The 57,671-nt window shown below is 39.6% G+C and carries 45 protein-coding genes, 3 tRNA genes, 1 pseudogene and 1 riboswitch (1 of these 50 running past the window's edge); of the genes and pseudogenes, 43 read left to right on the forward strand and 6 right to left on the reverse strand.

Features of this window, described 5'->3' with window-relative positions; all coding sequences use genetic code 11:
- Positions 1-812: 812 nt before the first annotated feature.
- Positions 813-888: transfer RNA gene (locus tag ACLRYO_RS00005), tRNA-Trp, on the forward strand.
- A 112-nt stretch (positions 889-1,000) separates the two neighbouring features.
- Positions 1,001-1,077: transfer RNA gene (locus ACLRYO_RS00010), tRNA-Arg, on the forward strand.
- A gap of 125 nt (positions 1,078-1,202) precedes the next feature.
- Here ACLRYO_RS00010 and ACLRYO_RS00015 read toward each other — a convergent pair.
- The gene (locus tag ACLRYO_RS00015; protein ID WP_156697033.1) at positions 1,203-1,481 is read right to left on the reverse strand and encodes a helix-turn-helix domain-containing protein; all 279 of its coding nucleotides are present in this window, start codon (positions 1,479-1,481) and stop codon (positions 1,203-1,205) included.
- A 168-nt stretch (positions 1,482-1,649) separates the two neighbouring features.
- Here ACLRYO_RS00015 and ACLRYO_RS00020 point away from each other — a divergent pair, with 168 nt between their 5' ends.
- The 12 genes and pseudogenes from ACLRYO_RS00020 (at position 1,650) to ACLRYO_RS00075 (ending at position 16,844) form a co-directional block, all read left to right on the forward strand.
- A complete protein-coding gene (locus tag ACLRYO_RS00020; RefSeq protein ID WP_156697031.1) occupies positions 1,650-3,350 on the forward strand; it encodes an efflux transporter outer membrane subunit in 1,701 nt (566 codons plus the stop codon).
- A gap of 21 nt (positions 3,351-3,371) precedes the next feature.
- A complete protein-coding gene (locus ACLRYO_RS00025; RefSeq protein WP_156697030.1) occupies positions 3,372-4,412 on the forward strand; it encodes an efflux RND transporter periplasmic adaptor subunit in 1,041 nt (346 codons plus the stop codon).
- Positions 4,413-4,421: 9 nt separating this feature from the next.
- Positions 4,422-4,919 (forward strand): annotated as a pseudogene (locus tag ACLRYO_RS00030) (ABC transporter ATP-binding protein); the annotation flags it as partial.
- A gap of 540 nt (positions 4,920-5,459) precedes the next feature.
- On the forward strand, positions 5,460-6,221 hold the full coding sequence (locus tag ACLRYO_RS00035; protein ID WP_413084674.1) for an ABC transporter ATP-binding protein: 762 nt from the start codon (positions 5,460-5,462) through the stop codon (positions 6,219-6,221).
- Complete coding sequence (locus ACLRYO_RS00040; protein WP_278468334.1) at positions 6,218-7,330, forward strand: ABC transporter permease; 1,113 nt, start codon at positions 6,218-6,220, stop codon at positions 7,328-7,330. The genes ACLRYO_RS00035 and ACLRYO_RS00040 overlap by 4 nt, the downstream gene beginning before the upstream one ends.
- Entirely contained in the window at positions 7,330-8,445 is a 1,116-nt protein-coding gene (locus ACLRYO_RS00045) for an ABC transporter permease (RefSeq protein WP_156697027.1), read from the forward strand. The genes ACLRYO_RS00040 and ACLRYO_RS00045 overlap by 1 nt, the downstream gene beginning before the upstream one ends.
- 137 nt (positions 8,446-8,582) lie before the next feature.
- A riboswitch (cobalamin riboswitch) is annotated at positions 8,583-8,755 on the forward strand.
- A gap of 565 nt (positions 8,756-9,320) precedes the next feature.
- A tRNA-Leu gene (locus ACLRYO_RS00050) sits at positions 9,321-9,405 on the forward strand.
- A gap of 196 nt (positions 9,406-9,601) precedes the next feature.
- Positions 9,602-12,898: a transcription-repair coupling factor gene (gene mfd / locus ACLRYO_RS00055; RefSeq protein WP_278468331.1), complete on the forward strand. Its 3,297-nt coding sequence runs from the start codon at positions 9,602-9,604 to the stop codon at positions 12,896-12,898.
- Positions 12,895-14,502 carry a polysaccharide biosynthesis protein gene (locus ACLRYO_RS00060; RefSeq protein WP_101928794.1) on the forward strand — a complete coding sequence of 536 codons (1,608 nt, stop codon included), beginning with the start codon at positions 12,895-12,897 and terminating at the stop codon, positions 14,500-14,502. The genes mfd and ACLRYO_RS00060 overlap by 4 nt, the downstream gene beginning before the upstream one ends.
- Positions 14,486-15,256 carry a nucleoside triphosphate pyrophosphohydrolase gene (mazG, locus tag ACLRYO_RS00065; protein WP_101928795.1) on the forward strand — a complete coding sequence of 257 codons (771 nt, stop codon included), beginning with the start codon at positions 14,486-14,488 and terminating at the stop codon, positions 15,254-15,256. The genes ACLRYO_RS00060 and mazG overlap by 17 nt, the downstream gene beginning before the upstream one ends.
- Positions 15,257-15,307: 51 nt before the next feature.
- Positions 15,308-15,607 carry an HU family DNA-binding protein gene (locus tag ACLRYO_RS00070; protein WP_004696710.1) on the forward strand — a complete coding sequence of 100 codons (300 nt, stop codon included), beginning with the start codon at positions 15,308-15,310 and terminating at the stop codon, positions 15,605-15,607.
- A gap of 82 nt (positions 15,608-15,689) precedes the next feature.
- On the forward strand, positions 15,690-16,844 hold the full coding sequence (locus ACLRYO_RS00075) for an MGDG synthase family glycosyltransferase (protein ID WP_278468328.1): 1,155 nt from the start codon (positions 15,690-15,692) through the stop codon (positions 16,842-16,844).
- Positions 16,845-16,887: 43 nt separating this feature from the next.
- Here the strand turns inward: ACLRYO_RS00075 and ACLRYO_RS00080 are convergent, their stop codons facing one another.
- Complete coding sequence (locus tag ACLRYO_RS00080; protein WP_278468326.1) at positions 16,888-17,208, reverse strand: hypothetical protein; 321 nt, start codon at positions 17,206-17,208, stop codon at positions 16,888-16,890.
- A 112-nt stretch (positions 17,209-17,320) separates the two neighbouring features.
- Between ACLRYO_RS00080 and ACLRYO_RS00085 the strand changes: the two genes are divergently transcribed.
- The 5 genes from ACLRYO_RS00085 to ACLRYO_RS00105 all read left to right on the forward strand — a co-directional run bounded on the left by ACLRYO_RS00085 (position 17,321) and on the right by ACLRYO_RS00105 (position 23,435).
- Positions 17,321-19,336 carry an ABC-F family ATP-binding cassette domain-containing protein gene (locus ACLRYO_RS00085; protein WP_278468324.1) on the forward strand — a complete coding sequence of 672 codons (2,016 nt, stop codon included), beginning with the start codon at positions 17,321-17,323 and terminating at the stop codon, positions 19,334-19,336.
- Positions 19,337-19,468: 132 nt separating this feature from the next.
- Positions 19,469-20,938, forward strand: a complete 1,470-nt coding sequence (locus ACLRYO_RS00090; protein WP_278468322.1) for a [FeFe] hydrogenase, group A — start codon at positions 19,469-19,471, stop codon at positions 20,936-20,938.
- A gap of 273 nt (positions 20,939-21,211) precedes the next feature.
- Positions 21,212-21,841, forward strand: coding sequence for a DUF47 domain-containing protein (locus tag ACLRYO_RS00095; protein WP_004697557.1), 630 nt, complete (start codon positions 21,212-21,214; stop codon positions 21,839-21,841).
- A complete protein-coding gene (locus ACLRYO_RS00100; RefSeq protein WP_008601598.1) occupies positions 21,834-22,832 on the forward strand; it encodes an inorganic phosphate transporter in 999 nt (332 codons plus the stop codon). Before ACLRYO_RS00095 ends, ACLRYO_RS00100 begins: the two co-directional genes overlap by 8 nt.
- Before the next feature lie 429 nt (positions 22,833-23,261).
- Entirely contained in the window at positions 23,262-23,435 is a 174-nt protein-coding gene (locus tag ACLRYO_RS00105) for a hypothetical protein (RefSeq protein WP_004697552.1), read from the forward strand.
- Positions 23,436-23,665: 230 nt separating this feature from the next.
- Here ACLRYO_RS00105 and ACLRYO_RS00110 read toward each other — a convergent pair whose 3' ends face one another.
- The 3 genes from ACLRYO_RS00110 to ACLRYO_RS00120 are packed head-to-tail and all read right to left on the reverse strand — an operon-like array spanning position 23,666 to position 26,472.
- Positions 23,666-24,670 carry an ABC transporter substrate-binding protein gene (locus ACLRYO_RS00110; protein WP_101928799.1) on the reverse strand — a complete coding sequence of 335 codons (1,005 nt, stop codon included), beginning with the start codon at positions 24,668-24,670 and terminating at the stop codon, positions 23,666-23,668.
- 21 nt (positions 24,671-24,691) lie between these two features.
- Positions 24,692-25,438: an ABC transporter ATP-binding protein gene (locus ACLRYO_RS00115; protein ID WP_021148436.1), complete on the reverse strand. Its 747-nt coding sequence runs from the start codon at positions 25,436-25,438 to the stop codon at positions 24,692-24,694.
- Between the two features lie 26 nt (positions 25,439-25,464).
- Entirely contained in the window at positions 25,465-26,472 is a 1,008-nt protein-coding gene (locus tag ACLRYO_RS00120; protein WP_278468318.1) for a FecCD family ABC transporter permease, read from the reverse strand.
- A gap of 252 nt (positions 26,473-26,724) precedes the next feature.
- Here ACLRYO_RS00120 and ACLRYO_RS00125 point away from each other — a divergent pair, with 252 nt between their 5' ends.
- The 18 genes from ACLRYO_RS00125 to ACLRYO_RS00210 all read left to right on the forward strand — a co-directional run bounded on the left by ACLRYO_RS00125 (position 26,725) and on the right by ACLRYO_RS00210 (position 52,226).
- Complete coding sequence (locus ACLRYO_RS00125) at positions 26,725-27,180, forward strand: PTS sugar transporter subunit IIA (RefSeq protein WP_004696688.1); 456 nt, start codon at positions 26,725-26,727, stop codon at positions 27,178-27,180.
- Between the two features lie 21 nt (positions 27,181-27,201).
- On the forward strand, positions 27,202-27,477 hold the full coding sequence (locus ACLRYO_RS00130) for a PTS sugar transporter subunit IIB (RefSeq protein ID WP_004696686.1): 276 nt from the start codon (positions 27,202-27,204) through the stop codon (positions 27,475-27,477).
- A gap of 29 nt (positions 27,478-27,506) precedes the next feature.
- Positions 27,507-28,874, forward strand: a complete 1,368-nt coding sequence (locus tag ACLRYO_RS00135; RefSeq protein ID WP_105086714.1) for a PTS ascorbate transporter subunit IIC — start codon at positions 27,507-27,509, stop codon at positions 28,872-28,874.
- The gene (locus tag ACLRYO_RS00140) at positions 28,874-29,269 is read left to right on the forward strand and encodes a YbaN family protein (protein ID WP_278468314.1); all 396 of its coding nucleotides are present in this window, start codon (positions 28,874-28,876) and stop codon (positions 29,267-29,269) included. Before ACLRYO_RS00135 ends, ACLRYO_RS00140 begins: the two co-directional genes overlap by 1 nt.
- A 260-nt stretch (positions 29,270-29,529) precedes the next feature.
- Complete coding sequence (locus ACLRYO_RS00145) at positions 29,530-30,420, forward strand: helix-turn-helix transcriptional regulator (RefSeq protein ID WP_278468312.1); 891 nt, start codon at positions 29,530-29,532, stop codon at positions 30,418-30,420.
- Positions 30,421-30,652: 232 nt separating this feature from the next.
- A complete protein-coding gene (locus tag ACLRYO_RS00150; protein WP_413084605.1) occupies positions 30,653-35,674 on the forward strand; it encodes a TonB-dependent receptor domain-containing protein in 5,022 nt (1,673 codons plus the stop codon).
- 186 nt (positions 35,675-35,860) lie between these two features.
- Entirely contained in the window at positions 35,861-40,939 is a 5,079-nt protein-coding gene (locus tag ACLRYO_RS00155; RefSeq protein WP_101928802.1) for a TonB-dependent receptor plug domain-containing protein, read from the forward strand.
- A gap of 35 nt (positions 40,940-40,974) precedes the next feature.
- Positions 40,975-41,592: a MotA/TolQ/ExbB proton channel family protein gene (locus tag ACLRYO_RS00160; RefSeq protein WP_004696674.1), complete on the forward strand. Its 618-nt coding sequence runs from the start codon at positions 40,975-40,977 to the stop codon at positions 41,590-41,592.
- 2 nt (positions 41,593-41,594) lie between these two features.
- Complete coding sequence (locus tag ACLRYO_RS00165; protein WP_004698605.1) at positions 41,595-42,002, forward strand: ExbD/TolR family protein; 408 nt, start codon at positions 41,595-41,597, stop codon at positions 42,000-42,002.
- Positions 42,003-42,004: 2 nt separating this feature from the next.
- On the forward strand, positions 42,005-42,808 hold the full coding sequence (locus tag ACLRYO_RS00170) for an energy transducer TonB (protein WP_004696671.1): 804 nt from the start codon (positions 42,005-42,007) through the stop codon (positions 42,806-42,808).
- A gap of 28 nt (positions 42,809-42,836) precedes the next feature.
- On the forward strand, positions 42,837-43,355 hold the full coding sequence (locus ACLRYO_RS00175; RefSeq protein WP_008601576.1) for a flavodoxin family protein: 519 nt from the start codon (positions 42,837-42,839) through the stop codon (positions 43,353-43,355).
- A 21-nt stretch (positions 43,356-43,376) separates the two neighbouring features.
- Positions 43,377-45,017 carry a heme anaerobic degradation radical SAM methyltransferase ChuW/HutW gene (gene hutW / locus ACLRYO_RS00180; RefSeq protein WP_008714421.1) on the forward strand — a complete coding sequence of 547 codons (1,641 nt, stop codon included), beginning with the start codon at positions 43,377-43,379 and terminating at the stop codon, positions 45,015-45,017.
- A 339-nt stretch (positions 45,018-45,356) separates the two neighbouring features.
- Positions 45,357-46,361 (forward strand): carbohydrate kinase family protein, encoded by a 1,005-nt coding sequence (locus ACLRYO_RS00185; protein ID WP_413084606.1) that lies wholly within the window; start codon positions 45,357-45,359, stop codon positions 46,359-46,361.
- Between the two features lie 6 nt (positions 46,362-46,367).
- Positions 46,368-47,729 (forward strand): TrkH family potassium uptake protein, encoded by a 1,362-nt coding sequence (locus tag ACLRYO_RS00190; RefSeq protein WP_413084607.1) that lies wholly within the window; start codon positions 46,368-46,370, stop codon positions 47,727-47,729.
- 35 nt (positions 47,730-47,764) lie between these two features.
- On the forward strand, positions 47,765-48,415 hold the full coding sequence (locus tag ACLRYO_RS00195; RefSeq protein ID WP_004698681.1) for a potassium channel family protein: 651 nt from the start codon (positions 47,765-47,767) through the stop codon (positions 48,413-48,415).
- A 112-nt stretch (positions 48,416-48,527) separates the two neighbouring features.
- Positions 48,528-49,334 carry a hypothetical protein gene (locus ACLRYO_RS00200; RefSeq protein ID WP_278618733.1) on the forward strand — a complete coding sequence of 269 codons (807 nt, stop codon included), beginning with the start codon at positions 48,528-48,530 and terminating at the stop codon, positions 49,332-49,334.
- Between the two features lie 12 nt (positions 49,335-49,346).
- Positions 49,347-50,447, forward strand: coding sequence for an AAA family ATPase (locus ACLRYO_RS00205; RefSeq protein WP_278618731.1), 1,101 nt, complete (start codon positions 49,347-49,349; stop codon positions 50,445-50,447).
- A gap of 135 nt (positions 50,448-50,582) precedes the next feature.
- A complete protein-coding gene (locus ACLRYO_RS00210; protein WP_278618729.1) occupies positions 50,583-52,226 on the forward strand; it encodes a VWA-like domain-containing protein in 1,644 nt (547 codons plus the stop codon).
- Positions 52,227-52,333: 107 nt separating this feature from the next.
- Here the strand turns inward: ACLRYO_RS00210 and ACLRYO_RS00215 are convergent, their stop codons facing one another.
- Positions 52,334-53,011 (reverse strand): metal-dependent hydrolase, encoded by a 678-nt coding sequence (locus tag ACLRYO_RS00215; RefSeq protein WP_042977326.1) that lies wholly within the window; start codon positions 53,009-53,011, stop codon positions 52,334-52,336.
- Positions 53,012-53,119: 108 nt separating this feature from the next.
- On the opposite strand from ACLRYO_RS00215, the gene moaC reads away from it, so the two are divergent.
- The 6 genes from moaC to typA all read left to right on the forward strand — a co-directional run.
- A complete protein-coding gene (gene moaC / locus ACLRYO_RS00220; RefSeq protein ID WP_278604428.1) occupies positions 53,120-53,632 on the forward strand; it encodes a cyclic pyranopterin monophosphate synthase MoaC in 513 nt (170 codons plus the stop codon).
- A 28-nt stretch (positions 53,633-53,660) separates the two neighbouring features.
- Complete coding sequence (trmL, locus tag ACLRYO_RS00225; RefSeq protein ID WP_004696651.1) at positions 53,661-54,146, forward strand: tRNA (uridine(34)/cytosine(34)/5-carboxymethylaminomethyluridine(34)-2'-O)-methyltransferase TrmL; 486 nt, start codon at positions 53,661-53,663, stop codon at positions 54,144-54,146.
- A gap of 105 nt (positions 54,147-54,251) precedes the next feature.
- Positions 54,252-54,617 (forward strand): YlbF family regulator, encoded by a 366-nt coding sequence (locus tag ACLRYO_RS00230; protein ID WP_004696650.1) that lies wholly within the window; start codon positions 54,252-54,254, stop codon positions 54,615-54,617.
- Positions 54,592-55,521, forward strand: coding sequence for a UDP-N-acetylmuramate dehydrogenase (gene murB / locus ACLRYO_RS00235; protein WP_195394613.1), 930 nt, complete (start codon positions 54,592-54,594; stop codon positions 55,519-55,521). The genes ACLRYO_RS00230 and murB overlap by 26 nt, the downstream gene beginning before the upstream one ends.
- Before the next feature lie 138 nt (positions 55,522-55,659).
- Positions 55,660-56,607, forward strand: a complete 948-nt coding sequence (locus ACLRYO_RS00240; protein WP_278606792.1) for an epoxyqueuosine reductase — start codon at positions 55,660-55,662, stop codon at positions 56,605-56,607.
- Positions 56,608-56,804: 197 nt separating this feature from the next.
- On the forward strand, positions 56,805-57,671 hold the start of the coding sequence (gene typA / locus ACLRYO_RS00245; RefSeq protein WP_004696644.1) for a translational GTPase TypA. 945 nt of this gene lie beyond the right edge of the window; only the first 867 of its 1,812 coding nucleotides appear in the window; it begins with the start codon at positions 56,805-56,807; its stop codon lies off the right edge, out of view.

The following is a 57,671-nucleotide window of genomic DNA, read 5'->3' on the forward strand; positions in this document are numbered from 1 at the left end:
AAACGCCGAAAGTACTTGGCTGGAGACGGCCTGGGAGGATAGGAAGCTGCTGATTGAAGCAAAGGCACACCTGAGGGTGTGTCTTTTTTTATGTATGGCTTTCTATCCTCCCAGGAGACCTGGTGAGTAGGGCAAGTTAAAGGTAATAAGAATAAAACGACGATAGATTCACTGCATCGCTTAGTTCATTATTTTTTAATTATATTATCAATTAATTGATAATATAATTAATGAAGGTCTAATTATAAATTTTAATAATTACTATTTATTACATATTCTATTCATGCATAGAATTATCACTATTTTATATAGATCTCTGTTTAACCTAGTAAATACGTGCTTTGTAGATATTTTTCTGATATTTAATAATATACCAAAATGTACCAAAAATTACTCGTTTTGATTATATTTCATATCACTTTCACTATGTTTTCACGAATTATCTATATACTAGCTATAGTTGATTGAGATCAACTAAGGAAATGGAGGTCTACTACTAATAACTTTTACCTGTCCCTTTTACAAATAATACAAACAACACAAAACAATACAACACATAAAACAACACTTAAATACACAACAATACTCTCCCTGTGTATAAACAAAACAATACATATACAAAACTCTCTAATTATATATACCATCTCCCGTATATATAAAGGTAAAAGTTAGGTAGACATAAGAGCCCTTGAGAAAGGGCTCTTTTCCTTTAATAATCACTATTATTTTATCGATTAAAAGGCCTTTATTTCTTGACAGAGTATGTAATATTTGTTAAACTAATCAAGTATCAAGCAAAGCTTGATGAACATAGGGGTATAGCTCAATTGGTAGAGTAGCGGTCTCCAAAACCGTTGGTTGTGGGTTCAAGTCCTACTGCCCCTGCCAAATTTTGGATGGCGGTCTTCGGACCGCATGTCCATAAAATTACTCAAAAAATATTAAAAAATGCTTGCGTAGCTGCAATCATTATGTTAATATAAGTGAGTACCTTGTACATGACTCAGTAGCTCAGCTGGATAGAGCGTTTGACTACGAATCAAAAGGCCAGGGGTTCGAATCCCTTCTGGGTCACCAAATTAAAGCATCACAGTAATGTGGTGCTTTTTTATTTTGCTTTTTATATGTATATAAAGGACTCTACATATTTATGTAGGGTCCTTTTATGAGCTAATAATCTTTATTTAATTAACTAAGTTTTATTATTTCGCATGTGGCTGATCTGATTCAGCTACTACGTTAACGACGATTTCTTGATCTGCAGAAATAAGATTCATAATGATGGGGATTGGCTGTCCGATGGCTTCAGCTATAGCTTTAATTTGTCGCATTGCAACAGGATGAGGTGTCGTTCCATCGCTTTGAAATAATTCTTCCAATTGGTTGATTTCTGTTTGCCTTAGATTCGATTTATTTGCGAATTCTTCGACCGTCATATTATGTTGTTCGCGATAGCTTTTAATGATTTCACCGATATACATAATCGCCTCCACTTGAATTATATTAATACATTTTTATTTTATGTGAAAGTTTGATAAAACTCAAGTTAGATTAAAATGATACTTCATATTATTGATACATAATGGTTTTATATTATAAGATGAACATACAATGATACTGAAATATATGGAAATGAAAAGAGGTTTGCTATGATGACGAATAGAAAACAACTTTTAATTGTTTATATATGTTTAGCATTAGGGGCTTGGAGTGCTAGCGCGGGCGTCAGTTTTAGTCAATCAAACGGCGATGCAAATCGAACGAGTCGAGATAATACGACAGTACAGCATAGGTCTGAAAAAACTGTTGACGATTCTGACCAAGGCAGTTCTGTCATTGCATCGTATTACAAGGATGGCAAAAAAAAGAAGAAAAAGAGCACTGCTGCTGAAGAGCCTAAGCTTTCAGAGAAACAAAAAGCAACTAAAGAATTGAATGAACATTCTTGGGTAGAGGAAGCGGGAAAACATCCGTTACCGTATGAGGTTGTAGAAGGGAAAGCGGTCAGTGAAGAAGAATTAGCCCACTGGTGGAAGGTTTTTAACGATCCTGTCTTGGATCAATTAATTGATTTGACCCTCAAAAATAATCGGCAGTTAGAGGTAGCTCGTTCTCGAGTTAGACAAGGGCGGTTACAGTTGGGTATTGCTGAAGCACAGCGATTACCTTGGCTAGATGCTTCCGGTTCATGGTCGGTTAATAGAGGTCAGGGCGAATGGGATTCGGACCGAGAAGCAATAAAGAATTTGCCTATACCTGATAAGATGACGAGAAATGTAGAAACCGGTAAATTAGGAATTGATGCGCGATGGGAAATTGATATATTCGGGAGACAAAAAGCAAAATCACGAGCTGCATCGAATTCGTTACAAGCATCACAGGCGGATTTATATTCCACCTGGGTATCATTGAGCGCGGAAACAGCATTACAGTATATGTCGTTAAGAACTTTACAGGAGCAATTGCGCATAACGGAAGAGGATGTGAAGCGTCAGCAGGAAGCGTTGGAACTGATTAAGATAAACTATCAGTCTGGTATTATCAACGAATTACCTGTACAACAGGCTACATATGCATTATCTCAGACTCAAGCGGAGATTCCTTCATTAAAGAAAAATATAGCTTCCACAATGTCCGCGCTCTCTATATTGACGGGAACGGTTCCGGGTGAGGTTGACGGGTTATTGATGGAAAATACTTCATTACCTGCGGTGGATCCACACATGTTTATCGGTATACCGGCGGAAGCTTTACGACAACGGCCTGATATTCAGGCGGCGGAACGACGTATTGCGGCACAACAACAGAAAACCAAGGCTGCAAAGGCTGACCTTAAGCCTAGATTTTCATTAAATGGCAGTATAGGCTTGGAGTCGTTTTCATCGGGAGGTCTTATTTCGGCTATCGGTAAAATGATAGGAATAGGACCATCTATCACTATGCCTATTTTCAATGCCGGTGCTATTCGTAAGAATATAAAGGTACAAACAGAAAAGGAACAGGAATACTTGGCACTTTACGAAGAGACTGTTTTGAAAGCTGTAGGGGAGGTCCGAAATGCGGTAACGGATGCATCTCAGGATCATATTAAGTCTGAGGAATTGAAATCTGCTGTAGAATCTGCACAGCAAGCAGAATCTTTGGCGCAAACCAATTTTGACTCCGGTCTTAGCGATTACTTAAGTGTTCTTGATGCACGACGAAATGTATTGTCTGCAAGGCGGCAATATATCATGAGTCGGGGGCAAGAGTTTGCTGATACCGTTCGTTTATTCAAATCCTTAGGCGGTGGTTGGGAAGCCATGGACATGGATCAGGAGGCAGAGGCGGACTCGCATGCTAAGAAATAGTGTGAGAAACGGGGAATGATTATGAAAGAGAAACTTGATGTCCTTAAACGTTGGATGGCGAATAATAAAAAAAAGTGCGTAGGTATAATGATTGCTTTTCTAATAATTTTGGGTGGCGTAGGATATTATGCTTATAATCAATACGAAGCGTACATGGCCTCTCATCACATCGTGTTGCAAGGTAATGTGAATCTGCGGGAAGTGAATGTTGCATTTCGGGGAAGTGATCGGATTGCCAGCCTTTTGGTGGATGAAGGTGCGGTCGTGAGCCAAGGGCAGATTTTGGGGTATTTACATTCTGATGAATTGAATCTTGCTGTACAGAAGGCTAAGGCTACCATTGCGGCACAGAAAGCTATAGTGGACAAGTTGCAAGCCGGCAGTAGACCAGAAGAAATCGCGCAAGCATCGGCACGAGTTACATCTGCAGAAGCTGCGTTAGCTCAATCGAAACAAGAAGCAGAGAAGTTACAAAAATCATATAATGCTTCAAATGGTAAGGCCGTCAGTCGACAGTCTGTAGATGATATACAGGCGAAGGTGAAAGTATCGGAAGCCAAATTAAATGAGGCTCAGCAAGCATACAATTTAGCTGTCGCAGGGCCAAGACAGGAAGATATAGCACAGGCCCAAGCACAATTGGATTCGATGAAAAGTGAATTGGCTCGTCAGGAGTTTTTGTTAAACCAAACTGTATTAACGGCTCCTATAGACGGTGTTATAACGGCCCGATTATTACAGGTCGGTGATATGGCTTCACCGAATACACCTGTATTTAAGTTAGCTGAGAATACTAAGAAATGGATCCGTGTGTATGTGAACGAACGGGATTTAGGGAAAATTTATAATGGTATGGATGCGAATGTGACGACGGATACCAATAAGAATGAACCGATTCACGGCACAATCGGATATATATCCTCCGTAGCGGAATTTACACCTAAATCGGTAGAAACGGAGGATGTGCGTACTACACTTGTGTATGAAGTGCGGGTATATGTGGATGACCCGAATAATCGCCTTCGTTTAGGAATGCCTGCCACTGTTTCCATTGATATATAGAGGTGTGCGGTGAATGATGTATATGCAATCAAAGCGTCACAATTATATAAAGAATTTCCCCTTGTTGGAGCTGATCCTATAATAGCATTGGACCATTTGGATTTTAAAATTCGGAAAGGCTGTTTAACTGCGTTGGTTGGGCCAGATGGGGCGGGGAAAACGACTTTGATTCGTTTAATTGCAGGTTTATTGGATGCCACGTCTGGCTCTTTAGATGTCCTTGGAATGAATGTGAAAGCATATTCGCAGGAAGTTCAAGATAAACTCAGTTATATGCCTCAGAAGTTTGGGCTTTATGAGGAATTATCCGTCAGTGAAAACATGAATCTCTATGCAGATTTACATGGTGTCCCTTTGGGGGAGAGAACGGAACGGTTCGAAAAATTACTGCATATGACGGGGCTATCAAAATTTACTAAGCGTCCTGCCGGTAAATTGTCGGGCGGTATGAAGCAAAAGCTTAGTTTAGCCTGTACCTTGGTGCGTTCTCCAGAGTTATTATTGCTTGATGAGCCTACCGTAGGGGTCGATCCATTTTCAAGGCGAGAGTTATGGGAGATTTTAGAGTCGTTAGTACATACAGATGGAATCAGCGTACTTGTTAGTACTGCATACTTAGATGAGGCGGAGCGTTGTAAAGATGTTTTCGTCCTTAATAAAGGGCGGTTTTTAGCAACTGGGACACCGAATGAATTGACTCAAATGTCTGAGGGGCGATGCTTTCAGGTAAAAATTCCGAAGTCATTGAGCATGCGAAATGTACAGGCCGCATTGATGGATGATAGAAAATGCGTGGCAGATGCAGTTCCGGAGGCTAGTACCGTACGATATATAAAAACGAAAGAAATGCTTTCGATTCCTTGGCTTAGCGAGTACGGTATGGAGGAACAATCAGTTCAAAGCCGTTTGGAAGATACCTTTATGATGCTGTTAAAAGAGGATGAGTTTACTTCGAAACAGAGGACTTCCCTTTTAGATACTATCGATATGGACTTGGATGAAAGTGCGATAGAGAAAGAACGAAAGCGTTTGTTGTCCCCCAATGAAATGGTTGAGCGTCCAGTAGAAATTTCCGTATCTCATTTGGTGAGAACATTCGGTGATTTTACGGCGGTAGCTAATACATCATTTACGGTACAGCGCGGAGAAGTATTCGGATTGCTTGGACCAAACGGAGCTGGCAAGACGACGACATTTCGTATGTTGTGTGGATTATTACCTGTAACGAGCGGTGATTTACGTGTAGCTGGCGTTGATGTCGTTAAATCTCGTACGGCGGCAAGAAGCAATTTCGGATATGTAGCGCAGAAGTTTTCTTTGTACGGTAATCTGTCTGTTATGGAAAACTTGAATTTTTTTGCCGGTGTGTACGGCCTTCACGGACAGAAGAAGCTTGATCGTATAGAAGCCGTTATCAGTGAGTTTCGTCTAAATGATGTGCGCGATATGATAGCCGGTGATTTGCCTGGTGGTTATAAACAGCGCTTGTCCATGGCGACTGCCTTAATGCATGAGCCAAAAATTCTTTTCTTGGATGAGCCCACAAGTGGTATTGATCCTCTTACGCGGCGTAATTTCTGGCGACAGATTACTTCTTTATCAAAGCGAGGAACAACGATTATTATTACGACTCATTTTATGGATGAATCGGAATATTGTGACCGTATTATGATTCAGGATGCAGGGAAACTCGTTGTACTGGGAACACCTGATGAAGTTAGACGGACTGCTGGCGACGAGACTTGTACTATGGATGAAGCGTTTATCTCCGTCATACTGGAAAAACGGGAACAGGAGGAGGACGTATGAACGGATTTATAAGACGGTTTTCCTCATTGGTATATAAGGAAACCTCACAAGTATTGCGCGACCCCAGCACTATTTTGTTGGGTGTTGTACTACCTATACTACTTATCATCCTCATCGGCTCAGGGGTTACTTTGGATGTTAAACACGTGCCGATAGCAGTGGTTATGGAACGTCAAGATTCGATGACCCAAAGTGTGTATGACTCCTTATACGGCTCTGAGTACTTTCAACCTATAGCGGTTCGCGATAGAAAAACGGCGGAACTATTGATGGAAAAACGAAAGGTAGATGCCATATTGGTGATTCCACAGGACTTTTCTGATCAAATTATGCGTGGACAAGGGAAAGTGCAGGGGATTTACTATGGTGTCGATACTTCGGTAGCGATGAGTATAGAAAGTTATGTAAACTCAGCTATTAACTTATGGGCCGTTAAGAATATTCCGTTTATGCTACGTGGTGGATATATAACAATGAACCCTCGCATGTGGTTTAATGAGGCAAATACAAGTACCTGGTTTTTGATTCCCGGGCTTATTATGATTATCATGACGATTGTATCCGTTTTTCTTACGGCTGTCGTTATGGCTAGAGAATGGGAACGTGGTACTTTTGAGGCTTTATTCGTTACACCAGTTAAGCCTATTGAAATTATTTTGGCTAAGGTAGTGCCTTATTATGTATTGGCCATGTTGGGGCTGTTGTTTTGCCTCGGTGTTTCGTATTTCTTTTATGAAGTACCTATGCGTGGTTCCTTATGGATCATCTGCATTGTGTCCACATTGTATTTGATTGTTTCTTTAAATATGGGACTACTTATATCTGCGTTTACGAAGAAACAGTTCTTAGCTTGTCAAATGGCATTACTCACCAGTTTTTTACCAGCTTTAATATTGACGGGTTTTTTATTTGATCCACATTCACAACCTGTGGTGATTCAATATATTTCACGGCTTTTACCTCCTACATATTTTTTAGAATTACTGAAATCATTGTTCCTAGGTGGAAATAACTGGTATTTGATTATTAAAAATAGTGCCGTATTATCGGGGTGTGCTATTTGCTTTACAATATTGACAATTTATATTACGCGGAAGAAGGTGGAATAATGAATTGGCGCCTGTATTGGAATCAAATTGTCTCCATCATATGGAAAGAGCTATTAGCCACCTTTAAAGATCCGAAAACTCGTATAATCTTACTGTTACCGGTCATTATTCAAGGGTTCCTCTTCGGTTATGCCGCAACCTATAATCTCAACAAGGTTCCCTATGTATTGATTGATGAAAGTCATACGCAGACCGCAGCTGCATTAGAATCGACTATTAATTCATCCGGTGTTTTTGAACTGTATCAATCTGCGAACTCTCCGGATATAATCGCACCATTAATAGACTCCAACAAGGTTATTATGGCGGTTATCATACCTCAGGATTTTGAAGAAAACTTAAAGCATAAACAACCTACATCTATTACTGTTATTGTAAATGGAACGAATACAATGACTTCAGGTCTTGCCACAGCCTATATGGGGCAAATCATTTCTCAATTCAATCAGACTTGGTTAGGTGTTGAGCATAAGGGAATCACAATTGAATCTCGTACCTGGTACAATGAAAATCAGCAGTCTTCTTGGACTTTCTTGACAGGTCTCGTTATATTGATCAGTATGACACAAGTTATCATGTTGGGGGGGCTATCTGTGGCACGAGAACGAGAGCAGGGGACCTTTGATCAATTATTGGTAACGCCCGTATCATCTATGCAAATTTTGGTTGCAAAGTCTATACCACCCATGTTAATAGGACTGTTTCAAAGTACTGTATTGTTATTAATAGCCATGTTTTGGTTTAAAGTTCCATTTCGGGGCAATATATTTCTTGTGTATGCCGTGTTGTTTACGTTTATAAGTAGTAGCATTGGATTGGGGTTATCTATTTCGGCTATTGCAAAAAATATGCAGCAAGTTCTCGTATATGTTTTTGTCTTTCTTTTTCCACTAGCCTTATTGTCCGGATTAATCACACCTGTACATAATATGCCGAAAATATTGCAATATCTTACATATGGAAATCCTATGCGGTTTTCTGTTGAGGCAATGCGCAGAATTTATCTAGAAGGTGCAGGATTGACGGATATTTGGTTTAACTTTATTCCTATGATTATATTAACTATTGTTACTATGTCAATGGCGGGGTGGTTGTTTAGAAATCGTGTGGGATAAGTTTGTTTTCTAGCTAGTTGAATTATTAATTTCTGTTATAACAATACGGCAGAACTATATAGCTTTTTTTTATTAATAAATATGCTTTTGCCGTATTGACGAAATGAATTTAGACTGTTAGAATAAAAGCATAGAAAACATCATATTTGGGAATAGGTGCTGAAAAGCATAATAGAGAAGCTGGTTAAATGCCAGCACGGTCCCGCCACTGTATGGTCGAGCGAGTCTAAATTAAGTCACTGGGAAACTGGGAAGGCTAGATGAGCGATGAAGCCGAGTCAGGAGAACTGCCTATTCAACATTCACCATTTGACCTACGAGAGATAGGGAGGAGAAGTTAATAGCTCCTTTTTACGTATCCGTAAAAAGGATTTTTTAGTTCTATAGGATTTAAATTGTATTATATTTAATTTAGATTTTAGTTCTATACGACCTAAATGTCGTGCTATGGTCATGGTGGATTTACCTTCTTGGTATTACCAGCATGACGTATGTTATGACTGTTAATATATTTTATGGTAAATGTAGGGCATGCATTTATTCATCATCATCCTAAAAAAGAGGCTGACCCAGGGTTCTAGTAGTTCGGATTCTGGGTCAGTCTCTTTTTATTTTGCAAATATTAATTATCAGTAAGAACTTTTAGATTGAGACCTGTAGCGTTAAGGTTTAGATGAGGCGTTAAGCGTTAATATATATACAATTGTAGAGTTAAGAGTTTTTAGATTTAGAATTTGTTTTAGGTTTACGTAAATTGTAAGGTTTAGATAGTTATTATCCTTGGAATATATTTTTCGATGTATGAATTTTAAGTCATTTATAAAAAAATGATTGACGATGAATTCCATACATGATATTATTATTTCAGTTGAGACGCGGGAGTGGCGGAATTGGCAGACGCACCAGACTTAGGATCTGGCGCCTTACGGCGTGGGGGTTCAAGTCCCTTCTCCCGCACCAACTTTATTGCACCTATTGCACCTTTAGAGGTGTATTTTTTTTGCCTAAATTAAGTATTAACGTGGATATTTATATCGATAAACACATACATTTTGATAGGAAGATAGGTACAGATTTAACTACTACGTTATATGTTATAATAAATGAATTAGAACTATTTAATTAATACAATCATAGTAATACTATATGGTGCAGTATGGATAATACATTAACAAAACTGCTTTCACAGAACCCATCCTTTGTGGATGGGCTAAACGCATTTCAGCGAAAGGGGAAGTCAGTCATATATGGTCTTAGCGGATCTCAAAAGAGTTTCCTCTTAAGTCAATCTTTTTCTGCAGGTCTTACAAAACCTGTAGTCATCGTAGTCCATGATAAGGACCATAAAGAGATGTGGGAACGGGACTTAGCTTTTTTCATGCCTAATGTGCCAGTCTTATCATTTCCTACAACAGATCATGTAGACTTTACGACTGTGGCTCGCAGTCTTGAAGACCAAGGTGCGCAGATGCGAGCATTAGCACTGTTGGCGTGGCAAGAGCCGGCAGTAGTCATTGCCAATGCTGAAGAGGTTACACAGTATGTTGTATCTCCTCATTACTTAAAGGGACAATCGTTGCATTTTGCTTTAAATGATGCGATTGAACGTGATGTAGTCCTTGAACAGCTCGTAACAATTGGATATGAACGCGTAGACCAGGTGGAACAACGTGGTCATTTTGCCGTGCGTGGAGATATTTTGGATATTTATCCTGTAAATAGTGATCATCCGATTCGTATTGAATTCTTTGGCGATGAGATCGATACATTGCGTTTCTTCTCCGTTGAGAATCAACGTTCCATTGAGCAAATTGAATCCTACACGGTGACGCCTTTCTTTCTTGGTAAAAGTGATGCAGAAAGTACTTTATTATCTTATGTGAAAGAGGGCACTCTAATTTATGATGAGCCAGGTCGTATTCAAGAAGCATTAAAGAAATTCCTTAAGGAAGATCCTACACATCGGAAAAATCATTGTGATTGGAATGAACTACAACGCACTGTAGATTCTATGAATCAAGTGGCTTTCACATTTATGCAACAACGCTCTATTGGTCTCACTGGATTTAACCCTATTGGTATTCAAGGGAAGACGATGACGAGCTTTGAGCGTCAAATTCCCCTATTAACAGACGAAATAAACCAATGGCATCGTTTAAATCACCAAGTGGTACTAGTATTAAATAATCAGCAACGACGAGAAGGTATTGAGCGTGCCCTTGAAGGGGAAAATATTGCATTTACTCATAGTGATACATGGATAGCAAAGCCGAACACTGTCGTTATTTTAAAAGGATTATTAACAGATGGTTTTGAATTGCCCAATAGCCATCTCGTAGTTGTCGTAGAAGGTAATATTTACGGACAACAAAAGCGCAAGCTTCGAAATAAGCCTAAAAAGGGCCAAGAGATCAATTATTTCACGGATTTAACACCTGGTGACTATGTAGTACATAGTATGCATGGTATCGGCAAGTATATTGGTCTCAAAACAATTGAAACGGAAGGCATTCACCGCGATTATATTGAGATTGCTTATGCTGGAACGGACAAACTGTTCTTACCAGCTAATAATTTAGATCAACTGCAAAAATATATTGGCAACGAAGGTGATGTGCCACGTATTAATAAGATGGGTGGCCGTGACTGGGCTAAAGTTGTTACAAAGGCAAAAAAATCCATTGATGATTTGGCAGATAAGCTCGTTGAGATATATGCACAACGAGAAATCACAGAAGGCTTTGCATTCTTGCCGGATCAACCATGGCAGCAAGAGTTTGAAGATGCGTTCCCATATGAGGAGACGGAAGACCAGTTACAGGCTACGGCGGAAATTAAAGAATCTATGGAACGACCTGTTCCTATGGATCGCTTGCTCGCTGGTGATGTAGGCTTTGGTAAAACGGAAGTGGCTATGCGCGCCATTTTTAAGGCCGTTATGAGCGGTAAACAAGTAGCGGTACTTGTACCGACCACGGTATTAGCACAGCAACATTTCCAAACCTTTTTAAATCGATTTGCTCCATTCGGGGTTAAAGTAGATGTACTCAATCGATTCCGAACTACATCAGAGAAAAAGCAAATTCTTAAAGGCGTAGAGGATGGATCTATTGATATTCTCATTGGAACCCATTCATTACTTAACAAAAAGGTGGTATTCAAAGACTTAGGAATGCTTGTTGTAGACGAGGAGCAACGCTTTGGGGTAGCACAGAAAGAAAAGTGGAAAGAGTGGGCTAGCAATATCGATGTACTCACCTTGAGTGCTACACCGATTCCGCGGACTTTACATATGTCCCTCGTTGGCGTTCGAGAAATGTCTGTTATCAATACTCCACCAGAGGAGCGCTTACCTGTTCAAACCTATGTGGTGGAATACGATATGAATCTCATCGCAGATGCTATCAAGCGAGAATTGGCGAGGGGCGGACAGGTTTACTTTGTATATAATCGTGTTGCATCCATTAATCATATGGGAGAGCTATTAGCGGCTGCCTTGCCTGATTTACGCTATGCTATCGCTCATGGACAGATGACAGGCCGTCAAATTGAGGAGATTATGACCGATTTCTATGAAGGTCATTATGATGTGCTCTTGTCCACGAGTATCATTGAAACCGGCTTAGATATTCCTAACGCCAATACTATCATTATTTATGATGCGGATCGTTTAGGTTTATCTCAGCTATACCAAATGCGAGGGCGTGTAGGCCGTTCTCGTAGACGTGCTTATGCATACTTTATGTATCGGCCAGATAAAATACTTTCAGAGGCAGCTGAAAAGCGTTTAAAAGCTATAGAGGAGTTCACTGAGCTCGGCGCAGGATTTAAGTTAGCCATGAGAGATTTAGAGATTCGCGGTGCCGGTAATCTATTAGGCTCACAGCAACATGGTAATATCGCATCTGTCGGCTTTGGTATGTACGTGAGTATGTTAGAAGAGGCGATTGCAAAGGCTCAAAATAAAGAAGTTGAGCGAGATGTATCCATTGATCCAGCTATCGACTTAGAGGTAGATGCGTTTATTGATGATGCGTATATCAAAGATAGTGCTCGTAAGATTTCTGTATACCAACGATTGTTACATATTAAATCTAAAGAGCAACTCGACGATATGACGGATGAGCTCATTGATCGCTTCGGTACACCAACCGATCCAGTAGACCGTTTGTTGCGCATTGCTCAAATTAAGGAGCAAGCACGTCTACTGGGCATTAAGAGTATCGTCCGTAGAGATAAGCAACTCACTATCCATTGGCATGACGATTCTAAAATGGCCGATTGGGATATGGGGGCTGTACCAGAAGATTTATGGAAAAAAATGAAGTTTATGGATACCAAACCAGCCACATTATATGTGAGCCTTAATGGTATGAAAGGTTCTATTTTGACCATTACGGAAGCGGTGATAAAGGCTCTTAGCCACAAGTCACCGACTAAGGAGGGCCTATGAATCGATTTTTAAAGGGTGCCATGATTTTAACCTTAGCCGGTATTATCGTGAAGGTCATCGGTGCGTTTAGTAAAGTTCTTATCGCACGGATTTTAGGTGGTGAAGGGATTGGCCTATATATGATGGCCTATCCAATCTATCAAATTATCGTTAGTATTTCTGCTGCAGGTATTCCTGTAGCCATATCTATTATGATTGCGGAAAAGCTTGCTAATGATGATATGCGAGGCGTACAACAAGTATTTTTTGTATCATTAAGGGTACTCGCTATTTTAGGCTTTGTGTTCAGTTTGGCCTTATATGGTAGTGCACAATGGCTCGTAGACAATCAAATCATCACCGATCCACGTGCTTTAATTGCTATTCAGCTATTATCTCCAGCCATTTTTGTAGTGACTATCCTAAGCTGTTTTAGAGGGTATTTCCAAGGTTTCCAATACATGGTACCTACTGGTATGAGTCAAGTATTTGAACAGATCTTTCGCGTGTCTTCTATGGTAGGTTTGGCATACTACTTCATTGATCGAGGACTTCATTTGGCGGCAGGTGGTGCGACCTTTGCTACATTCCCAGGCGTATTGGCGGGGTTACTTGTATTAATTTATTTTTACTACCGACAACGCAATATTCGAGAAAAAATGTTTTCACAACAGAATCCTAATGCCATTTGTGAAAGTAACGGCACCGTAGTTAAACGATTGTTTAGTCTTGCCATACCGGTTTCTATGGCGAATATTATGCTTCCGATGGTATCACTCATTGATACATTTATCGTCCCAAAACGATTGATGGATATTGGATACTATCTCAATGAAGCAACCACACAATTTGGTTATCTGACGGGTATGGCAACATCTCTGATTGGGTTGCCGATCATTCTAACTACATCCTTAGCCGCTAGTCTTGTACCAGCCGTATCTGAGGCACATACTCAAGGTGATGTACATCGCATCGTGAAACGGGCGGAAACGGCGATTAAAATTGCTAATATGTTTACGATTCCAGCCTGCATTGGACTTTGTGTACTAGCTACGCCAATATCACAACTAATATATGCAACACCTCATGCAGGACCTGTTATTGCTGTTATTAGCTTGAGTATTGTGTTCCTCGGTTGGCAGCAGGTTACTGCAGGTGTTTTGCAAGGGTTAGGAAGAACAATAATTCCTATGGTATCGATTTTTATAGGCTTATTAGTGAAGACATTCTTAGATTATGAATTGACAGGTAGTATTGAGTTGGGCATTAATGGTGCGGCTTGGGCGACGAATTTAAACTTTGCTATTGCAGCGCTTATTAACTATATTTTTGTAAAAAGATATGTAGGTTCGGTACTGAACACATTAGAGTTATTAAAAATAATAGTATCTGCCATGGCCATGGGCGGTGCTACACAAGTCATCTATGTGAGCACTGTTGATTTATTAGGCAATGGTGGCGCTGTGGCTGCAGCAATTGTAGTGGCTATTTTTGTATATGGTTTATCGTTATGGCTTACTAAAGCTGTCGTAAAAGATGATATTTACCATTTCCCAATCATAGGCAAGCGCTTACAAGCTAGACGCAATAGGGAGGAAGCAAAGCTATATGAAGAACAATATTGATATTCAACCTTTAGTCGATGTAGTGAAAACTTTGCGTGCACCAAATGGCTGTCCTTGGGATCAAAAGCAAACGCATGAATCTTTACGCCGCTATTTTATAGAAGAGACTTACGAGGTAGTAGATGCCATTGATAATAAAGATATGCCAAATCTTCGTGAAGAGTTAGGTGATGTATTATTGCAAGTTGTCTTTCACAGTCAATTAGCAGAGGAGGCTGGTCATTTTACATTTCAAGATGTAATTAATGATGTTGCTGAAAAAATGATTCGTCGTCATCCTCGTGTTTTTAATCCTGAAAAAGATGAAAAGTCATACACTTGGGATGAATTAAAGGCACAAGAAAAGAAAAATATTCAAAATTCTGTATTGGATGGTGTATCGAAAAGTTTACCTGCTTTAATGGCGGCTTATAAGCTCCAAGAAAAGGCTGCAAAGCTAGGATTTGACTGGGATGAGCTTGATCCTGTTTGGGCTAAAGTTTCCGAAGAAATGGGGGAATTTAAGGAGGCTATTGACCAAAATAATAGAGAAAATATGGAAAAAGAAGCAGGAGATGTGCTTTTTTCCTTGATTAATCTATTCAGATGGTATAAAATAAGCGGTGAAAATGCACTAAATCGCACAAACACAAAGTTCCGACAGCGTTTTTTACATGTAGAAGCTTGTGTTAACCAAAGCGATCGCTCATGGGAAGACTTTTCATTAGCTGAGCTGGATGCTTTTTGGGAGGAGGCTAAAGTGCAGGAAAAGTAACCTAGAGGTTTATACACTTCTAAGGTATTGTAATTTTAAGGAGGTTCTGTCATGAACAAAACAGAATTAATCGCAAGTGTTGCACAAAAAACTGAATTAACTAAAAAAGATGCTGAAAAAGCAGTGAAAGCTGTATTTGACACAGTAGCTCAAGAATTAGCAGCTGGTGGTAAAGTACAAGTTATCGGCTTCGGTACTTTCGAAGTTCGTGAACGCGCAGCTCGTGAAGGCCGTAACCCACAAAACGGTAAAACTATCACAATTGCAGCTTCCAAATCTCCTGCATTCAAAGCTGGTAAAGGTTTGAAAGAACAAGTTAACGCTGCAAAAGCTAAAAAACGCAAAAAATAATCCATATTGGATGTGAAAGAGACCTTTCGAGGTCTCTTTTTTTTATCTATTTATGGTATAATGCACAGAGAAAGGGTGCATTATGAATAATGAAACATCAAGGAAGGTTCTCATCGTGTCCGCCTCAATCGGCACTGGACATATGCAAGCCGCAAGAGCCATAGAAGAATATTGGAAAGAAAAAGAGCCACAAGCATCAATTACTCATGTTGATTTTCTTGATACAGAAACTATGTCTGTAGAGCATTTAATTAAGGGTACCTATATCAAGATGATTGACGTATTCCCCATGCTCTATGATATGATTTATCGCGTATCGAAAGGGGAAAAACGAGGTACCATTATGCAAACCGCATTGTCGTACCTACTTAAAAGCCGCATGCTTAAACTAGTACAACAAGAAGAGCCAGATGTAATGGTCTTTACACATCCATTTCCTTGTGGGGCGGCATCGATTTTAAAACGTCAAGGTCATATAAATGTACCACTAGTGGCTATTATGACAGACTTTAGTAGTCATCAGTTTTGGCTCTATCCACAGATTGATGTTTACTATGTTGCAACAGAATCTATGGTACCTGAAATGGTAGCTTCAGGTATCGATGAATCTCGTATTCATGTATCTGGCATTCCAGTGCGGCGATCTTTTTTCCGTGATGCTATTGAAGAGTATAGCTTAGAGGAACCTGTGAAAGTTCTTGTTATGGGGGGTGGCCTGGGTTTAGGCTCTCTTGAGACGGCTTTAAAACATCTAGATGAAGTAAATGGTATTGGTGAGATTACCGTTGTAGCTGGACAAAATACGTCTCTTTACGAATCGTTAGTTGTACTTAGTGAATCTATGAAGACGAAGACCACCGTATATGGTTATACTACCAATATTTCTGAGCTCATGAAATCATCGTCTTTGCTCGTTACAAAACCTGGTGCATTGACCTGTATGGAGGCTGTTACAATCGGATTGCCAATGGTATTCTTTAATGCTATCCCAGGGCAGGAAGAGGCAAATGCAGAACTGTTAGAGCAACGGGGATGTGCTCGTTGGGCTCGCGATATTCACAACTTAGAAGATGTGGTAACTGCACTGTTAATTAATTCTCCGCGACTTCAACAAATGTCTGAACGTGCTCGCGAATGGCATGTGGATGGGGCTGCTGATATCGTAAATAGTCTCATTGAAATTTTAGATGCTAGTGCACAAGATGAGCTTGTGAAAGCTCAAGAGGCAATTAGCTAACCAATATAGAAAAAGCGATGACCTAAAGGGCCATCGCTTTTTTCTATTGATACTGTTCAATATGTTCTTTTCGAAGTTTTTGTAATGTAACTAAGAAAGCATCTGTACTTTCTGCACCATCCAATAGATCTTTTAATTGGTAAGAGTCATCAAGGGTAACACTCCATTGGAAGGAGTCGTTATCGTCGTACACATTGAATACGACTGGTGTCTCTAAGTCCTCTGGCATATAGCCGTCATCATCGGACACAGTTGCATACGTGCCATCCTCTAAGAGCTCAGTAAATAATGTGTCATACCCATCAATGTCGATAAGTTCAAAGTTGATACTTTCATAAAAGTCTAAAACTATATCCGTCGCCATGTGGACCTCCTCATGAATATATATGTTACGTTTATTCTACTGAGGGCGCCTGTTACTGTCAATGGTAATGTGTAGTATAATAAATAACAGAATTACAAAATAGGAGCGGAATATGAACGTTATTAGTTTACAGAACATAGAGAAATCATATGGCACAAGGCTACTGTTTAAAGAGGTGAGTATGACTTTTACCACGGAAAAACGATTAGGTCTTGTGGGCATCAACGGAACGGGTAAGTCTACATTTCTAAAAATATTAGCAGGCCAAATGGAAGCTGATAAAGGCACCATTGAGCGTAATGGTAAGGCCAGCATCCATTACTTAGCGCAGACACCTGATTTTGATGCGGAATCTACCTTATTAGAAGCAGTTCTTGATGGAGATCATCCTCGCTTACAGATGGTAAAAGCCTTTGAAAGTATTAGTCGTGAGTACCGCCAAATGCAAGAGTCTGGTAGTGATGATGCTAAATTGTCTCGTAACTATATGAATGCATTGGAGCAAATGGATCAACAAGACGGGTGGCAAGTAGAACAAGAGGCACGCATTATTTTATCTAAATTGGGCTTTCCTGATGTGGAGCAAAAGGTAGCTATGTTATCAGGAGGGCAAAAGCGTCGTCTTGCATTGGGGCAAGCATTGCTATATCCATGTGATCTTTTATTGCTAGATGAGCCGACTAACCATTTGGATGAAGATAGTATCGATTGGTTGGAGTCGTATTTGAGTACACGTCAAGGAGGATTATTAATCAGTACCCATGATAGATATTTCCTCGATTCCGTATGTAATGGTATTTTAGAGCTATCAAATCGTCATATGTATCAATACGATGGCAATTATGAAGAATTTATTGCCTTGAAAGCTGATCGAGAGGCTCGTGAAGCTGCTACGGAAGAAAAACGACGTCAATTTTTAAAACGAGAAATCGAATGGGTACGTCGTGGTGCTCTGGCTAGAACTACAAAACAAAAGGCTCGTCTTGACCGTTACGAAAAATTAAAGAATATGGAGAAAACCCGTCGTCCGGATCAAATGGATCCTATTGCGCTGAAGACACGTTTAGGAAAAACCATCTTTGATATTGAGCATTTAGAGTTTTATTTTGATGAACGTCCTATGATTAAGGACTTTACCTATCACGTGGTACGCCATGATCGTATCGGTATAGTAGGGCCCAATGGTGTTGGTAAGTCTACCTTTATGAATATCCTTGATGGCACCTACGAAGCGACGAGAGGCACTATCGGTAAAGGTGAGACCGTTCGCATTGCTCATTTTAAACAAGAGCTACCTGAATTTGATGAAGATATGCGCGTTCTCGATTATATTCGTGAGGACCACTCTTATATGGTACTCGGTGATGGATCTACATTGAGCGCAGGACAAATCCTTGAGCGATTCCTTTTTACCCCAGAATTACATGGTGTACCGATTCGAAAACTCTCTGGCGGGGAACGTCGTCGTTTATACCTCTTAAAATTGTTGATGAGCGCCCCTAACGTATTATTGCTGGACGAACCGACGAATGATCTTGATATTCCAACATTGGAGGTATTAGAGGATTTCCTTGACTCCTTTAGTGGCGTCATCATCACCGTTTGCCATGATCGGTACTTCCTAGACCGCGTAGTGGATAAACTGTTTGTCTTTACCGGCGATGGGCATATTGAAATCGTTCATGGCTCGTATTCTGACTACAAAGATGCTCTTGATGAAAGTAGTGGCAGCAAGCGCCCATTCTATATGCCAAATGATAATATACCGGCTAATTCCAAAGCGGTACGAGCTGTAGAAGGTGGAGAGGCTGATAGCGATGACTCTGTTGATAATCAATCTAATAGGGTAGATACCCTTGGAAATGATAATGTTGTAGCTAGTGATGAAACAGATACTTTCAAAGAAATACCAAAGAAGGGTCTCAATAAAGCAGAAGAAGCGGAGTATGCCAAAATTATGGATGAATTGCCTAAGCTAGAACATTTAGTGAAGGGCCTCGATGTTATGATAAGCCAAGTGGCTACTGATTATGAAAAAATGCAGTCACTGATGGAGGAACGAGAAGAAACACAGACTCAAATAGATGCGCTCACTGAACGGTGGATGGAATTAGAGGAACGCCTATAACTCCTTTTATCATGCTATTTTTTAATATCTGTTATGCAAAGGAATTACGTGTAAGTTTATTGATAAAACTCACAATGTATAGTATAATTTCTACGATTAACGATAACAACGTTACCTAAGTAGGAGGAACTCATGAGTAAGTACCAATTTTTAGACCGTCGCGTGCCAATTGAAGACGGAAATATTGCATTAGTACAAGATTTAACCAAATGTAAAAATTGCTCCTTATGTCGTAAAGCTTGTGCTGTAGACATGGGTGTATTTGATTATTATGATTTAACAACAAATGGGGATCATCCAATTTGTATTCATTGTGGTCAATGTGCATCTATTTGCCCATTCGATTCCATTAATGAACGCTCTGAAATTGATGAAGTAAAAGCAGCTATTGCTGACCCTAATAAAATCGTCATCTTCCAAACTGCGCCTGCCGTACGTGTTGGCTTAGGCGAGGAATTTGGTCTTGATGCTGGTACATTTGTAGAAGGCAAAATGGTGGCTGCTCTTCGTAAATTGGGTGGCGATTATATTCTTGATACAAACTTTGGTGCGGACATGACTATCATGGAAGAAGCATCTGAGTTATTAGAACGCGTTATTAATAGCGATGCAGTATTGCCTCAATTCACATCTTGTTGTCCTGCTTGGGTTAAGTTTGCGGAAACATTCTATCCAGAATTCTTGCCAAACTTATCTACGGCTAAGAGCCCGATTGCTATGCAAGCGCCTACACAAAAAACATATTTTGCTGAAAAAATGGGCCTTGATGCAAAACAAATCGTTGCCGTTGCAGTAACACCATGTACAGCTAAGAAATTTGAAATTCGTCGTGATGAAATGAATTCCTCTGCGGAATACTGGAATACACCAGAAATGCGCGATACAGACTACTGTATTACTACACGGGAACTTGCAAAATGGTTGCGCGCAGAAGAAATCAACTTTGATGATCTTGAAGATTCTGCATTCGATCCATTGATGGGTGAAGCTTCTGGTGGTGGTATCATTTTCGGTAACACTGGTGGCGTTATGGAAGCGGCTATGCGTGCGGCTTACAAAATGGCGACAGGTGAAGATGCACCTCAAACATTGATTCCATTCGAAGCTATTCGCGGCATGGACGGTGCTCGCGAAGCAGACGTAGTGATTGGCGATAAAACATTACACGTAGCGGCAGTTCATGGTACAGGTAATTTGCGTAACTTCATCGAACGCATGCGTGCAGAAAATATCCATTATGACTTCATTGAAGTAATGGCTTGTCGTGGTGGCTGTATCGGTGGTGGTGGTCAACCACGCGTTAAATTACCGATGGCTGACAAAGCTCGTGAAGCTCGCATTGCATCCTTGTATACTCGCGATGCAGAAGTAACTGTAAAAGCTGCTTGTGATAATCCAGATATCCAAAAATTGTATGCTGAGTTCTTTGATGGCAAACCAATGAGCCACAAAGCACATCATATGTTACATACTACCTTTGTAAATCGTTCTGAAGATTTAGGCCCTAACGGCGCTTGTACGCCTGCTACATGCCCTACATCCGTACCTAATTTGAAAAAGGCGGCAGAGGCGGCTAAAGCGGCGGCGGAAGCTAATAGCTAAGAGTTGATGGTTATTAGTTAATAAAAAGCACAAAGATAGCTAAGAAATATATAGCAGATAGTTGATATGTTAGTCAGCTATCTGCTTTTTTATCTATTTTATATAGTGGAAATATGGTCAATAAAAGTTTTCACAGATGTAGATTCTATATATGCCATATACGCATAGGGGTTAAAATATAGAGATTGGTAAATTGGTTTAGGAATTATCTGTAGTATGCTATAATTAAATTGTTATTATAGAAGCAATCAATACTGGTTCGGGAGGATCTTCATGGCTTTTAAATTAAAAGGAAAAGAAGAAAAATTTTTCAGTATTTTGGAAAAGCATGCTGCACTAACTTATGAAAGTGCGGAAATGATGGAACGCGTGTTTAAGGGGGATATCTCTAAGGAAGAGGCATTTCTTGAAATTGATACAAAGGAAAAAGCTGCCGATGAATTAGTAAATGAAACTGTAGAGCGTTTGCGCAAAACATTTATCACTCCAATGGATCGTGAGGATATTCAGCTTTTGATTGACCAACTGGATACTACATTGGATAATATCAAAGAAATCATGGATAAAATGGTTATGTATCACGTTGGCAAACCAAGTGATGGTGCTATTCGCATGAGTGAAATTGTTGTTAAATGCGTTAAGCATATCAACAAATCCATTGGTTATATGGGTAGTCTTAAAAAGGATCATGTGAAGGTAGAGGGGCGTGTTCACCAAGTATTGAAACTTGAGTCTGAAGCGGATAATATTTATCATGAAGAAATGGCTAAGCTCTTTACAGAGTGTACAGATCCAATTGAAATTATCAAATGGAAGGAAATCCTTAGCGCTATGGAAGATGTAATCGATGGCTGCGAAGATTTGGTTGGTACATTCCGCCGGGTAGTATTGAAGTATGCTTGATGCTCATTATTTAGTATGGCTAGTTGTATTTTTAGCATTAGCCTTTGACTATATCAATGGCTTTCATGATACGGCGAATGCCATTGCCACATCCGTTTCTACACGAGCTATTGAGCCTAAAAAGGCAATTATGATGACCGCTGCTCTCAATTTTTTGGGTGCAATGGTTAGTACCGGTGTTGCAAAGACTATCGGTGGTGATATAGTAATGTCGCCATCTCTTATCGATAGTGGTATTATTTCTGCAGCTCTTATCGGTGCCATTACATGGAATCTTTTAACTTGGTATTGGGGGATCCCAAGTTCCTCATCCCATGCTTTGATTGGTGGTATCATCGGTGCTGTGGGTTGGTCTGTAGGATTTGACGCATTGAATGAGGCGGGGATTTTAAAAATCTTTTTGTCTCTTATTTTATCTCCGATTGTAGCCATGATTGGTGGCTATATTGTGATGAAAGTATTGTTGCTTATTTTCGGTAGATTTTCTCCAATTGCTTTAAATGATCGATTTAGATCCATGCAAATTGTATCAGCAATTATGATGGCATTTTCTCATGGCTCTAATGATGCACAAAAAGCGATGGGGATAATCACATTAACCTTACTTAGCGGTGGTTTCATCGATACATTAGATGTACCGATTTGGGTAAAACTTTGTTGTGCTACTGCAATGGCTATGGGTACTGCTGTAGGCGGTTGGAAAATTATCTCTACAATGGGTACCAAGATTTTCAAACTAGAAACTATTAATGGGTTCGCTGCTGATTTAAACTCGGCGATTACTATTTTTACAGCTACATTCTTACATTTGCCTGTAAGTACTACACATGTAGTAAGTGGTTCTTTACTAGGTGTAGGCTCTTCTAAACGTATTAAAGCCGTTAACTGGGGGGTAGCAAGATCTATGGTTATGGCTTGGTTTGTAACGATTCCATTATCTGGCATCGTTGCCGCTATTGCTTATGAAGTAGGTCACTTACTATTTGGCTAATTCATATACTTTTTATTATAGTAAAAAAGACTGCAAACGCAGTCTTTTTTGTTTATCAAAATATTCTTGCTATATTGTCATATTTATAAATAATTTGCTTTTCTATTTTAAAATTCTATTTACTATATGTGTACGTGATAGTATCTAAATAGTCTAAAAATATAGAAATAAACTGGTTTGTAAATACTATATTCTATAAAAGAGATTTATCTATATTTGGCAACATTAATGTTACAATTCAAGTTGAATAGGGAAAAATACTTATAAATATGTGTTTTGTTGATTATGCATTTTACTAATAAATGAAGTTTATTACTAATTTATAGGCTGTTAAGAGGTTGTTTAAAGTGAATGGCTATTGCATACTTATGTATACGAGGTTATACTATCGGTAGAAGGAGTTTTTCAAGTGAAAAGTGAGGTATGTATATGGCATGGGGTGGATCTAGACGCGGTGCCGGGCGCCCACGTAATCCTATTAAACGTATTGGTAGAACCTTTCGACTCAGTGATGAAGAGTTTCTTTCGCTAAAGCCATTGATCATGGCTATTAAGGCAAATAATGATAAACGATATAGGCAACAATATAGTCGAGAAGTATAAATAATCAGGCATTGTCACAGCATATACAATTTAATACATTTTAAATCTATTTTACAATAATTCATTATTTCTAAATCTTTCAACTACAACACATCTTTACTCTCTAAACAATATGCTGTGTGCAATACAAGTAGTACGAAAAGGTCCCAATTCATTTGAATTGGGACCTTCTTCGTTATATATAATATACAAAACATATTACATATTACTCTATATCTTGTTATATTAAATTAGTCTACTTTGATGCCGTGAATTTCTTCAGCTAAACGTTTTAAAGCATCAACTGTACGTACCCCAGGTGTGATTTCGGAAAGTTTTACACGAATGAAGTGACCTTCTTTTACAGCTGTGATGTCTTGAAGTTGAGGATTAGCCTTGATCTTTTCAATTTTTTGTTGGAAATCATCATCGTTGCGAATAGAATTACCATAGTCGGCGATAATAATGTAGTCAGGGTTTTGTGCAATTACTGTTTCCCAAGAACCTTTAGCCCATGTTTTATCAACGCCTAAGCCGCTCATTACATTATCAGCACCGATAAGTTTTAAGATGTTAGTAGTATAACCCTCGAATGCTGTGAATGGTTGACCGTCTTCAGAGTCATAAATGAAAATGCGTTTACGAGGTAAGTCTTTTAGTTTATCCTGGATAGCTGCCAATGTTTTACGTTGACCTGAAACCCATTCTTCAGCTTTAGGTTTTACGCCGAAAATCTCACCCAATTTAATCATGTCGCTGAAGTTGGTTTCTAGGTCAGCCTTAGTAGATAACATGGATTCAGGGATCCAAATATTAACCTTTTGGGAAATCATTTTATCTGCAGGAATGGCTCGTTTGCTGAAAGAATCAGGCCATCCCGTAGCAAAGTCAGGCTTTACGGACATGAATACTTCATAGGAAGGCCATTTATCAGATAATACTTTTACTTTGTCGTAAGCCGCTTGTAAAGGTGGGTAGATTTCTTCTTCTTTGAAAGCCGTCCCAGCCATTTTGTCTTCAAGGCCTAATTGTAACATCATTTCCGTTGTTGCTTGGGACATGGACACTGCATGAGTTGGGGCAGATTTTACGGCAAAGTCTGTTTTTGTACCGTCAAATGTTTCACTCCATGTTACAGAGGTCCCGTTATCACCTGTAGTTTTTGTAGTATCAGAACCACAACCAGCAATAGCGAATGTAGCACATGTCATTGCGATTAATAATAATTTTTTTGACTTTCTTAAATTCTGAAACATAGTAAGTCCTTTCTTTACTAATTAATAATATAAATGATAGCGCCCTTCATCCCAAGAGGTTTTGAAAGGAACTTCAAAAATTGGTTCAAGAATTTCAGGTGTGAGCACTTCGGTAGGGGAACCTTCTTTTAGGATAGTTCCGTTATTCATGATGACTATATGATCGCAATATTGAGCCGCTAGATTCAAGTCGTGAAGGACTACAATCGTAGTGCCTTTAAAAGCCCGTAATTGTTCCATTAGCGCCACTTTGTACTTCATATCTAAATGATTAGTAGGTTCATCTAAAAGAAGTATTTGAGGTTTCTGGGTTAAGGCTTTAGCAATGAATACGCGTTGCTTCTCACCACCTGATAAATGATGAATTTCTTCATTTGATAAATGGGTGATGCCTACTTCATTCATATAATGCTCTGCAATTTTAACATCCTCAGAACTATAGGTGCCAAAGTGTTGTTTGTACGGATACCGGCCCATGAGAACGATATCTTTTACGAGAAAATCATCGATCATAGCGTCTCTAGATTGTGTTAAGACTGCTACCAATTGAGCAAACTCGCGACCTTTATAAGACTCTAAAGGTTTTTCGTTTAATGTGATTTTGTTTTTTGATGGATGAAGTCGATATAGATGGCTAAGTAGCGTAGACTTACCACATCCATTTGGTCCAATTATGGCTGTTATTTTATTGGTAGGAAATGTTACAGAAATATTCTTTAACACTTCTTTGGTTTCATAAGAAAAAGACAGCTGATTAATTTGATACATAGTATCTCCTATAGATATGATATACACTAACCATTGTGTTTATAACGATTCATGATAATCCAAATGAAGAGTGGAGCCCCCAATAAAGATGTAAGCACACCAATAGGGATTTCTTCTGGACTGTAGAGTGCTCTCGATAATACGTCTGACCAGATCATAACGATGCTACCTATGAGTGCACTAAATAGTAATGTATGTTTATGTTTAGGTCCGCCTATAATCCGAGCAAGGTGAGGGATGATAAGGCCGATAAAGCCAACTACACCAACCTTTGATACTAGTGTGGCGATCACAACAGAGGATATGATAACGATGCTTAATTGTAACTGCTTAACGGAAAGGCCCATTTGTGCTGCTTCATGATTACCGAGTAGCAACACATCAAGGTCTTGATTGAACATATAGATATATAGCATAAATAAGATTACGATGATTGCTGTTAATGGTAAATCACCCCATTGTATGCCCGCAAAGCTGCCAAGTAGCCAAAACATGGCACTTCGCACTTGAGCTTCGTGTTTGGCTCCGTAAATAATCATCATTGTTAAGGCTGAGAATACACCAGTCATACCCATACCTATGAGGATAAGTTTTACGGGGCTGTTGCTTTTACCAACACATAAGAGGACTAATATAATTGAAAGTGCTGCGCCTAGGGCCGCAAAAATAGGCGTATTGTACTGGCCTAAGAATGGTAGGCCACCCATGATAATAGCGAAAACGGCACCTGTGCTTGCGCCAGAAGAAACACCTAATACATAGGGATCTGCGAGGGCATTGCGTGTGACAGTTTGCATTAATAGACCTACAAGTGATAGACCTATACCTGTTAGAACAGAGTAAATAAGTCGTGGTAAGCGGATATCTGTAATAATCGTATCAGTCATAGATGCTGTAGTATTTGCATCAATCATAGACATAAGTGCTGAAATAATTTGGTCTAGAGAAATGAATTTAGCGCCAAACTGTAAAGCTGTTACTAATGAAATACAGAGGATTAGACAGAGTACAAATACTTTTACCGAAGTCTGCATAAAATCTCCTTATTCTATTTTTTATTTAGGTAGTTTAAGTCTTATCTAAGTATAGAGAATTTTCAATATATATACAATATTAATACCTGTATAGGTATTATACGTATAAGGGTTTATTAAATTATAAATAGCAAAATCTTATGTTAGCTTTATTCATTTTTATAAGTTCATTGTTATTTTGATATATGAAAAATTTATTATAATAGCTATAATAGAATTATATGTACAGAAGTACGTTTAGGAGGTGTTAGTTTGATACAAGATTTATTATCTGAGGATAATGTATCCTTTCATTATCCCGCTGAGACGTGGGAGGATGTTATTCGTCATGGTGGTCAACTGATGGTTGATGCGGGTTTTACGGATCCATCTTATACAGAGGCTATGGTTGAAGTAGTTCGCGAAATGGGCCCATATATCGTATTGGCTCCAGGTCTTGCTATGCCACATGCTCGCCCAGAACATGGTGCAAAGCGTGTAGGAACGGCTTTGGTGACATTGGAAAAACCATTGAATTTTGGCAGTCCTGATAATGACCCTGTATCTGTCGCATTATTTTTATGTGCTCCCAACAAAGATGAGCATATTCAATTGTTAACAGATATTGCCACTTTATTTGAGGATGAAGAATTCTTAGATGCGGCCGTTGACTTTGAAAGTATCGATGATGTTCAAGCATTCCTGGCAGAGCATTTAGACGAGCAATAATACGTTTAGAAGGAGGCAAGTATGATTTCTGTATTAACTGTATGTGGTAATGGTATTGGTTCTAGCTTGATGTTAAAAATGAAAATTGAAGAAATTTGTGCTGAAAATGGTATCGATGCACAAGTTGAATCTATCGATTTTAACGCGGCTCAAGGTCGTAAGGCAGACCTCATTGTAACTGTGAAAGAGTTGGCTGAACAATTTGACGATAAAAATGTTGCTATTGTTCGTAGCTATATTAATAAAAAGAAGATTACAGAAGATGTTCTTGAAGCATTAAAACAAGCTGCTCAATAATATGTAACAATTATATAGGAGGTAGTGCCATGGAAATGGTATTAGAGTTCTTGCGTGATGTGCTGTCTCAACCAGCACTTTTGATTGGTATTATGTCATGTATAGGCCTGATCGCTTTGAAACGTCCGTTTCATAAAATAATGACGGGCACATTAAAACCTATTCTTGGGTATTTAATGTTAGCTGCAGGTGCGGGTGTTATCGTTAGCAATCTTGACCCATTGGGGAAAATGATTGAACATGGATTTCATATTACTGGTGTAGTGCCAAATAATGAAGCTATCGTAGCTGTTGCACAAAAGGTACTTGGCGTTGAAACAATGTCTATTCTTGTTGTAGGCTTATTGATGAACTTATGTATTGCACGTTTCACCAAGTTTAAGTATGTGTTCTTAACAGGTCATCACAGCTTATTTATGGCATGCCTTATGTCTGCCGTACTTGGTACAGCAGGTTTATCTGGTATGGAACTCATACTTGTAGGTGGTTTCTTAATGGGAGCTTGGTCTGCCATTTCTCCAGCTATTGGTCAAAGTTATACATCCAAAGTGACAGATGGTGATGAAATTGCCATTGGTCATTTCGGTAGTTTAGGCTACTATTTATCGGCTTGTGTTGCTAAATATGTTGGGAAAGCTGAAGATAGCACAGAAGATATTGAAATACCAGAAAAATGGGGTTTCTTACGAGACTCAACATTATCTACAGCATTAACTATGATCGTATTTTACCTAATTGCGGCATTTGCAGCAGGTTCCGAATTTGTCGCTACTTTATCAGGTGATATGAGCCCATATTTATACGCTGTTATGAGTGCTATGAATTTTGCTGTTGGTGTAACAATCGTATACTCAGGTGTGCGTATGATCTTAGGTGATTTGATTCCTGCATTCCAAGGGATTGCTACAAAAATTATTCCTAATGCAATTCCAGCTGTAGACTGTGCCGTATTCTTCACCTATGCTCCAACTGCGGTTGTATTAGGCTTCCTTAGTTCTTTCATCGGTGGTATCATCGGTATGCTTATCCTTGGTGCTGTAGGTGGCGTATTAATCATTCCTGGTCTTGTGCCACACTTCTTCTGTGGTGCTACAGCAGGTATTTATGGCAATGCTACTGGTGGTCGTCGTGGCGCAGCGGTAGGTGCTTTCCTAAATGGTTTGGCTATTACATTCTTGCCAGCTTTGGCGCTTCCTGTTCTTGGTCAATTAGGCTTCCAAAATACAACCTTTGGTGATGCGGACTTTGCCGTAATGGGTCTAGTATTAGGTAATGCTTATGAATGGGTAGGTATGGCAGGTATTTATGGCATTGTAGCTATTGCCGCTTTAGTACTCATTGTTCCTAACTTTATTAAAACAAAGGGTAAAGTTATTAACTACGTAGAAGAGGATTAATGAAAATAACTGAGCAACATCGTAATGTAGTTGTTCGATATGTATTCCTGACTATTGGGGCCATAAGTTTTGCCCTTGGTACAGCAGGTATCGTACTACCACTATTGCCAACAGTTCCTTTTTATATGCTAACGTTATTTTGTTTGGCTCGTGGATCTGAACGACTCCATAAAATGTTTTTGGCGTCTAGTTTATATCAAAAGACTGTTGCTGCTTATGAACGCGATAAAGCGTTGACATTGCGGGCAAAGTTGTCCATTCTCGTATCCGTTAGTGCCATAATGACAATTGGTGCCTATTTTAGTCAAGATATGCCTATTGCTCTAATGGTTATGGGCATTATATGGGTAGCTCATGTCATAGCATTAGCTTTTATTATTAAAACAAAAAAATAGAAACTTATATCCTTAGTTCTGAATATAGCCTCATGAATTAAATTCTTCTAGTTTAATTCATGAGGCTTATTTTATAGTAACTTAGCATAATTCCTAGCGATGATGGTAATTGCTTTATATTACTAAAATGAGCTAACTCATATTTTTGAATCTAAAATGAATTATTACTATTTTAAATTTGACAATGACTATCAATAAGTATACTATAATATAATATTATTAAAATTTATGTTTATAGTATTTGTGTATATGGTGATAGTATGAATCCACATAATCATGCGGTTTCACATGCTGGAACATCTATGTCAAGGCATACGGTATTTGACGGTATCGAGCTAATGTTCCTAGATGTGAAACAAGAGACGATTCAATTTTATGCTAAATCACATACCAAGACGTTTGCTATAAATCACTGTGAAGAGGGGCGCATAGAGTGCAAGTTTTCATCTGGTGAGTATTTATATATGGGGCCAGGGGATATGTCGTTAGGTTGGCATATACGATCTGATTATCAACACGAAAATTACTTTCCTACAAAATTATTTAAAGGAATTGTATTATTAGTGGATGTTGAGAAAGCTCAACCCGTATTAGATGCACTTGTTAGTGATTCTCGAATTGATTTGACTGAGCTGGCCAATCGGTTTTGTGAGCATTCTGATTTTGGTATGATGATGGAAGAAACGGAAACTGTTCGTCATATTTTTTCCAGTTTATATAATGTGCCAGATCAAATAAAAGAGCACTATTTTAAATTAAAAGTGATTGAAATCTTTTTATTATTATCTGTTATCTCTACAGCCAATCCTGAAAAGAGAAGTACCTATAGAAAGCAACAGGTAGATATTGTAAAAGCTGTAAGTGAATATGTATCGACACAGTTTATGAAGCGTATTACTATTGACTCCTTGTCTGAACAGTTTGATATTCCTACATCTACCCTGAAACGTTGCTTTAAAGGTGTATTTGGTACAACTATACATCAGTATTTAAAAGAATGTCGTATTAATGCGGCAAAGCGATTGCTTCAAGACTCAGATCAGTCTATTTTAGAAATCGCTAATGCGGTAGGGTATGAGAATGGTAGTAAGTTTACTAGTGCATTCAAAGAGGCTACTGGTGTAACGCCAAGTGCCTATCGTAAGGTCTAAATAATTTGGACCTTATATTATCCTAGCTAAAAATTTTTGTGCTTTAGGCTAGGTTTGATAGTCTATGAAAATTAAATATTGTCCTAAACGTATATTTTTGGTCTATTCGGAGTAGATATGTATAATACACTTTGCTACTATTAAACCTGTAAATGATTTTCAATGTCATTTGGTTGTAGTGGTAAAGTGTATTTTTATATGCATAGTTAAATATATGTGTGGAGGAAATTTAATGAATAGGAGTTGGGTGCGGGCAAGGAGATATGTCATACTATCCTGTGCAGTAGCGTGCTGGTTGCAAATGCCGGTGGTTATGGCGGACAATGCGACTGTAACAACCGATGTGGTTCATGTTCGCGGTACATGGGCTGAAGAGCAGGCAAAACAAGAGTCTCAGCAGACGACGATTATCACGAAGAAGGATATTGTCAAAAAGCAGGCAAAATCCGTAGAAGATATTGTGTTTTCCGAAACTGGCGTATCTAGAACCGTCGATTCGATGGGGCGCGTCGGCGTATCTATCCGTGGAGCGGATCCTCGTCATACCTTGATTCTTGTGGATGGACAGCCTGTGATGGGCGACCTTGCCAAATATCAAGGTGCTGGTGATGAATTACAACGTCTCGGTACAGAAAATGTGGAACGCATAGAAATTATCCAAGGTGCGGCTAGTGCTAAATACGGATCCGATGCCATCGGTGGTGTTATTAATGTTATTACCAATAAACCGCGTAAGACCGCTGGCCTTCAGTTTAATGCGGAAGGTCGTAGAACTAAAGGCGACGGTGATATCGTACCGTTTTCCAATTTCTTTATGCGCGCTGATTCTGGCTCATTAGGTAAGTTAAAAGTTAATATTCACGGTAGTAAACGTGACATTATGCCTATTTATGCCAGCGAGCAGCGTCGTATCAGCGCTATGACCAATGATGAAGACCACGGTTTTTTAAAGAATTCCCTACGGTATTACGGTACAAATTCTAATATAGGTTTGGCCGCTACGTATGATATTAATGATAAGCAGTCTTTGGGAATTCGCATCGATCGGTATAATGAGGACTTAGAACGGTATGTAAAGCGCAGTACTTCTTATTTGGAACCTCAGGTTCATTACAAACGGGATTTAGACAGGAATAATCTTAATTTGACATATACTGGTCAGGACAATAAGAGTTCTTGGAAAGCGGAACTGAATTATACGCGGACCAAAGAAGATGATGTAACATTAACCAGTGACTATGGGAACAGTACCTATGAAGGGAAAAATACATTAAACTATGTGGATAATGTAGATCATCGTCAATGGAGCGTAACACTCGGGGCAGACACACAAGTCAATAAGAAACATCTCTTGTCTTATGGTATTGGGTTTATACGGGAGACAGGCGAAGGTAGCAGACTTAAAAATGCGCCTCATACCTATAAACGGCATATCGATCCCTGGGATTACGATAAAAGTCTAGCTGTAAAAAACGGTGTTCCTTCATCCACAATTTATGACCATTCTTTCAGAAAAAACGACGCTGGTGTAGAGCAGTGGAATAAGGAGAAAGAATGGTATAACGGGGATAAAAGTAAGCCAAATACATTGCCGGAATTTACTTACGAAGAATATCTTCAATATTTGGATCCCCAGGCGGGAATTGATTCGGCGGCCGTAATGGGGCTTGTGGATGGCCCTGTGACGGAGCGTACGCTGAAAAAACGGAATCCTGAAGCTTATGCGCGATATCAGCAGTTTGCTAAACGTTTGTTAGCGGAGAATAAAGAATTTATTGAAGACTATCATTTTAATAAGGAAGGCCGAAAAGATGAGAACGGTAAGTATTATCCTGCACTTTATGATGCCTATTTACCGAGCTTTTACTATGGCGCCGTACCGGATTTTGATTCTACGAAGTTGAAATTAAACGGAGCTTATTTTAAAGAAGAGTATTTAAAACGCGTTAATCAACAGACCGCAGGACGTGCGGAGATCAAGAAACAGAATTTCTTTATTCAGGATACGTGGCAGGTTAATAAAAATACTACTTTATCACCAATTATAAGACTGGATCATAGTGATTTATTTGGCTCCAATTGGTCGTTTAATTTCGGCATGACGCACAATGTACATGGAAATGTACACCGCAGATTAAAGGCTAATGTGGGTACCAGCTATACGGAACCCGGTATGGGCGAGCTGTATTATAACTGGGAAATGTATGGCCCGAATATTACAAATGCCACAATCGGTGGAGGTGAAGCCCGATTAGGTTGGTATTGGGTCGGAAATCCGAACCTTAAACCAGAGAAATCCATGAATTTCGACCTTTCTTTGGAAGGGGAAAATAAAAATACCTATGGTAAAGTAACCGTATTCCACAATAATATTCGGAATTATATGTCGATTTACAATACGGGATATTTGATGGATTTTTATCCTCAATATGATGAATCTACCACATATGGAGCGGCGAAATTTGCGCATGCGCCGGATATGATTTACAGTTTCCGTAATATTGGCAAGGCCCAAATCACAGGTCTTCAATTTGAAGTGAAACAGACTTTGAATAAGCACTGGAAAGCCCGTTTGGGATATACGTATTTACGAGCGCTTAATAAGAGCGATAAAGATATGCCTCGTGAATTACTGGATAAACCGCGTCATAAAGTGGATATCGGTGTGGATTTTGAGGATAAGGCCAGTGGATGGAGCGGTAGCCTGTGGGGCGATTATTATATTCATATGCTGGATAGTAACTCCTTGTCTGGCGGCGGTAATTATATGGTATCTTATATTGATCCTAATAATTCCGATCGTTCCGTTATCAGATATAATTTGAATAATAGAAGAACCGCCGATATGTATGAACATAAAACTTACGGCATATGGAATTTGATGATTCAAAAGAAGATTGATAAGGATTCACGAATCTATTTCGGTATTGATAATCTCTTTAACCATCGTGATGATGATCGGGCTCTATCGGCTCGAGTATATCGTATTGGATTAAATATGAAATTCGGTTTCGGTTCAGGTGAAAGTAAAACGAAACTTACGAAGGAGCAGTTTGAATCGTTACCTCCGGTTATGCTGCATGATTTTATTACGCGTCCTTTCGATACAGACAGAAAACGAGGTACGGAATTGGTAGGTGACTATCGTGTACGTAATGACAGTCATCTTGGATCCGATCGTCCTGCTACGCGGGTGACGACTACTAGTTACGTATCCGACGAGGCGGCAAAGAATCTGGCGGATCGGAAGGAACACGGCTTGAATCAACGTATACGTGTCGGTGTCGATGCTCGCATTAACGATAATACGAATATACGTGTTGTAGGCAGTGCTTCCGGACAGAGCGGTGTGGACAGTGGTCATGAAACAGAGGGGTCTAAAGGGTTTAATCATCAGAGACTCGATGAATTGGATGTAACTCATCATGAATCCAAGTGGGATTATAGTATTGGACGTATCACGGAATCCATGGGGGTTACAGGTTATTGGTTTAATAAGGAATATGACGGTCTTCGTAGTGTTTGGACGAATAAGAATACTCAAGTCCGTATCGGTGTGGGGACCTTTAAACATAGTACGGGAATTAGCGATAGTGCTTATACTCATGCTATTTATACGCATTTTAAACGGGTTCCAACGGTAGAGGAATTCTTAGGTGTTACTATGGATTCGGACGGTGCTAATAAGGAACTCATCGTACCAAATGCAGGGAATACTATTAATTTCTACCAGCAATTAAAAGCCTTGCGCGATAAGGAAGGCGCTTTAGATGCGGAGGTAGGTACATTAAAGAAAAAAATCGATGATATGACTTCCGATATCTGGTCTAAAGAATTTATTGACGGCATGTCCGCGGATCAATTGGCTCCATTAAAAGCGGAGCTGGCAAAGTTGGAAGCATCATTGCCGGATGTGGAAGCTCGTGTGGCGAAAGAAAGGGAACCTTTGCGAGCTGCGCAGTTTGATGTGTTGCGCCGGATGCAGGAAATCGCGGTGAAAGCTTATGGTGCGGATGCGGCTAAACAGACTGTATCGATTAAGATGCCAGATGTGTCGGTAACGTATTCTTATAAATCGCGATACTATGATGAAGATGATGAACAATGGTATGAAGATGAACGTACTTTCACTCAGAAAATAGCACCGGGAACGATTGGGCTTGATAAGAAAAACCCATTGTTTGAAATGAAGTTGAGTGATACCTTTGTTCTTGCTAATGGCGGAAAACCGTTTATTTCAAATTGGTATAATCAGAATAAGGCGGCTATCGTAGAGGCGTATCGTGCCAAGGCGAAAGATATAGCAACCTATAGTTTCGGTAATAATCCATATACGATGAAATTTGAAGATAATGCCTTTGACGGGCTGGACGAGTCTATTTATAAGGCAAATGTCGTTGATATTAACGACTCCGGCACATCCGGTCTTATTAACGTAAAAGGAAGTGCCTATTATCCTTCTATGATAGCTTCGTACTTTAATAGCTTGGCTCGAATGCTTGAAAAAGCGGACGGCAACAGTCGTTTGCCGAGAGAGGCGTTAGGAAAATATACAGGTGCTGTTATTCCTTCAATAGGTGTCGTATTGGAGCGGGATACAATTCCACCAATTGAAAAGGCTGCCTATGTTCAAGTTAAACATATGGTAACACCTCGACTTGGCTTAGCTGCATGGTACTTGCGCTCCTTTGGCGGTAGTGACTATCGCTTCTATACGGCGAATGGTAATGCTACAGAAGCGCATGAATTCAACAATATGGCTAATATTTTCGGTGTTGGAGCTAAGTATCAATTAAATCATAATGTAAGTGTTTCCTTCGACTATGGACAAAACCGTAGTGACTTTGGTCGCTTCATGAATGGCAATACTCATTATGACCATAAGGCTGGATCCTCTCAATTCGATATCAAGGGCCGTGACGTAGGTGGTGTACCTCATTTCTGGGCATTGCGCTTTGATGTTGGTCGTGCCGATATGAATAAACCTGGTTCTTGGAATGCCTATGTAGACTATAAATACTTTGCCCATGGTTCCTTCTTTGGTGGCAATGGTACAGAGGCTGTTCCTGACCGTTACTTAGATGGTATTAAGAGCTTTACCTTTGGTGGTGGCTATGTGCCAACTAAAGATCTTCTTTTACAAGCATTCTATACATTTGATGCAAAAGGGATCAATAAACGAGATACCTTATATGGATCTGAAAACTTTAAACTTGGGAATTATACTCGTTTCCAAATGACGTATAAATTCTAAAAATTTATATCCGATTTGTCCGAAACGTATATTTTTGGTCTATTCGGAGTAGATATGCAAGATACACTTTGCTAACATTAAAATGTGAATGATATTCAATGTCATTAATGTTGGTGAAGTGTATCTTTTTAATTTTTGTGTGGGAGATACAAGACATATGTTTAGTTATAAGTTTAGGAGGGCATAATGAACCGGTGGGGACATACAAAGCGTACCATAATCCTGTCTAGTGCAGTTGCCTTGTGGCTTAGCGCACCTCTAGTGGTTTGGGCAGATAATGCGACTGTCACTACAGATGTTGTTAATGTGAAAGGCACATGGGCAGAAGAAGAAGCAAAATTGAACTCACAGCAAGTGCAAATCATTACCAAGAAAGAGATTGAAAAGAAACAGGCGAAGTCCGTTGAAGATATTATTTTTACGCAAACAGGTGTATCTAGAACAGTTGATGCTATGGGGCGTGTGGGCGTGTCCATTCGCGGTGCAGAAGCGCGTCACACTCTTATCCTCGTAGATGGTCAACCAGTGCTAGGTGATTTTGATAAGTACTCTGGTGCGGCCGATGAAGTACAACGTTTGGGTACAGAGAACGTAGAGAGAATTGAAGTTATTCAAGGTGCGGCTAGTGCTAAATACGGATCTGATGCAGTAGGTGGTGTAGTTAATATCATCACTAAAAAAGCACAAAAGAAACCATCCGTACAATTTAATGCTGAAGGCCTGCGTCGCAAGAGCGATGGCGATGTATTTCCGTTCCAAAACTTCTTCATTCGTGCCGATTCTGGTCAAATGGGCAAGTTAAAGGTTGGGTTATCAGGTAGTAAACGAGATCTTATGCCTGTTCTAGCATCTGTTAAACGTCGTGCCTCTGGGATGGCCTTTGATTATGCAAAACATAACTTCAAGCCAAATGTACTTCGTTACTATGGTGATGCGGCAGATATCGGTCTTGTAGCGACCTACGAGGCAAATGATAAAAATAAGGTAGAATTGCGACTTAATCGTTACACGGAAGACCTTGTGCGCGATGTTAAGCACTCCGACTCCGATTTAGAGCCACAGCAACACTTCAAACGTACGGCAGATCGTAATACAGCTAACCTGCAATGGTCCTCTAGAGCTGGAAAGAGTGACTGGACTGTAGAAACTAATTACTCTCGTATTAAAGAAAATGATGTAGCGCTCATTAACTATACAGGTCGTTCCGCTTATGAAGGCTCTAATGAGTTGCGTTATATTGATAACATCGATCATCGTCAATTAGATATTCGAGTAAATGCTAATACGCAAGTCAATAAAAATCATTTGCTAAGCTATGGTGTTAGCTATGCTCGTGAAGAAGGTTCTGGTAGTCGCTTAAAGAGTTCTCCTAATACAAGTACGATGTACATTGATCCATGGGATTACGATAAAAGCTTGTTAGTAGACCGCCTTGATCGTCTCGTGCGACGTAAAGGCGATAATAGTATTAAAGTTTACTCTCACATCCATGACTATAAATTCATTAATTCCGGTGGCGGCATGCCGCAATGGGATATGGATTATGAATACTATGGGGCTGAAACAAAGGCACAAAAGCCGGGCATTACGTACGATGATTATGTGAATTATGGTTTATCGGAAAGCAGACTTAGTGAATGGTCAAGCACATCGCCGAATAATCAACCCGTAACGGATGAATTTAAGAAGCGATATTATGCTTTGGAAAATCGGTTGAAATCGGAAAATCCTGAAATGGCGGCACATCGTGCAAACATCGTAGGTGACTATTTTAAATATGGTGAGTCTAACGATCCAGAAATGCGTAAGAAAGCACCTAAGTTAAATGGTAAGGCTTTCTTGGAAGAGTACCGTAATCGCGATCAACGCTTGACTACTGGTAGTGGTACGATTCGTAAAATAAACGCTTACATTTCTGATACATGGCAAGTTAATAAGAATTTAACATTGTCTCCAATTGTGCGCTTCGACAATAGTAGCTTGTTTGGTTCTAACGTATCTGCATCTTTGGGCATGACATATAACGTTAAAGGTAATACACATCGCAGATTTAAAGCCAATGTAGGTACCGGTTATACAGAGCCTGGTATGGGCGAATTGTGGTATAACTGGGAAATGTACGCTTCTAACCCTGTAGGGATTGGGGTAGCAAAACTCGGTTGGTATTGGGCTGGCAATCCTAATTTGAAACCAGAAAAATCGGTCAATTTCGACATGAGCTTGGAGGGTGAAAATAAAAATACATATGCACGCGTAGGTGTATTCCATAACCGTATTAAGAACTATATGTCTGTATACTTCACTGGTGATTTTATGGACTTTGCACCATATCTTAAGGGTGATGCGAAATACCAACGTGCCCCGGATATGATTTACAGCTTTAAAAATATTGGTAAAGCTGAAATTACAGGGCTGCAAGCGGAAGTACAACAAAAATTTGGCAAATATTGGTCTGGTAAATTAGGTTATACATATTTACACGCTATCAACAAAAGCGATCCATCCATGCCACGTCAATTATTGGATAAACCAATGCACAAAGTTGATATTGGCATTACTTATGATAACCCTAAATCCGGTTGGAATGGCTCCATCTGGGGTGATTACTATATCAATATGCTTGATAGTAATACTCTTAATAACGGTGGTAACTACTGGCCAGATATCTTGTCTGGTGATGCAGGCGTTTATAAGAAACAAATGTATGAAAAGAAAACATTTGGCATTTGGAATGTAATGATTCAAAAACGTTTCAATAAAAATGCCATGATGTATTTCGGTATCAACAATATCTTTAACCATCGCGATGATGACCGTGCTACACAAGAACGCGTATACCGCATGGGTGTTAACCTTAAATTTGGTGGTGGCGATAGTAGTAAAACTATGGCCATCGGCAAAACTAAGGATGGTGCAAAAGTTAATGCTACAGGGGCTAATGTAGCTAATGGTGAAGTGGTAAATTCTGAATCTGGTGTACAAAACGTAGCTGATATAGTTCGTTTAACTGACTTTATTCGTTCTGATTTTGATACTACTAAAGAACGTGGTATTACAATGGTTGGCGACTATAGAGCGCGTTGGATGGCACATGATGGTTCTAATAGACCGCAATCTCCATTTAGAGCAAACTCTGCCATCGGCTCTGCAAAAGCTAATATGTACGATGCTAATCGTCATAGTTTTGAACAACGCTTACGTCTTGGCTTTGATGCTCGACTCAATGAGTTCACAAACCTCAAGGTTATTGGCAGCATGAGTGGTATGAGTGGAGTAGATACAAGCTGGACAAAATCTGATTCCAAAGGTCTCAACCATCAACGACTTGATACAGTTGATCTTACAAGACGCGTTAAGAAATGGGACGTATCTGTAGGGCGTTTAACTGAGCCTATGGGCGCTAGTGGTTACTGGTTTGGTCAATCTTATGACGGCGTTCGTGCTGTTTGGAATGGCCATGATTCTCAAGTTCGTATTGGTGTTGGTACTTTCAAACATAGTACAGGTATCACTGATTCTGCATATACTCATGCAGTGCACAAAGTTATCTTTAGACCACCAACAGCAGCTGAATTGATTGGTATCAATCGCGATGATTATCCATACGATATTGAGAGTGCTACTAAAACCGGTTCTGATGGTGAGAAGAAGACCTCAACAGATCCGGCAGCTCCAGATAGTCCAACTGGTATTTATAACTCCACTTACAAAGGTAAGACAGATAGCCTCTATTTCTATCAACAGCTCAAAGACTTGCAAGCTGAATACGAAGCTTATAAAGAAAGCTTAGACTTAAGATGGAGTAATCCGAACCGTGATCAAGAAATTGAAAAGGCTAATGCTAAATTAGCTGAAACTCAGAAAAAACAAGCTCAAATTATGGGTCGATTACAAGATATTCTTACAAAAGCATATCCTACAGATATGGCAGGGACTAAATTCTCCCTTGATATCCCATCTGGTGGGTATGCAATGTATGAAATCACCAATAAGAAAACAGGGGAAAAACTGTATAAAACAGGCGACATTATGTATAACGTAAATTCCCCATTGTACCCTGAATCTATGAAAGAAAAGGCAAAAGGTCTTATCGTATCCTCTGATAATAAAGAAGCCTTGCTAAATCCTAAAGAGTATGTTGATAAACATGCAGCTGAGATTAATCAATCGATTACAGAAATTGCCAAATATAATGCAAAAGATAACTGGAGTAATTATAACAATAGTGGGCTTGACGAAGTTTGGGTGAAACAAGCTGATGGTACATTTAAGAGATCTTATGATTACTATGGTCAACCGTCAAGTGATTATGAATTCACTGGCTTCTTAGGTGCAAAGACTTACAAATACGATAGTGGTAAATACGTATTTAGTGATTATGATGCTAAAGATGCCATTTACAAAAAGAACTTCACCATGTCCTCTGGTGATTATGGCGAAGGTGGTTCTTACTATGGTTGGGGTATGCCTAATGCATTGTTTAACTATATGTATAATCTTGAAAAAGTTGTACATGACGCAGAGTCTGAAAATAAATTACCACGCGAAGCAATCGGTAAGGTCATTGGCAACTTGATCAGAACAGAAGGTGTAGTTCTTGAAAAAGATACTGTACCAGCCATCGATAAGGCCGCATTTATTCAATACAAGAAACAAATTGGTGCTCGTCTTGGTTTACAAGCTTGGTACTTACGTTCCTTTGGCGGTAAAACACATACATATTTAAATGCTAATGGAAACAGTAATGATGAATACAGCTTCTCCAATGTAGCTCATGTATTTGGTATCGGTGCTAAGTATCAACTTGGTGCTAATGCAGCTGTTACGGTTGATTACGGTCAAAATCGTTCTAACTTAGGACGTTACCTCAATGGTAATACCGTATATCAACATGAACGTGGCACAGCAGACTTTACTCTAAAAGGTCATCAAATGGGCGGCACACCACACTTCTGGATGGCTCGTCTAGATATTGGGCGTGCTGATTTAGATGTTCCGAAATCTTGGAATGCGTTCATCGATTACAAATACTTTGAACATGGCTCCTTCTTCGGTGGTAATGGTACGGGTGCAGTACCTGATCGTTACTTAGATGGTGTTCGTAGCTTTACATTTGGTGCCGGCTATGTACCGCGCAAGGATTTGCTCCTTGAAGCATTCTATACATTTGATGCGAAGGGCACTAATAAACGAGACACTTTATATGGTAGTGAAAGCTTTAAGTTAGGCGATTATACAAGAATTCAAGGGACCTACAGGTTCTAATGTTCAGTCTGTAAACAGGCAGAAAGGTTACAAATATGGAAAATTTAAATTATGTCATTCACTTATTTCATAGTGGCGGGTATGTAATGTATCCATTGTTACTCTTGTCTTTCATGGTTATCGCTATAGCTGCAGAACGTGCTTTCTTCTATCGTAAGTATGCAGGCAAAACATTTGTTGTAACTCATGCAGTAAATGAATTCGCAAAACTACAACGTTGGGATGAAATCGATAAAGTAATTAAAGAGAACCCTTCTATTGCAAGTCGTATTGCAGAAGCAGGTTTAAAAAATGATTCTAGCGAAGAAGCAATGAAGACCGCTTTTGCTGATCAAATGGGGGTTGATGCAGTTGGTTTCCGAAAATATATGGACTACTTAAGTGCAACAGTTACAATTTCTCCATTATTGGGCTTGCTTGGTACAGTAACAGGTATGATTGGCTCTTTCAGTATCCTTGACTCCGGTGCGGGTGCATCTGCCATTACTGGTGGTGTAGGTGAGGCGCTTATCGCGACAGCATCTGGCTTATGTGTGGCCATAATGGCATTTATCGTTTACACAATTTTTAGTCATCGTTTGGACTCCATTATTAACCAAATTGAAAATATGTGTGTAAATATAGTTACAGCTAAACGAGAAGGGTGGAAATAGTTATGAACTTGCAAAGCTTTCGTATGAAAACTAAGCCGGAATTCATGATCATTCCAATGATTGATATCATTTTCTTCTTGTTGGTATTCTTCATGATGAACAGCTTGCAAACAGTGGCTCAAAAAGCCTTGTCTGTACAATTACCACAGGCTACTAGTGCTTCTGCACCAGCTCAATTACCAGTGGTTTTAACATTAGATGCGGAGGGTCATATTACGATTGATAACAAGCCAATGAGCATTGACGATGCTGAGGCAATGGTAAAACAACGTATCCAAGAAAACCCTAATGCTAGTGTTATCTTACAAGCCGATAAACGAGCGGCTCATGGTCAAGTAGTAGCGATTATGGACATGTTAAAACAATCTGGCGTTAAACGCTTAGCTATTGCAGCTGAACAGAAAGGATAACTATGGGACTAGGCATATCATGGAAAAAAGCAGCCATTATATCCGCCGTAGTTCATCTTATTGCTCTCTTTATTGCTGTAATCTTTTTTGTAGTGGTTCCAGCCATTCAAGAAATGGATACCTATGAAATCGACCTCACACAAAGTGTGCTCGATGATGGTGGCAGTGGACATGCTGGTGGTGGCGGAGGTAACAGAGCAGATCTGTTCCCAAAACCATTGTCAGCAGATGAAGTAGCGGCAAGAACAAAGGCTGTTGTAGCAAATGTTGAACCATCTACAGCAACAGATATTCCTGATGCAGTAGATGTGGCAGCTAAAGCAAGTGAAAATAAAGGCAATACATCCGGTGATAATTCCGCTGTTGGTGGCACAGGCCCTGGATCAGGTGGCGGTTCTGGTGGCGGTCATGGTACCGGTGAAGGTACTGGCGTTGGTGATGGTAGAGGCCATGGTACTGGTACAGGTGATGGTACCGGTGAAGGTGATGGTCATGGTACAGGTAAAGCAGCGTTCAATGTAGAGGGCTTTTATGCAGCTGTAGATAGCCAAAAACAAATTCCTTATGCGGCTATTAAGCGTAAAATGAACGTAGATGTTACAATTAATGTAATGGCTAAATTAGATACTAATGGTAATTTAATAGACGTATATCCAACTAGTGGTGGGGATGAAATATTTGTAGAAGCGGCTCTTGATGCAGTGCGACGAGCGACTCCGTATCCAAATGAAACAGGGGATATACAACCAGTAGAAGTTCCTGTACACTTTGTAGTACAGGCCGATGGCGAAGATGAAGAAGAATAAATATATCTAAGTAATAAAGGAGATAAATATGAAATCTATTATTTTATATTCTTCCCTTACGGGAAATACTAAAAGTGTAGCGGAAGCAATGGCTTCCGTTATGCCTGAAGGTACACCTTGCGTTCCTGTAAAAGATGCACCTGAAAATTTAGCTGATTATGATACAGTATTCGTAGGTTTCTGGGTGGATCGAGGCACAGCGAATAAAGAAGCGGCAAAATTGATTGAAACTTTAAAAAATCCTAATGTAGTATTCTTTGCTACATTAGGTATGTATGCTGATTCTGATCATGCGCGTGAAAGTATCGAAAAAGCATCTGAATTATTGCCTAACAAAGAAGCTCTTGTAGACGGCTTCGTATGCCAAGGTAAAATCGATCCTAAAGTAATCGAAATGATGTATAAAATGTTCCCCCCTGGATCTGCACATGGTCAAAGCCCAGAACGCGATGCGTTACATAAAGCGGCGGAAACTCATCCAGATGAACAAGACTTTGCAAATGCAAAAGAATTTACAAAATCTGTACTTGCAAAGTTGCAAGCCTAATTTCTGAAAGGGGATTGGAGTATGAGTTTAGCAAGTTTCTTTGAATCCATTCCGGAGAAACAACGCAATCTACAACTAGGTTTAGAATGCGATAATCCGATGAGTGGTGCATTTCCTCATAAACGTGTTGTACATGCAGGTCTCAATGGTACGCTCGTTTCTCCAAAAGAAACACAAGCCGTTTGGGATTCGTTAATGAATGGCACTCCTAAAAAGGGCGAAATGCAATGCGCTTACATTCATATTCCGTTTTGTAAGACAAAATGCACATATTGTGGCTTCTTCCAAAACGGTACGAGTCAAAGTGTTGAAGACCAATATATTGATGGTCTTATCAGTGAATTAAAGCTCGCTAGTGAGCGTTCGAGATTAAAAGATGGTTTGATCCATGCCGTATTTATCGGCGGTGGCACACCAACATCTTTATCACCTACAAATTCTGAAAGATTGCTCAAAGCAATTAAAGCGTACTTGCCGTTGGCAAACGATTATGAGCTTACCTTAGAAGGTCGTATTCACGATTTGATTCCTGAAAATCTTGAAGTTTGGATGGCAAACGGCGTCAATCGTATGTCCATTGGCGTGCAATCTTTCAATACAGAAGTACGTCAAATGGTAGGCCGTTTAGATACGAAAGAAACCGTATTAGAACGACTAGCTGCTTTGAAAGCTTATGGTCAATGTTCTGTTGTTATTGACTTGATCTATGGTTTACCTGGTCAAACTATGGAGGTGTGGGAACAAGATTTAGCAGATTTGGTAAGCTCTGGCGTAGATGGTGCGGACTTATATCAATTAAATGTATTTGATGGTAGTGATCTCAATAAAGACATTACAAACGGCAAAGTTCCAGCTGCAGCCACAACAGCGATGCAAGGGGATATGTTTGAATTTGGTCGTAAATACCTTGATGAACGTTCCTATCGTCGATTGAGTGCCGCTCACTGGAGTGCTAATAACCGTGAACGTAGCTTGTATAACACTTTAGCTAAATCGGGCGTTCCAATGTTCCCATTTGGTAGTGGTGCAGGTGGTAACGTCGACGGTTATGGGATGATGTTACATCGTGCATTAAAACCATACGAAGATATGGTTACCCGCGGTGAAAAACCATTTATGGCCCTTATGAAACAAAGTGATTTACAACCTATCGTAAACCGAGTAGTAAGTCAATTAGAACAAGGATTCCTCAATATTATGAGCTTAGTAAAAATGGATTCCAGATTAGATGAATTGAACTGGCTCTATAAATTATGGGAAAAACGAGGTCTTGTTGCCTATAATGGATTGCTTTATAAATTGACTGATGCAGGTGAATTCTGGACTGTAAACCTTACGCAAAGTACATTAGAAGCTGTTGAATATATCATGACTGGTAAGAATTCCTTCGCTATAGAAGCAGTAGCAGCACAAGATACAAAAACAACTTCTAAAGAAAATCCTAACCAAGAGGTACGTGGCATTGGCCAGGGTAAAGCCAATATCTCTGTACCAACTGACGAAGATTCCGAAGCACAACGTAAAGAGGCTCTTATTACTAAGGCTAAAGCTGAAATTGCTAAGAGCGGTGCTTCTGGCGAAGCAGCAGAACGAATGGTACAAGCTATGTACAATTTAAGTGCTGATGAGATTGAATATATGATGGAACGTATGATGTCTTAAACTGTTATGTTACACCTTAATTCTAACAACCTCTCTCAATAACCAACATATAATATACAAGACATATTACGTGACATATACGTGCTCTCTGTAGTACAAAGTAGCCCCAGACTGTAGTCTGGGGTTTACTTTTTATAGAGCGAAAGGTATTCTGTAGGTATAAGACTTAAATGACTTTAAAAAGCATAGCAATAGATGTATAGGAATAGATGTATAAGTCTATAAGGACAATAAAAATCTAATTGCTGTTAAAATCATAAAACAATAAGTGAGATAGTAAATCTATAAGATGTGAAGTGATATTGCTTGTATAGCTGATAAAAGGCTTAGGAGGTTAGTATGAGTACATGTCCTCAAAAAGAAATAGATATATTAGGTATTGGGGCTAGCACATTAGACCGCTTCATCGTTGTGGATCATTACCCAACGGGACGTGAGGTACAACAAGTTGTATCTTCTACCACCGATGGTGGAGGACCTGTAGCTACAGCATTAGCCGTTGCAGGTAAATATGGTGCACGTACGGCCATGATTGACAGTATCGGTGACGATATGGTGGGGCGTCATATTTTAGATGATTTCAAAAAATATAATGTTAATACTGATGCTATCCACATTGAAAAGGGGGAAAAGAGTGGCGTTGCTACAATCCTAGTAAAGCATAGCACTGGCGAGCGTGCCGTATTTTTTGAACGCTCTACTGCGCCAGAGCCAGTATTTTTAGATACTCATAAGCAATTAATTAAAGAAGCTTTCATTTTACATGTTAACGGACGGCATCGACAATTCATGTGTTCTGCCATGGCGTTAGCACAAAAGGCAGGTACTATTATCTCCCTCGATGGAGGTGCACAGCGCTACGATGAAGAGATGAAATCTATTACAGAGTCAAGTCATATTACTATTGTTGCTCGTGATTATGCTGAAAAATATACGGGCACTACTAATTTAGAAGAAGCTTGTCGTATCATTCATGACCGTGGTGCTCTTATTGCGGGGGTTACGGATGGCGCTAATGGTAGTTATTTTGTATGGCCTGATGGAACTTTCTATCGTTGTCAGGCATTCCCTCAAGAATATGTAGTTGATACAACGGGGGCTGGAGATAGTTTTCATGGAGCATTTCTTTCAAAGCTTGTTACATTATTGAGAGAGTTAGCCCCAGTAAAAGGGTTAAAGACCTCTACATATGCTATAGATTTATTACAACATTGTGGACATTCTGATTTAGAAAAAGCTGCTATTTTTGCGTCCGCTGTAGCAGCTTTAAATACGCAAGGGATTGGTGGCCGTAGCCCTTTACCAAGTTTACAAGTTGTATATAAGTTAATGGGATTGGAGTAAATCAGTATGTGGCACGATATTTCCCATTCTCATGTACAACGGTACATGCAACAAAATCCCTATCGATTATTAGCGTTTAGCTTTCTAGGCGTCATGATTATAGGAACAATATTGCTTATGTTACCGATGGCGAGTGCTCAGGGGCAAACGACGGCTCTTGTAGATGCCGCTTTTACCGCCGTATCTTGTGTTTCGGTAACAGGGCTGACCACTGTAGATACTTATTATCATTGGTCTTTATTTGGTAAGATTGTAATGGTTATCCTTATTCAGTTAGGTGGGTTAGGAATTGTATCTTTCACGACCATAATTGCTTTGCTTCTAGGTAAACGAGTAGGCCTTAAAAATCGTGTGCTTTTGTCCGAGGACGTTGGACAGGAGGGTATGACTGGTTTATTACATATTACGAAAAAGTTAACGCTTTATACCTTTGCTATTGAAATTGTGGGAGGCATAATCTATACGATTCAGCTATATCCATATATTGGACAGGCTGCATTGTATACCGGTATCATGCAAGCTATTTCCACCTTTTGTAACGCTGGATTTGTATTTTTTGATAATGATCTACCTTATGCCATGGTAGGGGACATATTATTTAATATCAATACAGCAGTACTAATTGTTATCGGTGGTTTTGGCTATTTAGCGGCCTTTGACATATGGTCACACCGTAAGGTGCGACGATTTGTTGACTTAAAACTTCACACTAAGATTATGTTAGTAGGCACAGCGATTCTTATCCTATTAGGAACTATCATTTTTTTAGGTGTGGAATGGTCAAATCCAAAAACCTTTGGGTCATTACCGATTTGGAATAAAATAATGGCCTCTTTATTTCAAGCAATTACGCCGCGTACAGCTGGGATTGCAACGATTGACTATAATGCATTACATCCAATTACCTTGTTTGTTACCATTATTCTCATGTTTATTGGTGCGGGTCCGAACTCTACCGGTGGAGGCGTTAAAATTAGTACCGTAGCAGTAACCATACTTGCATCGCGTACCTTGTTTAATAACCGTCCAGATACAGAGATTTTTGAACGTCGTATTTCGTTAGTAACAGTGCTTAAAGCCAACGGGATTATATTTTTATCGCTTCTTCTTATTTTAATAGCCACCTGTTATCTAGCTTGGGATGAGCCTTATGATTTTATTCGATTGTTATTTGAGGTTACGTCCGCCTTTGGGACTGTAGGCCTTACGACGGGAATTACGTCTGATTTATCTGAAAGCAGTAAATGGGTGCTGATGCTTGTTATGTTTACAGGTCGTGTCGGTGTTATGACCGTTATTGGTACATGGGCTCTTAGGACATCACCAACGAAGCCAATTGGGTATGCAGAAGAGAATGTATTGTTGTAATTGAGTAGAATAGTTAGTCTATCAGGAGATATAGCATGAAATATAAAACAATTGCCGTCATTGGTCTTGGTCAATTTGGTACGACTATAGCCAAGATGTTAGCCTCTATGAATCATGAGGTTTTAGGTGTAGATATTAATCCAGAAATTGTACAAAAGGTTTCCCCTTATGTAACACATGCTATCGTAGCAGATACTACTGATGAAGAGGCTATTAAAGCCTTAGCTTTGAGCCAATTTGATATAGTTATTGTTGCCATTGGTGATAATATCCAGGCTAATCTCATGACTTCGATGTTGTTGAAAGAAATGAATATGCCTCATGTGGTTTCGAAAGCTGAAAATGCACTCCAAGGTAAGATGCTCAAGAAGATGGGGGTAGATATGGTCATCTATCCAGAATATGATGTGGCACAACGGTTAGCTCAATCGTTGACACGAGAACATGTAATGGATTACTTACAGCTATCTAAAAGCATTAGCCTTATTGAAGTAGATATGCCTAAATTTTTGGTAGGCACCTGCTTAAAAGATTCTAATCTGCGTGAGAAATATAATCTTAATGCTGTAGGCATCAGGCGTGGGGAGGATTTAGAAGTCCCTCCTAATCCGTTTACGATTCTTTCGGCGGAGGATAAACTATTAATCATAGGAAATAATTCTGATTTAGATGCATTAACAGTGTAGTAAGTATACGAAAGAGATATAAATATATCGAAAAAATATGATATAATGAGATAGAATTCAGTATAGGCCATACGTATTCGTATGGCCTTTTAATATAGAAATGAAGGTTATTATGACAGAGGAACAATATATAACGGCGCTGATGAATAACCCACATGGGATTCGAAATATTCCAAATCCTACAGAAGCTATGCAACTTACATGTGTGGGACAAAACGGCATGCTGTTACAATATATTAAAGAACCTACTCAAAAGGTTATTGAAACGGCGCTTTCACAAGCACCACGAGCTATACAATTCGTTGAAAATCCTACAGAAGAATTGTTAAAAACCTTAGTGGAAAAAGATTGGGCAGTTTTAGAATACATCAGCGATCCGTCTGATACATTAATTCAAAGTGCGTTAGCTCAATCAGGCTGGGCTATTCGCTATATTGCAAACCCATCTGAAGAATTGCAATTAGAAGCGGTGAAGGCGAATTATGATGCCTTACAATATATCAATGCTCCAAGCGAGGTTGTGCAGTTACAAGCCGTGCAAGAGAGTTACTTAGCCTTGCGCTACATTGATGAGCCTAGCGTAGCTGTACTAGAAGCAGCAGTAAAGCAAGATCCACAGGCAATGCGGCAGATTACAACCCTCACTAAGGACTTGGTCTTGCATCTATTTAAAGTAAGTGCGGCTATTGTCGGTTATATACCTAATACATTGGGTGTTACAGTAGACGAAATCAAAGCTATAATTGTAGATGCTATTTCCAGCGATACAGTTGATGAAGACTATGTACGCGAGTTAATCAACAATAAAGCTATCGGTGGACGTCAATCAAAATGGCCTATTGATATATTGTCACTTATTGATATGTATGGTACTAGAGCTGTTAAGAAAGTTGCAGTAGGCGAATATTTGAAATATTAGAACGGAGATACAATGAACTTTATAGATACAATGGCAAGCGTTGAATTAGTGCTTGCTGCAAATCAAGTGCCTTTGCTCGTCGGTGAGACTGGCATTGGTAAAACCTCTCTCGCAACGCGTGTTGCAGAGGTACACGACTGGGAATTAGTAACTATCGATGGAAACCTCTTAAAAGAAGGTGAAATCGGTGGTTTACCTACTGTAGAAACGGTGACACATACAGATGGTTATGGCAATACACGAGATGTGAAAACTACAGTATACGCTGTGCATCATACATTGGAACATGTGGCACAAGCCGTAGATAAAGGGCGTCAAGTATTGCTGTTTATCGACGAAATTAACCGTGCAGAACATGCAGTTCAACAAGAGTTGATGAACCTTATCTTAAACCGTGAAATCAATGGTTTCTCCTTAAGTGATCAAGTGCGCATTATCGCCGCTATGAACCCTGAGGATTCCTTTGATTACCAAACGATTGACATGGACCCCGCACAACAAAACCGTTTCGTATGGCTTTACATGAATGCTGATTATATGCAATGGATTGACTGGGCCATCGGTGCAGGTATTGAAGAAAAGGTTATTGAATTTATTTCTTCATACCCAGAATATTTAAATCAACGTCACGAAGACGATATCGATGCCACACCTCGCTCCTTTGAACGCGTTTCCGGTCTATATAGGATTTATAAAAACCAAGAGGACACAAGCTATAGTCGCGACGTATTTATGAATGTTATCCGCGGTAACGTAGGTAAACTCATTGCGGAGGCTTTTGTAAACTTTATCGAGTCCGATCAAGAACCTCTTATTACCTTTGATGATGTATTAACAGCGGTTCAAAAACCAGGTGCTATTATGTCTATGGCTGAGCAGGTTAAAGGTGAAAGCCCAACTCGCCTTTATGTAGCAGCAAAAAATATGTTGCATCGTTTAAATCGCAATAGCAATGCGCAGGAAGTACATCACTTTGTGGAGTTTTTAACCTTGTATCCAGGGGATTTGCGCGTAGCGGTTATGAAAGATCTTCGTAACACGTATGAGCGCGTTTACGCTTATGCTATTGAAGATGACCTTTTTGTAGATACTTTCTTTGAAGCGCAAAAATAATTCTATGTGTGTAGTTAACCAAATCAAAGCTATATATAGATAATCGACTTTAGTAAATTATTAATTATTATGCTAATTGATATATGGCATATGACATATATTAAATTTGTTTTCTAAAGAAAAGGAGGTGTAAATATGCAACGAAACTTAGATAAGGACGATATACGTGATGCGTCGGATTTACTGACTCATATTGATGGCTGGGAAAAAACGGGTTCTTATGATGCGAAGGCTATCGAGGCTCTTGATCGATGGCATGCGAAACGAGAGCGCATACATCGCGAAGCAGAGGCTTTGTATACGCAAATATACGCATCCTATGAGGCCTATGTAGATAGCTATGAAGAACAACATCATAGTATGGCGCCTGAACGCATAGCGGCCGATCTTATGAACCATAATATGTCGGATAGCCATATAGGTACCATCGGTCGTGCGCTTGAAGATGTACACGTAGAAGGTACGGACCTTGCCGTTATGCAGCAAGCCGTAATGACGCCTGCCTATGAGCAACGGTTGTGGAATATATTGCATGATGTAAACAGCTTGCTTCTTGAAGAGGACCAATTCTTTGGTTACTTTTACTTACAAATGACTCATCGCATTCGCTTTGATATGACCAGTGCTTTTGGTATTAATCTTAAACAGGGCGGCTATGTGTTATATATAAATCCCTTTATCTTGTTACGTCAACCGCCTGATGTGATGAAGGATGGTATTAAGCGTGAAGTTCTTCATATCATTTCTGCTCATTTGATGCGGGTAAAAGCGCTGAGCCAAGGCTTTCACAAAACAGCAGTCCATATGGCTATGGATATGGTCGTAAACGATTACCTTGAACATGTAGACCGTGATGCGGTAACGGTAGCCAATGTAAATGCGCGCTTTGGTTTGTTATTAAAGCGTTTCCGTACCATTGAATACTATGCGAAGGCTATTGATAAGGTCATGAAAGAAAAACCAGACCTCTTTGTGCCTATTGATAACGCAGATACGGCGGTTGCTATGGAGTTTGACCCTCAAACCAGCCATGATATTTGGGATGAATCCGATTCTATTGATACAGATACGATGGACCAAATCACGGAGCGCTATATCAACGAAGCCTCAAAGGGGGATATGGAAGGCTATGTGAAAAGCCTTATCGATACATTCCAAAAGACACGTCGTGCCTTGCCTTGGTATTTCTACCTTAAAAAGTTAATGGGCAAGGTAGCGAGTGGATACAAAAAAACGACGATGCGTCGTAATCGTCGTCAACCTGAGCGTTTGGAGTTGTCTGGCACATTACGTCAACATAAGGCAAATGTATGGGTAGCTCTTGACATGAGTGGTAGTATAACTGATGTGGAGTTTACAAATGCTTTAGAGCAAGTGCTACAAATCGTGCATGCTTATAACCATTGTATTACTGTTGTAGAATGTGATAATGAAGTACGCCGCACCTATACGATGGAATCCGTGAAGGATGTGAAGCCGCGCCTCGATGTGCGTGGTGCTACAGCCTTTACTCCTGTATTCTCTCTGGCTAATCAAAACCGTTTAGATTTACTTGTATACTTTACAGATGGCAAAGGGGAAGAGCGACTACGAGAGACGCCAAGAGGCTATAAGGTGCTGTGGGTATTGACCGGTGAGAATCCACAATTATCTTTGCATAATCCGTACGGCATGGTTCGTGAACTCGGTTATGTGGGGATTGATGAAACTCAGGATATTGATGAGTTTGTACGTATGGTTAATCGCGGTGGCTTTTCTATGGCTAATCAAGAGATTTAGTATATTAGGTCGCATGTTTTTTTATAGGTTTAATCTTGAACCAAAATGGTATACAAAAATGACGCAATCCAGCGGATTGCGTCATTTTTAGGTCTGTGGATCTTTTATTAGTTGTTAAGCTCAATAGAGGAGCCTGGATCGATAATGAGTGCTGTTTGGTTATATTTGCCTTCTACAAGACTTGTAAATACACCTGGTTCACGGTCGATAACAGGCCATGTTTTGTAGTGAATTGGAATAGAAATACGCGCTTTTACATAAGAGGCAGCAAGGGCTGCATCTTCAACTCCCATTGTGTAATTATCACCGATAGGAAGAAGTGCGTAATCGATTTCACCAAAGCGATTTAATAATTTCATATCGCTAAAGAGTGCTGTATCACCAGCGAAGTATAGGATATCTCCGTAGAAATTTACAATACAACCTGCAGCGTGACCGCCAGGGATGCCAGCGCCGTGGAAGGCAGGAACCATTCGAACAGAACCGAATTCAAAGTCGAACTTGCCACCTAAATGCATGGCGTGTGTACGACAACCGGCAGCTGCTGCTTTACCCGCTACCTCAGCCGTAGAGATAACGAGGGCGTCATTTGCTTTGGCAATAAAATCTGTGTCTCCATAGTGATCATCATGGCCATGACTGACAAAGATATATTGGCATTTGATATCTTCTTTTTTAGCGATATCCCATGTATTACCGGTCAAGAATGGGTCGAAAATCATGGATACATCGCCACGTGTGAGCATAAAGCAAGCGTGACCAAAATAAGTTAGTTTTGTTTTCATAGGAACACTTCCTTCCTTGTACATACAATTCTTAATTCTATTGTATAATATAATAAATGAAAATAAAACTATTGGTGATAATTTATACATAATTAGTAAGGATATATTATGGATTTAACACATTTTGATCAAGATGGTAATGCTTGGATGGTAGATGTATCAGATAAGGATATTACAACTCGTACTGCTGTGGCAGAAGGCTTTATTACTATTAATGATGCAATTTATGAACGCATTGCAGCGGGAACAATAAAAAAAGGGGATGTTCTTAGTGTGGCTCAATTGGCAGCTATTATGGGGGCGAAACAGACGAGTAATCTCATTCCCCTTTGTCATCCGTTAGCATTAACTAAGGTTGAGGTGCATTGTACTCTTGTTGATGGTGAAAGTCCAGCCTGTACGGATTCTACACATAATCGTGCTGTTAAGGTTCGGGCTACCGTAAAAACGACAGGAAAGACAGGTGTTGAAATGGAGGCACTTACGGCGGTTCAAGTAGGACTTTTAACAGTCTACGATATGTGTAAAGCTATTGATAAGGGGATGATTATAGGCCCTACATATCTTGTAGAAAAAGAAGGCGGGAAAAGTGGACATTTTGTCCGTTCCTTTGTAGAATAATATAGATATAAAGAATAGGGGATTGAAAATGGAAATAGTACTTTATGAGCCTGAAATTCCAGGTAATACAGGAAATATAGCGCGTTTATGCGCCGCCAATCATATGACCTTACATCTCATCAAACCCCTTGGCTTTTCTATTGATGACAAGCACGTAAAACGTGCTGGCCTTGATTACTGGCACTTGGTAGATGTACAGGTACATGAAAATATTCAAGAATTATATGAGAAATATCCTGATCGTAGATATTTCTATGCCACTACCAAAGCAAAGCATACTCATTCCGAGGTGAAATATGAAATCGGTGATATGCTCGTTTTTGGGCCTGAAACAAGAGGGTTGCCTGAAAGTTTATTAGATGGTAAAGAGGATACATGCATTCGTATACCCATGGTAGATGAAGCACGTTCTCTGAACTTATCTAATGCGGTGGCGATTATAGCTTATGAAGGTATGCGTCAACTTGATTATCCAGATCTTAAGGCTGAAGGCAATTGGATTCAATCAAAATAAATAGACTTTTATAATTAAGGAATATATTATACGTATGTGTTAGGAGACCTACCAAATCTATATGACCGGTAGCGATTTTAACGGTGTTGTTTGGAGGAGGATATTATGAACTACGATAAAGCTCATGATTTAGCTCACGCAATGCGTGAATCCGAAGAGTACAAAGAATTAATGGCTGCTCAGGAAGCAGTGAAGGCAGATGCAGTAGCAACGGGTTTGGTTCGCACATTTATGGCACAACAAATGCAATGGGAATATGCTAAGTTGTCCGGTGCTCCAGAAGCAGATGAGTTGCAAAAGAAACAAGAGGAATTGATGCCTCAAATTCAGGAAAATGCTGCAGCGGCTGCTTATTTGCAAGCGCAAATGCGTTGGAGCCAGATTTCTAATGATATTTACAAAATCATTAGCGAACCAATCACTGAGGGGATGAAAGTGTTAGATCATGGCGAACAACAACCACAACATTAAGGTATTACAAACCGCTTTATTAGAAAAATTACCAAGTACACGTGTACGCGAGCAGGAGCTCCTTTGTCATCATACGACATTCAAAATTGGAGGACCTGCGGATTTATTTATTGAACCTACTACGATGGCAGAACTTAGTTTTACGCTTCGTACCATTCACGAATTAGATGTGCCTGTAACTATTATTGGTTGTGGATCTAATATTTTGGTGAAAGACGGAGGTATCCGTGGCGCTGTCGTATCAGTTCGACATATGACCCAAATCATGGATTGTAACGAAAACACATTGTGCATCGGTTCCGGGTATATGTTAAAGGATGCTTCTGAATTTGCTTGGGAGAATAGTTTATCTGGTCTTGAATTTGCCATTGGTATTCCAGGCACACTTGGTGGTGCCGTATTTATGAATGCAGGTGCTTATGATGGGGAAATGAGCCATGTAGTTACTGCAGTGAGAGCCGTAGATTTCCAAGGAAATATTAAAGAGTATGATGGATCTCACTTGGACTTTGCTTATCGTCATAGTGTATTCCACGATAATCATGAAGTTATTGGGGAAGTCATTATGACACTCAAACCAGGCGACAAGGATGCCATCAAGGCACGTATGGATGAGTTAACAGAAAAACGTGAATCAAAGCAACCTTTGGAATATGCCAGTGCAGGTTCAACCTTTAAGCGCCCACCAGGGTACTTTGCAGGTACATTGATTGAACAAACAGGCCTAAAAGGTTTGTCTGTAGGTGATGCGCAAGTATCTCATAAGCATGCTGGCTTCGTAATCAATACAGGTAGTGCAAGTGCGAAGGATGTACTTGACCTGATTAGTGAGGTACAACGTCGTGTGTATGATCAACATGGTGTACATCTCGAACCAGAAGTACGCATGATTGGTGAAGATTAATACAAATTAAATACTAATATAAGATTTCTTATGTAATGTTACTCTTTTAAGGATGACGGATTCATAAGAAATCTTTTTTTATAGTTTTTAAAAGAGTATGATAGGTTTATAGTTAGTTCATATTTGGGAGGCGATGATATGAATACTTTGTTGGCCCAGGAGATTTATGATAAAGCGCTAGCGTGTGGGTATGACAGTTGTGGTATAGTGCCTCTTGATGCACTTGATTTTTATAAAGAACGGTTGATAAAGCGTTTAGAAGATGTACCTGAAAGTAAAGAGGTATATGCGCATAGTAAAGATTTTTTAGCATTAAAAGAAAAGTATCCTTGGGCACAATCCATAGTGGTTTGTACTGAATATTTTGGTGATTATAAGTTTCCTGTATCTCTTCGAAACCGATATGCAAAAGGGTTGTTGTTATCTTTGTCAAATATTCCTCACAGTGATGAGTTTAAACGACGGCAATCTTTTGAAGTCTGGCTTGGTGAAAATAGAATACGATATATTGGCGGTGAAACGGCGAAACCTGCCGGAATTATTCCTTTGCGGCCCGCTTCGGTAGCAGCTGGTTTAGGCATTTATCGAAAAAATAATTTTTTTTATGGACCTAAAGGTTCTAGCTATGAACTGGTAGGCTATTTAATTGATAAGTCCTGTGAGTATATTCAACAGTTAGAGATACCACCATGTCCGGATTCTTGTAATTTATGTCAGCAAGGGTGTAGGACAAAATCCTTATCTGCACCGTTTACTATGAATCCGTTAACCTGTGTATCTTTTATTAATACATTCGGTGATGGTAAGTTACCGGATGGTGTCACAGACGATATGCTGGAGGCGTGGATATTAGGTTGTGATAACTGCCAGGATGCATGTCCTTTTAATGCAGACCATGACTGGAGCATAGGGCTGGATTATCCTGGACTTGATGAATTAGAGCCGTTGCTACAGCCAGAATATATTTTGAAAGCTTCTGATGAGGAGATTATAAAAAAGCTGATTCCTAAATTCTGTTTCCATTTAACAGATAAACAAATTCCGTTGTTGCGTAAATCTGCTAAGCGGGCGATAGCGCGTAAATAGGTTTTTGTCCTAAGATGAGTCAAAAGTATAATCGAATGTTGAAATTGCCATGATTAGAATAGGTGTACTATTTTGACTTTTTTCTATAGACTGCGTTATAATTAACTGTTGCCATTTTTGGAAAATATACCTACATAGCTACTTTTACAGAGGCTATGTGATATAGAATATACTGAAAGAATTAAAGGGAGGATCTTATGATTCGCGAAAATCTTCGTAATGTAGCGATTATCGCCCACGTTGACCATGGTAAAACTACTTTGGTGGACGCATTATTAAAACAAAGCCATGTGTTCCGTGAGAATGAAAAGGTAGCAGAACGCGTAATGGACTCCAACGATTTGGAACGTGAACGCGGTATTACTATTTTGTCTAAAAACACTGCTGTTATGCATGATGGCATTAAAATCAACATCGTTGATACTCCAGGCCATGCTGATTTCGGCGGCGAAGTGGAACGCGTACTTAACATGGTTGATGGCGTATTGCTTCTCGTAGATGCTTACGAAGGTCCAATGCCTCAAACTAAATACGTTTTGCGTAAAGCATTAGAGCAAAAATTGAAACCAATCGTAGTTATCAATAAAATCGACCGTCCTGACCAACGTGTTAAAGAGGTTGAGGATGAAGTCCTTGAATTGTTTATGGAGCTTGAAGCTGATGATGATCAACTCGACTTCCCTGTGGTTTACGCATCTGCTCGTTCCGGTGTGTCCAAAACCAATTGGGATGATGAAGCTGTAAACATGGAACCGTTGTTCAAAACACTGATTGATGAGATTCCGGCACCACAAGGTGATATGGAAGGCCCTCTTCAATTCATGGTAACTACACTTGATTACGATAACTTCATCGGTAAAATCGCCGTAGGTCGTATCGTTCGCGGTAAAATGAAAACTAACCAACAAGTGGCAATCATGAACGGTGAAAGCACACGTAAAGCGAAAATCGGTCGTGTGTACACATACAATGGTTTGAATCGCGTTGAAACTGACGAAGCTGAAATGGGTGATATCATCGCCTTTGCAGGTATTGACGATATTAACATCGGCGAAACAGTAGCG

It is taken from the genome of Veillonella parvula (genome assembly GCF_047241225.1).
GTDB lineage: Bacteria > Bacillota > Negativicutes > Veillonellales > Veillonellaceae > Veillonella > Veillonella parvula_O.

What these genes read in the sequence shown, in the direction of transcription:
- ACLRYO_RS00040 (WP_278468334.1), top strand. Translation starts at nt 6,218, where the DNA reads ATGAACGGATTTATAAGACGGTTTTCCTCATTGGTATATAAGGAAACC.
- ACLRYO_RS00200 (WP_278618733.1), top strand. Translation starts at nt 48,528, where the DNA reads ATGACAGAGGAACAATATATAACGGCGCTGATGAATAACCCACATGGG.
- murB (WP_195394613.1), top strand. Translation starts at nt 54,592, where the DNA reads ATGGCGAACAACAACCACAACATTAAGGTATTACAAACCGCTTTATTA.
- ACLRYO_RS00175 (WP_008601576.1), top strand. Translation starts at nt 42,837, where the DNA reads ATGAAATCTATTATTTTATATTCTTCCCTTACGGGAAATACTAAAAGT.
- ACLRYO_RS00070 (WP_004696710.1), top strand. Translation starts at nt 15,308, where the DNA reads ATGAACAAAACAGAATTAATCGCAAGTGTTGCACAAAAAACTGAATTA.
- ACLRYO_RS00075 (WP_278468328.1), top strand. Translation starts at nt 15,690, where the DNA reads ATGAATAATGAAACATCAAGGAAGGTTCTCATCGTGTCCGCCTCAATC.
- hutW (WP_008714421.1), top strand. Translation starts at nt 43,377, where the DNA reads ATGAGTTTAGCAAGTTTCTTTGAATCCATTCCGGAGAAACAACGCAAT.
- ACLRYO_RS00185 (WP_413084606.1), top strand. Translation starts at nt 45,357, where the DNA reads ATGAGTACATGTCCTCAAAAAGAAATAGATATATTAGGTATTGGGGCT.
- ACLRYO_RS00035 (WP_413084674.1), top strand. Translation starts at nt 5,460, where the DNA reads ATGGTTGAGCGTCCAGTAGAAATTTCCGTATCTCATTTGGTGAGAACA.
- ACLRYO_RS00025 (WP_156697030.1), top strand. Translation starts at nt 3,372, where the DNA reads ATGAAAGAGAAACTTGATGTCCTTAAACGTTGGATGGCGAATAATAAA.
- ACLRYO_RS00100 (WP_008601598.1), top strand. Translation starts at nt 21,834, where the DNA reads ATGCTTGATGCTCATTATTTAGTATGGCTAGTTGTATTTTTAGCATTA.
- ACLRYO_RS00115 (WP_021148436.1), bottom strand. Translation starts at nt 25,438, where the DNA reads ATGTATCAAATTAATCAGCTGTCTTTTTCTTATGAAACCAAAGAAGTG.
- trmL (WP_004696651.1), top strand. Translation starts at nt 53,661, where the DNA reads ATGGAAATAGTACTTTATGAGCCTGAAATTCCAGGTAATACAGGAAAT.
- ACLRYO_RS00080 (WP_278468326.1), bottom strand. Translation starts at nt 17,208, where the DNA reads ATGGCGACGGATATAGTTTTAGACTTTTATGAAAGTATCAACTTTGAA.
- ACLRYO_RS00085 (WP_278468324.1), top strand. Translation starts at nt 17,321, where the DNA reads ATGAACGTTATTAGTTTACAGAACATAGAGAAATCATATGGCACAAGG.
- ACLRYO_RS00105 (WP_004697552.1), top strand. Translation starts at nt 23,262, where the DNA reads ATGGCATGGGGTGGATCTAGACGCGGTGCCGGGCGCCCACGTAATCCT.
- ACLRYO_RS00160 (WP_004696674.1), top strand. Translation starts at nt 40,975, where the DNA reads ATGGAAAATTTAAATTATGTCATTCACTTATTTCATAGTGGCGGGTAT.
- ACLRYO_RS00150 (WP_413084605.1), top strand. Translation starts at nt 30,653, where the DNA reads ATGAATAGGAGTTGGGTGCGGGCAAGGAGATATGTCATACTATCCTGT.
- ACLRYO_RS00190 (WP_413084607.1), top strand. Translation starts at nt 46,368, where the DNA reads ATGTGGCACGATATTTCCCATTCTCATGTACAACGGTACATGCAACAA.
- ACLRYO_RS00130 (WP_004696686.1), top strand. Translation starts at nt 27,202, where the DNA reads ATGATTTCTGTATTAACTGTATGTGGTAATGGTATTGGTTCTAGCTTG.
- ACLRYO_RS00095 (WP_004697557.1), top strand. Translation starts at nt 21,212, where the DNA reads ATGGCTTTTAAATTAAAAGGAAAAGAAGAAAAATTTTTCAGTATTTTG.
- ACLRYO_RS00145 (WP_278468312.1), top strand. Translation starts at nt 29,530, where the DNA reads ATGAATCCACATAATCATGCGGTTTCACATGCTGGAACATCTATGTCA.
- ACLRYO_RS00020 (WP_156697031.1), top strand. Translation starts at nt 1,650, where the DNA reads ATGATGACGAATAGAAAACAACTTTTAATTGTTTATATATGTTTAGCA.
- mfd (WP_278468331.1), top strand. Translation starts at nt 9,602, where the DNA reads ATGGATAATACATTAACAAAACTGCTTTCACAGAACCCATCCTTTGTG.
- ACLRYO_RS00230 (WP_004696650.1), top strand. Translation starts at nt 54,252, where the DNA reads ATGAACTACGATAAAGCTCATGATTTAGCTCACGCAATGCGTGAATCC.
- moaC (WP_278604428.1), top strand. Translation starts at nt 53,120, where the DNA reads ATGGATTTAACACATTTTGATCAAGATGGTAATGCTTGGATGGTAGAT.
- ACLRYO_RS00215 (WP_042977326.1), bottom strand. Translation starts at nt 53,011, where the DNA reads ATGAAAACAAAACTAACTTATTTTGGTCACGCTTGCTTTATGCTCACA.
- ACLRYO_RS00135 (WP_105086714.1), top strand. Translation starts at nt 27,507, where the DNA reads ATGGAAATGGTATTAGAGTTCTTGCGTGATGTGCTGTCTCAACCAGCA.
- ACLRYO_RS00140 (WP_278468314.1), top strand. Translation starts at nt 28,874, where the DNA reads ATGAAAATAACTGAGCAACATCGTAATGTAGTTGTTCGATATGTATTC.
- ACLRYO_RS00240 (WP_278606792.1), top strand. Translation starts at nt 55,660, where the DNA reads ATGAATACTTTGTTGGCCCAGGAGATTTATGATAAAGCGCTAGCGTGT.
- ACLRYO_RS00120 (WP_278468318.1), bottom strand. Translation starts at nt 26,472, where the DNA reads ATGCAGACTTCGGTAAAAGTATTTGTACTCTGTCTAATCCTCTGTATT.
- ACLRYO_RS00170 (WP_004696671.1), top strand. Translation starts at nt 42,005, where the DNA reads ATGGGACTAGGCATATCATGGAAAAAAGCAGCCATTATATCCGCCGTA.
- ACLRYO_RS00015 (WP_156697033.1), bottom strand. Translation starts at nt 1,481, where the DNA reads ATGTATATCGGTGAAATCATTAAAAGCTATCGCGAACAACATAATATG.
- ACLRYO_RS00060 (WP_101928794.1), top strand. Translation starts at nt 12,895, where the DNA reads ATGAATCGATTTTTAAAGGGTGCCATGATTTTAACCTTAGCCGGTATT.
- ACLRYO_RS00045 (WP_156697027.1), top strand. Translation starts at nt 7,330, where the DNA reads ATGAATTGGCGCCTGTATTGGAATCAAATTGTCTCCATCATATGGAAA.
- ACLRYO_RS00205 (WP_278618731.1), top strand. Translation starts at nt 49,347, where the DNA reads ATGAACTTTATAGATACAATGGCAAGCGTTGAATTAGTGCTTGCTGCA.
- mazG (WP_101928795.1), top strand. Translation starts at nt 14,486, where the DNA reads ATGAAGAACAATATTGATATTCAACCTTTAGTCGATGTAGTGAAAACT.
- ACLRYO_RS00110 (WP_101928799.1), bottom strand. Translation starts at nt 24,670, where the DNA reads ATGTTTCAGAATTTAAGAAAGTCAAAAAAATTATTATTAATCGCAATG.
- ACLRYO_RS00195 (WP_004698681.1), top strand. Translation starts at nt 47,765, where the DNA reads ATGAAATATAAAACAATTGCCGTCATTGGTCTTGGTCAATTTGGTACG.
- ACLRYO_RS00165 (WP_004698605.1), top strand. Translation starts at nt 41,595, where the DNA reads ATGAACTTGCAAAGCTTTCGTATGAAAACTAAGCCGGAATTCATGATC.
- ACLRYO_RS00155 (WP_101928802.1), top strand. Translation starts at nt 35,861, where the DNA reads ATGAACCGGTGGGGACATACAAAGCGTACCATAATCCTGTCTAGTGCA.
- ACLRYO_RS00090 (WP_278468322.1), top strand. Translation starts at nt 19,469, where the DNA reads ATGAGTAAGTACCAATTTTTAGACCGTCGCGTGCCAATTGAAGACGGA.
- ACLRYO_RS00210 (WP_278618729.1), top strand. Translation starts at nt 50,583, where the DNA reads ATGCAACGAAACTTAGATAAGGACGATATACGTGATGCGTCGGATTTA.